Below are 57671 nucleotides of genomic sequence, written 5' to 3'. Positions count from 1 at the left end.
GATGACGATGATGGCGCCAACCGGCGGCACTATCGGTACTACTGCAGGCCGTAGCATAGATCGGTTGGCCACCACGGAGCGCCAGGCCGTTTAGGTGGCAACGATCTTCGGAAGCCAGTTTGGTGATAAATGGTGGCCGCCAGAGCGGCTCAAAACTAAAGCCGGGGCGCAAAGCAGCCAGACAGCTAAAATCGGTGTTGATAAACAGCAGTTGGCCGTCTTTATCCAACACCACATCATGCACATTAAGGTCGCCAGTAGTGTACGACTGGCACGGGATGTACAGACGATCATTACCCTGCCAGCTTTCACCTTCGTCCAGACGATTTTCCAGCTGCCAGAGCTGATAGCGGGTGGCCATGTACAGACTGTTATCATGGGCATACAGCCCCATTGGTTTATCAAATAAACGCTCATTGACCGCCAACTGCCCATCCGGCTTGCAACCGAGCAAAAACAAACGGTTGGTTTGGTAAGTGGTAAAAGCCAAACTCAGCTTGTTGGTGTTTAACCATTGCCATAGACTTACTGAGGCTTGGAGAGTAATTACCGGTGGGATTGTTTCAGTCATGGCTACTTATTGAGGGTGTAAAAAATAAGCGGATACAAAATCGGCTTGTAAGCGGATGGTTTCTGTAAAAAAAGCATCGCTAATGCCAGATTGACATCCTGAACTTGCGGTTTACCATGTTCAAAGCAAGTCTTGGCAAGGCTGATTTGTGCGGCTTGCTTGGTTGGTTGTCATTAATTTGTTGGTCATTTTGAAAGAACACTATTTACTATTATTACTAAACAACAACGCACATGTACGAATGCAGGGGTCACTAACATAAAAAATACAGGGACAATAAAATATTTTATTAGTGCTTATAGATTGGGCAACCCTATAAATGTTCATTTGGGGAGTTGTTTTTACTGTTGCCTTTGTGGCGGTTTACTACACTTGCTTTTACCTGATCTGATTCAACTCAAGCGTTGGCTATGTAGTGAGAACGACTAAAACCTTACCCGTTAGTCATCCCCACCAATGTCATGTTTCAGGTTATTTAATACCCGCGTTAACTAATATACAAATAACCATGACTGCCAAAGCTATCCGTTGTTTGTCCGGTCAGAAAATGCGTATTGGTACCACTGGCAATTTGATTATTCAAGTCTGCCAAAGAACTGGCACCAAATCCTGCCAAAGTATGCCCCGTCAGAGTAAGTGAATTCAAAGCCGGATTAGTCGTACCGGCTACCGAACCATCAGGTAGCAGATTCTGAAGGTGCAATGTTAAGCCGGTATAGCCCTCTGCGCCATCGGTATTAGAAAAAGCAGCCACTTTACTGACTCCGTTAACCCAACCAAAAATAGTGGCGCGGTCCTGACCTTGTTGAAAATCAGTCAGCGTTGACCAGGATGTACCGGCCATTCTGCCATCCAGAAAGACAGTATCATTACCCTCGCCACCGGTCAAAAAGGAGGATCCCGTCGCGCCGTCAATCACATCATTGCCGGTTCCGCTATTGACGGCTTTATTGCCACTGCCGGCTACTTTGATAAAATCACTACTGTCTGCGCCAATAATAACCGCGTTGGGGGACTCATCCACATATTGATAATTTAGATCAAGCGAACCGGTATACAAGTCAGGCAGAACATAAGTCTTGGTATTATTGCCTAAAGAGTCAAACAGCTGAGTCACCGATACCGTCTTTAAAAAATCAGCGAGACTGAGTATGTCATTGCCAAAAACCAAGGTTTGGATATTGGTTAGCGTATCGGTTCCATCAATGCCCATTAAAACCACTGTTTTTCCATCAGAAGACAGCCCAACCCGAGTAATATTGGTTGCAGCATCTGCTTGAGAAAAGTCATATTGAACCGTGCTATTGTCATTACTACCCACAAATGCATCATTTCCTGCTGTATCCATTTGTACCGCTGTTACATTAGCGCTGGCAGCGCTGGTTACCATTTCAAGTGCACCGGCACCATCAACATAACTGGCTTGTACGGTAATCACCTGGCTTACCTGCCCCTGATCCAAAGTAAACGTTTCTGCAGTTGCACCATTAATCGCCGTACCATTGGCCAACCATTGATAGGCAATAATGCCTAAACCATCAGCATCCGTCAATGTATTGGCGGCGTTTAAGATTTGATTTTGTGTAGCCGTGCCGGTAATAGTCACTAAACCGGTCGGCGCATTGTCATTCAGATTAAGCACCGAGACCACCACAGCTTGGGTAGTGGTATTGCTGCCGTCACTGGCGATGACGTTAAAGTTGTAACCGGCTTTGGCTTCAAAGTCGGCAGCAGCTTTCAGAGTCACCACACCTGTTGTTGCATTAATAACCAGCAAGTCCAGATCCGCGCCGCCCAAAGTGTAAGTACGTGCGGCCAGATTGTCTGCATCCGTAGTTGCAGCCGTGTAAATGACGGTACTGATCAGCGCGTTTTCGTTGACGGAACCGGTAGCGCCTGAAGTAAATACCGGCGCCTTGTCATTCAGGTTAAGCACCGACACGACCACGGCTTGGGTAGTGGTATTGCTGCCGTCACTGGCGATGACGTTAAAGTTGTAACCGGCTTTGGCTTCAAAGTCGGCAGCAGCTTTCAGAGTCACCACACCTGTTGTTGCATTAATAACCAGCAAGTCCAGATCCGCGCCGCCCAAGCTATAAGTGGATGCCGACAGGTTGTCTGCATCGGTGGTTGTAGCCGTGTAAATGACGGTACTGATCAGCGCGTTTTCATTGACAGTACCGGTAGCGCCTGAAGTAAATACCGGCGCGTTGTCATTCAGGTTAAGCACCGAGACCACCACGGCTTGGGTAGTGGTATTGCTGCCGTCACTGGCGATGACGTTAAAGTTGTAACCGGCTTTGGCTTCAAAGTCGGCAACAGCTTTCAGCGTCACCACACCTGTCGTTGCATTAATATCCAGCAAGGCCAGATCCGCGCCGCCCAAGCTATAAGTGGATGCCGACAGGTTGTCTGCATCCGTAGTTGCAGCCGTGTAAATGACGGTACTGATCAGCGCGTTTTCATTGACAGTACCGGTAGCGCCTGAAGTAAATACCGGCGCGTTGTCATTCAGGTTAAGTACCGACACCACCACGGCTTGGGTAGTGGTATTGCTGCCGTCGCTGGCGATGACGTTAAAGTTGTAACCGGCTTTGGCTTCAAAGTCGGCAGTAGCTAACAAGGTTACCACTCCGCTAACCGCATCAATAGCCAGCAAGGCTCGATCCGCGCCGCCCAAAGTGTAAGTACGAGCAGCCAGATTGTCTGCGTCCGTAGTTGCAGCCGTGTAAATGACGGTACTGATCAGCGCGTTTTCGTTGACAGTACCGGTAGCGCCTGAAGTAAATACCGGCGCGTTGTCGTTCAGGTTAAGCACCGACACGACCACGGCTTGGGTAGTGGTGTTGCTGCCGTCACTGGCGATGACGTCAAAGTTGTAACCGGCTTTGGCTTCAAAGTCGGCTGCAGCTTTCAGGGTAACTGCGCCCGTCGTTGCATTAATAACCAGCAAGGCCAGATCCGCGCCGCCCAAAGTGTAAGTACGAGCAGCCAGATTGTCTGCATCGGTGGTTGTAGCCGTGTAAATGACGGTACTGATCAGCGCATTTTCGTTGACGGTACCGGTAGCGCCTGAAGTAAATACCGGCGCGTTGTCATTCAGGTTAAGCACCGACACCACCACGGCTTGGGTAGTGGTATTGCTGCCGTCGCTGGCGATGACGTTAAAGTTGTAACCGGCTTTGGCTTCAAAGTCGGCAGTAGCTAACAAGGTTACCACGCCGCTAACCGCATCAATAGCCAGCAAGGCTCGATCCGCGCCGCCCAAAGTGTAAGTACGAGCAGCCAGATTGTCTGCATCCGTAGTTGCAGCCGTGTAAATGACGGTACTGATCAGCACGTTTTCGTTGACGGTACCGGTAGCGCCTGAAGTAAATACCGGCGCGTTGTCATTCAGGTTAAGCACCGACACGACCACGGCTTGGGTAGTGGTATTGCTGCCGTCACTGGCGATAACGTTAAAGTTGTAACCGGCTTTGGCTTCAAAGTCGGCAGCAGCTAACAAGGTTACCACGCCGCTAACCGCATCAATAGCCAGCAAGGCCCGATTCGCGCCGCCCAAAGTGTAAGTACGTGCGGCCAGATTGTCTGCATCCGTAGTTGCAGCCGTGTAAATAACGGTACTGATCAGCGCGTTTTCGTTGACAGTACCGGTAGCGCCTGAAGTAAATACCGGCGCGTTGTCGTTCAGGTTAAGCACCGACACGACCACGGCTTGGGTAGTGGTGTTGCTGCCGTCACTGGCGATGACGTCAAAGTTATAAACGGCTTTGGCTTCAAAGTCGGCAGCTTCTTTCAGTGTCACCGTACCTGTCGCTGCATTAATAGCCAGCAAGTCCAGATCCGCGCCGCCCAAAGTGTAAGTACGTGCGGCCAGATTGTCTGCATCGGTGGTTGTAGCCGTGTAAATGACGGTACTGATCAGCGCATTTTCGTTGACGGTACCGGTAGCGCCTGAAGTAAATACCGGGGCATTGTCGTTCAGATTAAGCACCGACATGACCACAGCTTGGGTAGTAGTGTTGCTGCCGTCACTGGCGATGACGTTAAAGTTGTAACCGGCTTTGGCTTCAAAGTCGGCAGCTTCTTTCAGTGTCACCGCACCTGTCGCTGCATTAATAGCCAGTAAGGCCAGATCAGTGCCGCCCAAGCTGTAGCTGGCTGCCGACAGATTGTCCGCGTCGGTGGTTGCAGCCGTGTAAATGACAGTACTGATTAGCCCGTTTTCATTGACAGTACCGGTAGCGCCTGAAGTAAATACCGGCGCGTTGTCGTTCAGGTTAAGCACCGACACGACCACGGCTTGGGTAGTGGTATTGCTGCCGTCACTGGCAATGACGTTAAAGTTGTAACCGGCTTTGGCTTCAAAGTCGGCAGCAGCTTTCAGGGTCACCACACCTGTTGTTGCATTAATAACCAACAAATCCAAATCCGCGCCGCCCAAAGTGTAAGTACGTGCGGACAGATTGTCCGCGTCGGTGGTTGCAGCCGTGTAAATGACAGTACTGATTAGCCCGTTTTCATTGACAGTACCGGTAGCGCCTGAAGTAAATACCGGCGCATTGTCATTCTGGTTAAGCACCGAGACCACCACGGCTTGCGTGGTGGTATTGCTGCCGTCATTGGCAATCACCTCAAAGTTGTAGTTGGCTTTGGCTTCAAAGTTAGCCGAAGCTTTCAGCGTCACCGCACCCGTCGCTGTATTAATAGCCAGCAAGTCCAGATCTGCGCCGCCCAAAGTGTAAGTACGTGCGGCCAGATTGTCTGCATCGGTGGTTGTAGCCGTGTAAATGACGGTACTGATCAGCGCATTTTCGTTGACGGTACCGGTAGCGCCTGAAGTAAATACCGGCGCGTTGTCATTCAGGTTAAGCACCGACACGACCACGGCTTGTGTACTGGTATTACTGCCGTCACTGGCGATGACGTTAAAGTTGTAACCGGCTTTGGCTTCAAAGTTGGCAGAAGCTTTCAGCGTCACTGCGCCCGTTTCCGCATTAATAGCCAGCAAGTCTTGATCGTCGCCACCCAGGCTGTAGGTAACCGGCAACAGGTTGTCCGCATCGGTCGTTACAGCCGTGTAAATGACGGTATCGATTAGCGCGTTTTCGTTGACGGAACCGATTGCGCTTGAGGTAAATACCGGCGCATTGTTATTCAGGTTAACTACGTTTACAGTTGCCTGTATGGCGGTAGATGATTGTAAACCCAGATTATCAACGGCCTTTACGGTAAACGCATTCAGGATACCGTTGGCATTGACGTCCGGTGTCCAGTAAGCAAACTGCGAGGCATCAATAATATAGTTATTGTTGGCATTCCAGTTAGCCGCGTTTAACTCTGAGGTACCAATTTTTAAGGTACCTGAAGTAATGGCTTGAACGGCAAAAGCCGTGACAGTACCGTCACTGTCATATTCATTACCTTTGGCGGTAAGCTCAGCCAAAGTAATAGTAATGGCAGTATCTTCATTACCGGTGGCCAGCGTTGAGGTGAAGTCAGTTAAGGTCGGCGCATCGTTAATGGTTAAACTGGCAGTTAACAGATTGGAAGCTAACAGCACTGACACGCTGCCGCTGCCTGAATTGGCAACGGCTAAATCAAGTTTACCATCGCCGTTAAAATCACCGGTGCCAGCCGAATAAGAGGCGGAACTGTTAGCATAATCGACTTTAGCATCAAAACTGCCATTACCGTTACCCAACAACACCGACACATTGTTACTGTTACTGTTAGTGACGGCCAAATCAGTAAAGCCATCGCCATTAAAATCACCGATGCTAACTGAGCTAGGGGTTATGCCGGTACCATAATCCACTTTAGCATCAAAACCGCTATTATCCGCCTTACGCAACAACACCGACACGCTGTTACTGTTACTGTTAGTGACGGCCAAATCAGCAAAGCCATCGCCATTAAAATCACCGATGCTAACTGATTGAGGACGCGAGCCAGTGGATAAATCGACTTTAGCGGCAAAACTGCCATCCCCATTATTCAACAACACCGACACGGTGTCATTGTCAGTATTGGCAACGGCTAAATCAACTTTGCCATCGCCATTAAAATCACCTACGCTAACAGAGAAAGGGGTTATGCCGGTGGCAAAATCCACTTTAGGGTCAAAACCGGTATTAGCTGTATTGCGCAACAATACCGACACGGTATTACTGTTTTTATTGGCAACAGCTAAATCAACTTTACCATCGCCATTAAAATCACCGATGCTAACTGATTGAGGGGTTGAGCCGGTGGTATAATCGACTTTAGCATCAAAACCGCTATTATCCGCCTTACGCAACAACACCGACACGCTGTTACTGCTACTATTGGCAACGGCCAAATCAACTTTGCCATCGCCATTAAAATCACCTACGCTAACAGAGAAAGGGGTTATGCCAGTGGCAAAATCCACTTTAGGGTCAAAACCGGTATTAGCTGTATTGCGTAACAACACTGAAACGGTGCTACTGCCAAGGTTGGCAACAGCCAAATCAGCTAAGCCATCGCCGTTAAAATCACCAGCGCTAACCGAAATAGGCATTAAGCCTGTGCCATAATCGACTGTAGGCGTGAACGTAGTAACATTACCAACAAACTGATAACCAGTACCGGCGCTGATGTTTAACGTAACGATTTCTAATGGGTCGATAACTGCATCACTTAGCGCATTAACCAATAACGTGGCGGTAATTTGCCCCTCGGTAATCATAAAACTACCATCCGCTAGCACGTCAACATTAGTACCTGCGGTGACTGAGTAATCAGTAAGTGTAGTTGCGCCACCTGACAGATGGTAATTAACTACCAAACCACCCGCCGGTGCAGCGCTGTCCAGAGTGATGGTAAAAGTCCCTGCTGTACCACCTTCATTGAGTTGCAAGCCGGCAGTCAAAGTAACATCCGTTACCGGAGTCACGGCAATGGTCGCTTGTACTGGTATTGCAGATTCTGCACCCAGATTATCAACAGCCTTTACGGTAAACGCATTCAAGATACCGTTGGCATTGGCGTCCGGTGTCCAATAAGCAAGGTGCGTAGCATCAATCGTATAGTTAGTCTCAGCATTCCAGACGATCGCGGTTTGTGCATCGACACCAATTTTTAAAGTACCGGAAGTGATGGCTTGAACGGCAAAAGCCGTGACAGTACCGTCACTGTCAGCTGCATTATCTTGGGCGGTAAGCTCAGCCAAAGTAATAGTAATAGCAGTATCTTCATTACCGGTGACCAGCGTTGAGGTGAAGTCAATTAAGGTCGGTACATCGTTGACGGGCGTTACGTCGACGGTTGCCTGAATGGCGGTAGTCGATTGTAAACCCATATTATCAACAGCCTTTACGGTAAATGCATTCAGGGTGCCGTTGGCATTGGTATTCGGTGTCCAGTAAGCAAACTGCGAGGCATCAATAATATAGTTATTGTTGGCATTCCAGTCAGCCGCGTTTAACTCTGAGGTACCAATTTTTAAAGTACCTGAAGTGATGGCTTGAACGGCAAAAGCCGTGACAGTACCGTCACTGTCAGCTGCATTATCTTGGGCGGTAAGCTGAGCCAAAGTAATAGTAATGGCAGTATCTTCATTACCGGTGACCAGCGTTGAGGTGAAGGCAGTTAAGGTCGGCGCATCGTTAATGGTTAAACTAGCGGTTAACAGGTTGGAAGCCAGCAGCACCGACACGGTGTTGGCATTATTATTGGCAATGGCTAAATCAGGCGTGCCATCGCCATTAAAATCACCTACACTAACTGAAACAGAGTATGCGCCGGTGGCAACATCCACTTTACGAGCAAAGCTACCATTCCCATTATTCAAAAACACCGACACAGTGTTGTCAGGGCCACGATTGGCGACGACCATATCAAGCTTGCCATCACCATTAAAATCACCGATGCTAACTGAACCAGGATATTCGCCAGTTTCATAATCGACTTTAGCGTCAAAGCCGCTATTATCCGTATTACGCAACAGCACAGATACGGTGCCATCGCTATAATTGGTAACGGCCAAATCAGCATAGCCATCGTTATTAAAATCACCGATACTAACTGAGATAGGGAATATGCCGGTAGCATAATCGACTTTATCAGCAAAGCTACCATCACCATTGCCCAATAGCACCGACACGTTGTTACTGTTAGTGTTGGCGATAGCCAAATCAGCATAGCCATCACCATTAAAATCACCGATGCTAACTGATTGAGGGGCTACTCCGGTGCCATAATCGACTTTAGAATAAAAACCGGTATTAGCCGCATTACGCAACAGCACCGACATAGTGCTATCGCTATAATTGGCAATAGCCAAATCAGCTAAGCCATCCCCATTAAAATCACCGATGCTAACTGCTTCAGGGTATACGCCGGTGGCATAATCGACTTTAGTGGCAAAGCTACCATAACCGTTACCTAATAGCACCGACACGTTATTACTGTTAGCATTGGCGAGGGCCATATCAAGCTTGCCATCACCGTTAACATCACCGACGCTAACTGAAAAAGGATTTGTGCCGGTAGCATAATCGACTTTATCAGCAAAGCTACCATCACCATTACCCAATAGCACCGACACCGTATTACTGGAGACATTGGCGACAGCCAAATCAGCAAAGCCATCACCATTAAAATCACCCACGCTAACTAAATAAGGACCGGAGTCGGTTCCATAAGAGACTGGAGTCTCGAACCGAGTGGCATTACCAATAAACTGATAACCAGTACCGGTGCTTATAGCCAGCGTAACGGTTTCTGATGGATCTATAACTGCATCACTTAGCGCATTAACCAATAACGTGGCGGTAGTTTGCCCCTCGGCAATCGTAAAACTGCCAGCCGCTATCCCGGTAACATTGGTACCTGCGGTGACCGAATAATCGGTAAGCGCAGTTGCACTACCTGACAGGCGGTAATTAACCACCAAACCACCCGCCGGTGCAGCGCTGTCCAGGGTGATGGTAAAAGTCCCTGCTACGCCGCCTTCACTGGGTTGCAAGTCGGTAGTCAAAGTAACATCCGGTATCGCCGTTACGTCGACGGTTGTCTGAATGGCGGTAACAGATTTTGCACCTTGATTGTCTAATGCCGTAACGGTAAACGCATTCAGGGTACCGTTAGCATTGGCTCCCGGTATCCAGTAAGCAAGATGCGTAGCATCAACAATAGCGTTAGTTGAAACATCCCAGGCGGTCGCGCTTGCTGCATCTGCACCAATTCTTAAGCTACCTGTAGTAATAGCATTAACAACAAAAGCCGTTACGGTGCCGTCACTGTCAGCTTGATCTCCTTGAGCGACTAGATCAGCAACAGTAATGGTGATCGAGGTATCTTCAGTACCGGTGGCCAGCGTTGAGGTGAAAGCGGTTAAGGTCGGTACATCGTTGACTGGCGTTACGTCGACGGTTGTCTGAATGGCGGTAGCCGATTCTGCACCCAGATTATCAACGGCCTTTACGGTAAACGCATTCAGGGTGCCGTTGGCATCGGCTGCCGGTGTCCAGTAAGCAAGGTGCGTGGCATCAATCGTATAGTTAGTCGCGGTATTCCAGGCAGTCGCGGTTTGGGCATCGACACCAATTTTTAAGGTACCTGAAGTAATGGCTTGAACGGCAAAAGCCGTGACAGTGCCGTCACTGTCAGCCTCATCACCTTGGGTGACAAGATTAGCAAAAGTGATGGTGATGGCGCTATCTTCATTACCGGTGGCCAGCGTTGAGGTGAAGGCAGTTAAGGTCGGCGCTGCGTTATTAATAAACAACAGAGTATTACCTGGATTGTTGCCAATAAAGGCATCCAGATCACCGTCGCCATCAATATCAACAAAAGTGGGCGCGACAAAACTACCGACATTGTTCAAGCCAAAGGCATTAGTCATTGGTACAGTAAAAACAGGAAGACTGGCCGTGCCGGTGTTTCGATAAAACAAGGTGCCAGTCGAGTTGCCAATAAAGGCATCCAGATCACCGTCGCCATCAATATCAACAAAACTGGGCGCGGCATTAATACCGACATCAGCCAAGCCAAAGGCATCAGTTATTGGCGCAGTAAAAAACGCACTAGTAGTAGTGCCGGTGTTTTCATAAAACAAGGTATTGCCGGCACCGTTGCCAATAAAGGCATCCAGATCGCCGTCGCCATCAATATCAACTAAACTGGGCATTGCATAAATACCGACATTGGTCAAACCAAAGGCATTGCTGATTGGCGCAGCAAAAGCGGCAAAGCTGGCCGTGCCATTGTTTTGATAAAACCGGGTGTTACCATCGCTACTACCAATAAAGGCATCCAGATCACCATCGCCATCAATATCAACCAAGCTGGGCGCGGCAAAACTACCGACATCGGTCAAGCCAAACTCATTAGTTATTGGCGCAGCAAAAGCGGCAAGGCTGGCCGTGCCGGTGTTTTTATAAAACAGGGTGTTACCATTCTCATTGCCAATAAAGGCATCCAGATCGCCGTCGCGATCAATATCAACAAAAATGGGCACAGTTTTGCCACCGACATAGATCAAACTCAATGAATTGCTGGTTGGGCCATCAAAAACAGGGTTCCCTACCGGCAGGTCATTATCAGTGATCACCACGATGACATTATCAATAACCATGCCACTATAATTGCCGTCAGTACTGGTCACGGTGTGTTGAATAACACCATGGTGCATGCCTTCTCCAACGGTGTCATTAACTGCCGTCACCGTCACCGTTTGCGCGACGTTCCAGTTGTCTGTCGTAAAGGTTAAGGTAGTGAAATCAGTGTTTACTTGTTTGTTGGTGTTACCCAAGGTAATAACAACATCGGCTGTGGGTGCGTATGTCAGTACCAAGGTATAGGTATAGGTCGCACCGCCTTCGCTAACTGCGGTATTGTCAGAGGTTTGGGTAATAATGATTTGGTAAGGTACGATTGACATAAGGTTATTGCTCGATAGGGCGATGTATGAGTTAAAGCCGGCCAGCCTTTCGTTATTTGAAAGTGATGCCCGTGCGCTTATTAATTAATTATTTGTAAATGAGTAGTGGCTTGCAAGCCGTTAACCAGTATCAAAAAAACTGCCCTCTGAAGTATTGCGGTAAAAATGCGGTTCTCATCAGGGGATCTCAGGGCTTTTTGTAAGCGTTGGGTTAGAGCCTCGTAAAGGATCAGATAGTAAACCCGTTGATATTTGATCGGTGCGTCACTGCGTTGAGCCAACTGCGTTAAGCATCCGATACCCGGACGCTTAACGGTAGGTTTGGTGGTAATGTAGCCGTCCCGACGTTGCTCTTATCTTGGTTACAGCAGGTCTTGGTAAGGCTCCTTTGCAGGCTTGGCTTGGTTATCATCAATTTGTTAATTCTACCGGAAGAATACTATTTACTATTGTTGCTAAACAGCAGTATGCTTATGCCAATTTTCTAAATGCTAACAAGAAAATAGAAATAACAAAACTTTTATTATTTTTATTTCTATTTTAAAAAAAATAATACAGGCGCAAAAAATATAAAATAGAATAATTTTGTGTAACCTTAATTATCCGAAAATGAAGGCGCCAAGTTTTGTCTTTCTGTGCTGACCAGGCATAAGAATCCCGGTATCAAGGATATGTTTGTTGCTTGTATGGATGACTTGATTGATTGCTTTCTTTGATCATCCAATTGAAATCAGGAAATTACCTGTTACATTAAAAGCATGCGCTTGCTTTTCTTCGAAAAATACCACAAATTTCTTACAATAATGGCAAAGCGAGCTTGATCACTGGGTATTTTTATCCATGTTAATGCGTCTGTATTTTTCACCTAAAACGCCATTATCAAACATTAGGGAATTTTTCCTATAGGAGCCTTTACCCCCCTACACCTAAAATAGTTCTTGATGTTTTTAAGCTATTTTTAAGGTTAGCAAAATAATGCCCCCATTCCCTAAAGCCAAATCTGTTGAAGGCAGACCTGTTTCCATTGATTCAGACAAGCCTCCTTCCTGGTTTCGCCCCGCTATAATGACCGTGACTATTATGACGGTAATAAATATCCCTCTCGCTACAGCCGCCCCAATTGACAACAGCCCTCCTGTTTTAGAATTACCCAGCTTTGAAATTATCGGACAGGCACCAGCCCAATTAAAAGATATTCCTGCCGCTGCCTTTGTTATTGATAAAACCACTCTTGATCGTCAAGGCCCTTTATCGACCAAAGATGCATTACGTACCGAACCGGGCATCTATATTGTCGACGAAGATGTATTGGGTCGGCGTTTTAATATGGGTATTCGGGGCTTGGATCCCAGACGCTCTTCACGCACACAATTATTGGAAGACGGCGTACCGATACAATTAGCGCCTTATGGCGATCCCAGCAATCACTATATTCCAACCAATAACCGTATTGACCACATCGAAGTATTGAAAAGCTCAGGACAAATCATGTATGGGCCGCAAACGATTGGTGGCGTTGTTAACTTCGTCAGTGCCGAAATACCCAAGGAGTTTGGTGGTTCGGTTTCCGCTGCAGGCGGCAATAACGGTTATTACGACACGCAACTGAGATTAGGTGGTACGGTTGATAATGTCGGTTTGTCTCTTGATTACATTCGTCAGGAAGCCGATGGAAATCGTAGCGGACAGCATCAAACCGTCGATGATTTGGCGCTAAAAAGTTTGATTAAGTTTAATGACCGACACCGGTTAATGTTGAAAGGAACATTAACCCATGAAGATGCCCGGGTAGGTGAATCCGGATTAACCAGTGAAATGTATCGCAAAAATCCCCGTACCAATTTATTACGCAACGACCAATTCCAGGTGCAACGTTATGCAGGCCAGGCGCTGTATGAATTTGACATGTCCGATACCATTCATTTCAGCACCAACATTTATGGCAATCATATGTTCCGTGAATCGATTCGTCAGGCTAACGACTCTTCTGCATTAAATAACTGCTCGGTCAGCGGTGAAGCCGATTTTAGTCAGGCAAGCACCTGCGGCAATGAGCAGCGACCCAGAACTTATAATGTCTTTGGCATTGAGCCGAAACTGGTCTTTATGCATCATTTATTTGGTGTTAAAAATGAAACTACCACGGGTATTCGTGGGCATTTTGAATGGGCCGATAGAGAACGCTATGTTGGTAATGCCGGACCTACCGATAAAACCCAAGGTACCGGAGATAACAATAATGGTCGTAACCGCCATCAAAATAACTCGTTAAATACCGAGGCCTTATCATTCTATGGTCAAAACCGTTTTTTCCTGGGTGACTTCACACTGACTCCCGGTATTCGTGTAGAACATTATTATCAGGACAATATTAATCATATCGATGGAGCATCGGAAAGCTCGGTGCATACGGAAGCTTTACCCGGCGTTGGTGTAACCTATAACGGTATCAATAATGTCACCTTGTTTACTGGCGTACATCGGGGATTTGCTCCCGCGCGGATTGATGATGTAATGAATCCTGCCACTAATGTACTTGGTCAGGTAAAACCCGAATTAAGCATTAACTATGAAGCCGGTATAAGAACCACTCCAACACCGGGATTGAGTACTGAATTGACTTACTTTAGGATCAATTTAGAAAACCAAATTGTTAATGAAACCTTGATTGATGATGATATGTGGGTCAATGCCGGAAAAAGCGTCCATCAAGGTATGGAATCAGGACTACGACTGGATTCAGATCGGTTGTTCGGCACCGCGTATAACTATTATTTAACCACCGCTTATACCTATATTGATGCCTATTTCGACAGTGACGTTCCCAATGCCCACATTGTCGAGGGCAATCGTTTACCTTATGCGCCCGAACATTTAATTAACGCCAATATTGGTATGGAAACACCATGGGGTCTGGATATTCGCTTTGGCCTGCAAAGCGTCAGCCAACAGTTTGGTGATAAGGAAAATACTTTGGTAGAAGATCGTACCGGTCGGGAAGGAGTCATTCCCGGCTATACCACTTTTAATGTTTCCGCCAACTATCAGGTGGTCAAAAACGTCAAGGTCTATATGAACGGTTACAATTTAGGTAACAAAACCTATATAGCCAGTCGTATTAACGGCATTCAACCTGGGCAGGGCTTTCAAATGATAGGCGGGGTTAAATGGACTTTCTAAAAACCATCTGCTGATAACTATTTCTAAAAAAATCAAGCAGATGCCACAGATTTACAAGTAATAAAAATTCCTGTAGAAAACAAATTCATTGGAATTAATCACGTTTTAAAAACTATTAAAGCCTCAAACGTTCCGGTCAGGGTTACAAATCCTGACCGGCATCAGCGGGGTGAATTCATTGGAATTTAATCCGTGAATCTGTGGCATTTTTCCACTTCCAAGTCGTTACAACAGTTATTCAACCCTTGCCATCTTCATTCTGGCTTGCTGCTTTTATTGATCGTGTTAATTCTGCACGTTGCCTGTCGAGCACCAGCCATTCAATTTCCCGGCGTAGATGCTCGTCTTTACTCTTGGTCGCTTCGGCTCGTAACTCCACTTCTTTAATTTCTGCATCCAAATGCATTTTATGCAGACGATTTTCATGCTCTATTTTTACCGCTTCCAATCTTTCCTGTATTTTTTGCCGTTCCAGCTGATGAATTTCTTGTTCCTTAAGCTCTGCATCCAGCTCCAGCTGTTTTAAGCGCTGTTCCTGCTCTTTCCCTTGTAGCCATTGAAGGCGCTCTTTTTCATATTCCCGGGTTTCAGCATCCCGTTGCAGTTCTTTCAATACGCGTGCATGCTCAATTTGCTGAGCCTGTTTCTGCAGATCAAGTTCTTGCTGACGAATTTGCAGGTCTTTTTGATATTGAATTTCCGCTGCCAATTCAATTTCTTTTAACTCCATTTGCTGGTTGGTTTTTTCCACCTGCAAGCGCATTTCTATCGCATGTTGTTCAACACGATGCGCAGCTTGCTCTTCCAATTGTCGCTTGGTTGCTTCAGCTGCCAATGTTTGCTTTTGTCGCTGAATTTCATCTTCCTGATTAATAGCTTCCAATTGCTTTTTCTTTGACTCTACATGCAATAATTCCAGTTCAAGTTGCTGAGCCTGTTTCTGCAGATCAAGTTCTTGCTGACGAATTTGCCGGTCTTTTTGATGTTGAATTTCTGCCGCCAACTCTATTTCTTTTAACTGCATTTGATGATTGGTTTTTTCGACCTGCAAGCGCATTTCTATCGCATGTTGTTCAATACGTTGCACTTCCTGTTCTTCCAATTGCCGCTTGATTGCTTCAGCTGCCAATGCTTGCTTTTGTCGCTGGATTTCATCTTCCTGATTAATCGCTGCCAATTGTTTTTGCTTATGTTCTAAACGCAATAATTCCAGCTCATCTTCCTGCCGAAATAATTCCTGTGCTTGTTTCTCACGAAATTCAAAGTTCTTTTGCATCACATTAAGATAAACAGCTTCCTGAGTAAAGCGGCCATCAAGCTTTTCATTATCGGTAAGTTCTTCAAAAACCGAGGTCAACTCACAAATTGTCCGACACTGGATATGCTTTAAAATTAAGGTTTCATTAATAACACTTTCAATTTGCCGTTCCATTTCCGCCAAACCTGTTTGCACCCACAAGCCGTCTTTAAGAAGATTTAGTTCGGCATTGACGATATCCTTGATCACACTTTCATAACCGGATTTAATCTCTTGATTAACGGCAGGCAATACATCCAGGTTTCTTTCTATAAATTTAAGCGTCGGTTGAAAATGAATTTGTAGCCCCGTGGTTAACGTGCAAAATCCGCCATAAAGCTTGGTTTTTATAGTCAAGTCCCAGTTTTCTATCGGTAAGGAATAAACACGATGAAAAAAACGGGGAATAAAGTTTTGTGGGCGCTCAAACAACTGGTGATAAGGCCCCAGCTTGGCAATAACAACGCGTCGTTCGGCATCAAATCCAGGGTCCCAAAATAGCTGGCCCAAATCAAGCCCGGTATCTTCGCCTGTTAACCAGGCATCCAGGGGCGATAAATTCTTATTCATAGATCACCTGATTCTTGTCAGCCTGTGCTGCTACCTGAGACTGCGCTTTAATGACCCGTAACTGTGCGCCCATCCGTTCGGCAACCAGTGGATAAAGATTAGGTGCAAACTCTACCGATCTTTCATCAATTTTACGCAAAAAACCACGACTTAATAAAAACCCGACCGCAAACATTCGGGATAAATCAGAGTAACGTCTGGCCCGTTCAATATCCGATTTCTCAATAACCATTTCAAGCTCGTCATTCTCATTAATTCTAAACTCGGTAAATTGCCTGATACATTCAAAAGCCAACTCTTGTTCCTCTTCAGAAAGAGGCCCGGGAGCCGTACCTTCCAGCCGATAAGACAATAAAAAGGTAAAAAAATCAACCATTGCCGCACAGGAAAAAGCAAACAATGAAAAATCATTCCACATCGCAAAGGATGGTGTTACACCCTGAATAAACTGGGCATAAGTCATTAGTATGGGGGCTTGGGGAACATTATATCCGGCATTGGTGGCCAGTTGATTAAACTTAAGCTGTACTTCCTGAAAACCTGCTACCGCCTTTTGAAAATTATTTTCAGTATCAACCGTCAAGTGATTCAAGCTGGTTTGCAGGGTGCGAATATGCTCGTCCAGGAGATGAAATTCTTTATCAAGCCGGTCAAATTGCGCCTTTTTATCCTGATAACGTTGATTATAATGCTTCCAAAAAGGCCCTTCGCCGACGACGTTTCTATTAGCCGGGGGGATTTGTGCATGCGTTCCAAAATAGGCTTGGGTCACATCAGTAGTTGCCTTTTCCAGTTCACTGTTTTGTTGCTTTAAAATATCGCCTTTGGTAAGCAGAATGGCTGCCAGATAAGTATCCACATCTTTACGCATCTCGTTAATTCGACTGATGCGTATGGTCTCACTTTGAGAGACTTCATAAAACTTGAAATACGAAAAAGTAATGGAAGCTGTAATGGCGACAAATAAAGACAGCAAGACACTTAAATAACGTAAGCGATTAGCCTTCCAGTGAATGCCGGCAATTTCCAGTGAGCATATAACAATAATTGATTGAATCGCAATGGTGATAATCAGTGCAATCCAGGGAAGTATAAAATGTGATAAACCATAATAAGTGGTAAATCCCGAAGCGATACTTAGCATCAATACAATAGGAATCGACCATATTCTCAGCATGCCGACAAACAGCGTCTGGATACTGTTAAGTAAGCTGCCCAGCCCACCATGATTGATTTTAATAACGCTTTCTTTGCCCATAAGAATTTATTTGGATATCCTGAGTTAGATCAATTGGCAGTCTATTTGATAAAAATGAGAAATGCAAACGGGAAAATCAATAGTGATCCTGGACTATTTATTTATTGCCGGTTTTACAATCTTTGCGGCTAAATGATGACGGCATCAGAAATAACTGATTTTTTGCCGGAGATACCTGATTCAGGATATTAACAAAGCTAATGAGGGCTCATGGTAAGCGGATTGCCCGGCTACCACGAACTAATGCAGGAGGGTCTATCTGACGGTAATAGCGGTGCGGAGATTATCAAGCGTAACGACATTGGGACCGTGTAAGGCCGCAATCTGTTTGACATCCAGATTGAGTTGCTGAACATTCTCATACAAATTTACTGTATAAGGATTCGGTTTTGCAGACTGCGGAACATTCGACGCGGTCGGCGTATAGGCATCAGCTTCGATCAGTATTTTTTCGGTCGGTAAGTAAACCAATGCAAAGGCATCATTGTGACCATTACCGGCAATAGGATAAATCTCGATCGAACGATTGCCGTCTGACAGAACGTATTTATCGGTGAAGGTTTTAAATGCTGCCGCCTTTTTGGAATGGGCGAGTCGATCAGGATTCAGTGTCCTCGGTTGTGCCCAGACTTTCTGAAAATACGGCTGATTATCCTGATGCGTCACAATAGTCGAACCTTCATCCACAAAGGTTCGTAAGCCGCCGGCGTGATCGAAATGCGCATGTGTGTTAACCAGAAACTTGATCGGTTTGTTGGGAATGGTTTCCTTAACTTTAGCGATGACGGCAAGCGAACGCTCCTCGTTTTGAGGCGCTTCGACAATAACAACGTGGTCGCGTTGCTCAATCGCGACACTATGATGAGTGCCGCCGGTAAGGTAGTAGACGCCATCGGCAAGCTTGTCGGCTCTAACACTAACGGACGACTTGGCGTTGGCGATTTCCTCAGGCACAGAAAATTCAGCCGGAGGATTAACTTTCACCGACGATACGTCTATATCCAACACCGGATATCCGCCCTGAGACCGGACGATATGGGCCGGAAACTGTACGCCGCCAAAATCCCTGTAATCGGAATATTTCGTTTCGACGAGAGTATCGCCAAGTACCGGATTGTCAATCCAGGTTTGAACACGCGTAACTTCTGCATTGGCGTTGATGTTACCCACGTAACGATACTTACCATTAACGGTAAATGCCACTTCGGTACCACCATGATCGGGTTTTGAGCTGGCATTATTAGCCAGTGCCGCTCTCAAAAAGCCTTGCGGTGTTGCCCATATTTCCGCCGTACGTTCCTCAACGGCTATTGGCTGTGACGTCGCTATTGGCGTAGCGCTTTGAGGCGCATTGGCAGGACGCGTCAGATTCCAGGCAGTAGTACCACTGATATACTGATCGACTTTTTGTTCCACCGGAACCGGACGCAAGCGGCCTGATTCTATGGTTTGGCTACGGGTGATTTGTACGCGGGCAGCAGCCGTAACATAATTGATATCGGCTTTAAAACTGCTAACATCAAACGGGGGCCAAGAAGATTCAGGATTCGGGGCTTGACCAAACTGATACCAACGCCCTGCTCCCGAGTATTCAATGGTTCTTATGTTGGCAACATCTAGCGCCTTGGCCGATGACTGAAGTGGTTGCGGATTTAGGGAGGCGCACCCGACAACTGTCAGGGTCAAGCCAATAATTGGATATATCAATCTACTCATATAATCTTCCAGGCAGTGGTCAATAATCAAAGAAAAGTAAAAAACTAACATTGATATCCAAGCAATAGGCATACCAGAAATTTTTTCATGTCACTGATTACTGATAATGCCTTATTTAGCCTGGATTTGATGATAACCGGTCACTTAAAAACCGGGAAACTTTTGACTAGAGACGTGTTGAATAGCCAACATATTTTGTTGATGAGCTGCACTCACAGAGACAGTTTTATGCGGTGAATAGAATGATTTAGCTTACATTCAGCATGCTGGGTATTTTGTAAGTCGGTGTAACGTAAAAAAGCCCAACGATTCGATGTCTCGAATGCCGGGCTTTTTAGCTAACCGCCAGCCTGTAAAATGATCAGATGTATTGCACCTCCCTACCAGGCAATTAATGAGGTGCCGCTATTTCAGTATCTGTCAAATAACAACCCGGATCTTCCGCCCAGTAGTTTGACGTGGTTTGAGCGGCTCTGACCCGTGTGTTGCCATTACAGATAGCTTGATAATGACAAGTTCCACAACGGCCTTCCAGTGGCCTTGGAATTTGTTTTAGTCCGGCCATTAAAGGATCGGAGGTATCCATCCATATTTCTGAAAACGGGCGATCCTTTACATTACCTAAATCGTAATGCCACCAAAATGTATCAGGATGCACGTTGCCCAGGTTATCGATATTGGCAACATTAACACCGGAAGCATTACCGCCCCATTGTTCCAATTTGGCTTTGATATGTTCAGCTTTATCCGGGAAATTTTTTGTGACCCAATGCAAAAAATAAACCGCATCTGCGTCATTATTGCCGGTGACAAATTCCCTGTCCTTACCTGCTTTAAGCCAGTCATAACAGGTTTGAAACATCAAATCCATGGCATCACGGGTCATTTCAAAATGCGCGTCATCTTTACGGTTTCTGTTGCCACGGCCGCCATAATTTAAATGTGACAAATAAAATTTGTCGATATCGTTATCGTCCATTAATTGCAACAGAGCAGGAAAATCCATCGCATTATCCTGCGTCAAGGTAAAGCGAATACCGACTTTAATGCCTTTATCCAGACACAAGTGCACACCACGCAACGCTTCATCAAAAGAGCCTTTTACCCGCCGAAACTGGTCATGAGTATCTTTGATTCCATCCAGACTAACACCAATATATTGGTAATCAATATCGGCAATTTCAGCGATATTCTCAGCCGAAATTTTAGTGCCGTTACTGGACAGGGCAACATAAAAGCCCATATCTTTGGCTCGACGGGAAATAGCGAATATATCGGGATGTAATAACGGCTCGCCACCGGACAAAATCAACACCGGTACTTTAAACGCTTTTAGATCATCCATGACCGTATAGATTTGTGGTGTCGTTAATTCGCCGGGAAAATCAATATTTGCAGAAGTGGTGTAACAGTGTTTACAGGTAAGATTACAGCGGCGGATTAAATTCCAGATAACTACCGGAGCCGCCGGCTTGCGTGCGGGTTTTAAAGCTGTCGGGGTTATCAGTTCCCGCATGTATTGGCTTAATCTAAACATTTAGAGCATCCTTTATTAGGTTGCACCATTGTAACGCATCTAACTTTGACCACTGAACTTTCATCATGCTAAAGACATTTAAGATATACACAAAGATTAGCCATATGAGAGATTTGGGTGATGTTAAAGTTTTATTTCAACGCAACCAATAATCCATCATTAGCCCAACAAATACCGCCATACCAAACCAGTTATTATTTAAAAAGGCTTTAAAGCACAGGGTTTTCTCGCGATGGAAAATCAATTTTTGTTGATAAATGGATAATCCTGCCGCCACTAATACGCCGCTATAATAAGGCCAGCTCAACTGCTGCATCTGCCCCACGGCAATCAGTAAGCCTATAATAATAATCTGCAAAATCGCCATGATATGACGATCGTAAACGCCAAAAAGAATCGCCGTTGATTTAACGCCTATCTTAATATCATCGTCTTTATCAACCATCGCATACATGGTGTCATAAACCAGCGCCCACAACACCACGGCCAAATACATCACCCACGCCACTGCAGGAATAGCATTAATTTGTGCAGAAAAAGACATCGGCACCGCCCAGCCAAAAGCAATCCCTAAATAAGCTTGCGGCAACTGCGTGTAGCGCTTCATAAAAGGATAACTGGCCGCCAGAAATGCCGCGATGAAGGACAATAAAATAGTATAAATATTAAGCAACAATACCAGGCCAAAAGCGCACAGGCATAATACAACAAAAAGAATAAGGGCTTCTTTAGGCGTCACCTTGCCGGCAGCAATCGGGCGTTGTTGGGTGCGCTCTACATGAGGATCAAAATCCCTGTCCGCATAATCGTTAATCACACAACCGGCAGCCCGCATCAGTACTACGCCCAAACAAATAACGCTTAATACCGGTAAATCAGGCTTGCCGTCACTGGCAACCCAAAGCGCCCATAAGGCCGGCCACAATAAAATCAGAATACCAATAGGCCGGTCAAACCGTGATAATAACCAATATTGCTTAATTCGATCCATTACCCGTTCTTTACTATTTGTTACTGTCACTATTCTGCCTTTATTAATAAATACTTAAATTATTTAACCAACCCACCCATTAAAATCAGAATGGTTTTCAAGCGTATATTTTGTTAAAAATGTTATTATAACGTCTTTCTTTTATTGAAATCTTGTGCCCTGTCGGTATGTCATTATGCGTGTAAAAATTTATCACAATCCGCGTTGCGGCAAATCACGTCAAACCTTACAATTATTACAAGCGCAAGGCGTTGAAGCAGAAGTTATTGAATATCTTAAAACACCTCCCAGTGCAGAAGAACTTGATGATATTTTACAAAAACTGGGTATGGAACCGCGTGACTTGATACGTAAAAAAGAAGCCGCCTACAAAACCAGTGGTTTGGATGACAAAGCTCTGGACCGACAAGCGCTCATTAACGGAATGGTCAATAATCCGATACTCATTGAACGCCCGATTGTTGTTGCTAACGGCAAAGCGGCTATCGGCCGTCCACCGGAAGCTATACTTACTATTTTATAATCCCTAAAACTTATTGTTATGACAAAAATCCTGGTTCTTTATTTCTCCCGCAATGGCGCAACCGCAGAAATGGCCAATCATATCGCTCGCGGTGTCGATGCAGTGAAAGGGGCTGAAGCGGTTATAAGAACGGTGCCGGATATTTCCAGCGTTTGTGAAAAAACAGCAGAGAGTATTCCTGCTCATGGCGCAATCTACGCAACGCTGGAAGACTTAAAACACTGTGATGGCCTGGCATTAGGTAGCCCCACTCATTTTGGCAATATGGCAGCACCACTCAAATACTTTATTGATGGCACCACAGAAATATGGTTTTCCGGTGCCTTAGCCGGTAAACCTGCCGGCGTATTTACGTCAACAGGCAGTATGCATGGCGGGCAGGAAAGCACGTTATTATCGATGATGCTACCATTGCTACATCACGGCATGCTGTTATTGGGTTTGCCTTACACGGAAACGGCCTTGCGTGAAACCACCTCAGGCGGAACACCTTATGGCCCGAGTCATTTATCTTTAGAGCATTCCGGCTTAACGGATCATGAAAAAAAACTATGTATGGCGCTTGGAACACGTTTGGCTAAAACGGCACTCCTTTTAAAACAGGCTTGAATTATAATTAATGAATATAAAACCCGTTTATTATCACACGATGGCATTGGCCGGTTTTTTTGGTCTGTTTGCCTTATTAATGCTCTGGAATACGGTGTTGGTGCCCTCCACCCGCTTTCCCGTTGCCGTAATGTTATTAATCACCGTGACACCATTGTTACTGCCATTACGGGGTTTTTTAAACCGTAACCGCAGAAGTTGTAACTGGATGGCTTATGTCAGCATGATATATTTTTTACATGGCTCGATAGAAACTTATGCCAGCACGACTAACCGCCTGTATCCCTGTTTGGAACTCATCCTTAGTGTCATGTTGTTTTTGGGCACAACACTCTATGTACACTTTTCAGGAAAACAGGGATGACCAGAACAAAACAACAGCCATTACACTTCGAGTTTAGGGCCAACCAGACTTTTGATGATTTTTTCCCCGGTAGTAATGTGGAAATAATTGATCACTTACAAAAAAGTATTACCGGTAACGGTGAGTCGCAGATTTTTCTCTGGGGCCAAGCAGGACTGGGTAAAAGTCATTTGCTCCAAGCCTGTTGTCATCAGGCACAAAGCCTGCAACTGAGCTCATTCTATTTTGCACTATCGCCCTCGGAACTGCCTGATCCTGCGTTATTAAAAGGACTGGATAAGTTTGATATCGTTTGTTTCGATAATATTGAACACATTGCCGGTGATTCTGTGTGGGAAACGGCTTTTTTTAATTTCTTTAATCTGCATCGTGATCAGGACCACACTCTTATTTTATCGGCAGCCTGTCCACCCAATGAAATTGCCATCCGGTTACCCGACCTTAAAACCCGTCTTAACTGGGGACTGACCCTAAAAATACCGCCCTTATCTGATGATGACAGAATTACTGCGTTAATCTTTAAAGCCGACCAAATGGGCTTTGAGATATCGCCTAAAGCCGGTCGCTTTCTACTCACGCATTATGACAGAAACTTGTCTTCATTATGGGTGCTGCTAACAAGACTGGATAAGGCGTCACTGGCTGCCAAACGTAAATTAACCCTCCCGTTTTTAAGACAAATTCTACGCGAAGAACCTCATGACGACTAAAGTCCTCATTATTGGAGCCGGAGCAATTGGCGCATTTTACGGTGCATTACTTGAAAAAGCAGGCGCAGAAGTTGCTGTCGTCTGTCGTTCTGATTATGAACAGGTCAAACAACATGGCTTTAATATTAATAGTCATATATTGGGAACCTGGACTTTTACTCCGTCACAAGTTCTAAAAAATACCGCCGATTATCAAGGTACAGCCGATTACGTTTTACTTTGCACCAAGGTCATCCCCTCAGTGGATCGGGTGGCATTGATACGCCAGGCAGTGAGCGCCAATACCGCAATTGTGTTTATCCAGAACGGCGTAGAGATTGAGCAGGAAATTGTTGACGCTTTTCCTGATAATGAAATCATTAGCGGCCTGGCCTTTATTTGTTCCAATCGAACAGGGAAAGGTGAAATATTACATCTGGCTTATGGCCGACTGGCTTTAGGTAACTTACCGGGCTTTGTTAGTGATAAAACCGCATACCTTTGTGAGTTATTCAGACAAGCGGGAATTGAATGCACTACGACCGAAGCTATTGTCACCGAACGCTGGAAAAAATGTGTCTGGAACGCGCCCTTTAATCCTTTGTCGGTACTATCAGGAGGCTTACCAACGCTGGCTATCCTGCAATCTCAGGAAGCTTTTGTACGCAGTATTATGCAGGAAGTTTGCCGTATAGCCAAAGCGACAGGCCATCAACTGCGTGATAATATAGTTGACGTTAATATAGAACACACTTATAAAATGCCTCCGTATAAAACCAGCATGTTACTGGATTATGAAAACGTTCAGCCGATGGAAACTGAAGCCATCATAGGCAATGCGGTACGGGCAGCGAGACGAGAAGGCATAGAAACACCTTATTTGGAATCAGTCTATGCGTTGATGAAACTAAGGGAACTAAAACTTAATGCTTAGTATAAAAAATATAATTAGCGGTATAAGCCACGCGTTTTTCAGCACCCAGATGATTTGAATCACATCCCGACACAGGCGCCAAACCCCCGTGAGTGTTAACCCTGTTAATAAAGCTCACGTCCGAAAATAAACCCTTATCCTTATGCGATACTATCTCAACCAGTAACCAAGAAATAGAAGTCTCTGGTGCAACATCGATTTTATTAAGCACGCGTCCCACGACTTGGCTACCATCCTTGTATTCCCAAACGGGGCCGGCATAATGCTTACCGACAAGCTGTCCTTGGTTATCAACTAATTTCGCATCAGGTGCCCGTAATTGCCAGGAATAAACGCTGTCGTTTAATGAGCATTGATAAATCTGATCGCCTTTCGCATCCACCGTTAAAACAGGAAGATTGCCAACAGGTGGTTTAATTTGCTCAGGTATTGAAACTTCGGCACAAACGATTGCAGGTAGAAAAGCCCCTAAAAGCATCAGCTTTTTAATCATGATTTTTACCTGTGATAAATTTTATGGCGGCAGTTATTAAAGCAACTATCGATAAAATATTTTTGCATTAAAGGTTTTGAACAAATGACAACAACCATTAACCCAAACCTTCAGTAGTGCAAAAAGCCTTCTGCATCAAAAGATACAGAAGGCTTTTTTATTGAATTAAGCTGAATAATTTGCTTGAGCAAAATCCCAGTTAACTAATGCCCAAAATGCTTCCAGATAGGCTGGACGTGCATTACGGTAATCAATGTAATAAGCGTGTTCCCAAACATCACAAGTCAATAAAGGCGTTTGTCCTGCGGTTAACGGGCAAGCAGCGTTGCTGGTGCTTACCAATGCCAAACTGCCATCAGCATTTTTGACCAACCATGCCCAACCTGAACCAAAAGTGGTTACTGCACATTTGGTAAATTCTTCTTTAAATTTTGCAAAAGAACCAAAGGTAGCGTTAATTGCAGTCGCTAATTCACCTGTTGCTTCGCCGCCGCCATTTGGAGTCAGGCAATTCCAATAAAAGCTGTGATTCCAGACTTGTGCTGCATTATTAAAAATGGGGCCTGAAGATTTAACCATAACTTCTTCCAGAGACAAGCCGTCAAACTCGGTGCCTGGAACAAGGTTATTCAGATTGGTCACATAAGTTTGGTGATGCTTACCATAATGGTACTCTAAAGTTTCTTCTGAAATATGTGGTGCCAATGCATTTTTAGCATAAGGTAAAGCAGGAAGTTCGAAAGCCATTTGAGAGTCCTCAATAAAAGGGTTAAAAAATCGATTTTACTACCGGCTATTAAAAATAAATACCCAGCAATTTGATAAGTCATTACTTTAGCACTGCTGGCCCATTAAATAAAGCAGGACTTTTATCAACATGAACAACTTCGCCACTTAAAGGGGCAATACTACTGCTCCTGATAAGTTGGTCATGAATGAAGTACACAGTACTATTTCTGATCGCTGGTTGCAGATTCTACACGCAATACCAAACTTGATCTGTGCGTTGAAGAACATAGTAGAAATTAGTTTACGATGCACATTACGATAGTTGATTTTAATCAAAGCAAAGCAAAACTGTCCAAAATCTTGCAATAATCAGTAAATTCCGGAACAAATTTACTTCAAGTGAGAGCCAAACTTCATCGTTTCAAATCCTCATCGTCAATATGAAATTGATGGAGCATCCGATGCGTTATGGGTGCAACCACAATCCCCATTATGGCTATAAATACCAGCCCGCTAAAAAGGGCATAACCGGCAGCAAACATTTTTGCTCCCGTTGTAACCAGCGGATTAACAGGCCCCATTCCGCCTAGAATCATGGAAGCCTCCAGAATGGAATCAACCCAATCAAGTCCGGCAAGGTGATGATAGCCCATAATCCCAATCAATAAAGCAACGGCAATCAGGATGCCCGCCATCGCAGCAGAAACTGCCATTCTTTTGACAAAAACGGATAGTGGAGCCAATTTTTCGTGCTTGAATTCAAACATTTTTAACCTTTAGTATAGCGCCTAGAATGGGTATGACTGCATAGCTTGCATACCAAATAGCAATTTAATATCCCCCAACAACCACAACACTACTTCGTCCCCCGCCCTGTTTTTCAACCACGACTTTAGCACCAATACGTTCAACCAGAATAGGCACATGCGAGATAATACCGACTTTTCTGCCCAAGGCTTGCAGGGTATCCAGACTGGCGATAGCGATATCCAGCGTTTCAGGATCAAGGCTGCCGAAGCCTTCGTCAATAAACAGCGATTCAACCTGGGTTCTGTTGGAGGATAGCGATGCCAATCCCAAGGCCAAAGCCAGCGAGACCAGAAAACTTTCGCCACCGGACAAGCTATGTACGCTGCGTACATCATCAGCCATATCACGATCTATAATCTGCAATTCCAGATCACTACCAGGTACGCGCTGTAAGTGGTAGCGTTTGGCAAAGTCTTCAAGATGTTGATTACTGTGCGCCAGCAAGGCTTCCAGGGTTAAGCTCTGGGCAAATACCCGAAATTTTGCGCCATTGCTGGAGCCTATCAATTCATTCAGACTTTCCCATTGTTGCCAGCAATTTTGTTGGGTTTCCAGCTCGACTTTTAGATGGCTACTGGCGGCAATCTTTTTATCATCTTCCCGAAGCAACAAGACTTGTTCTTCTTTCTGTGAACCCAGATTTTGTTGTTGCAACTGTAATTCAGCCGCTGTTTGGTTGGCGATTTCCTCGGTTATCTCAACTGCCTGACTTTCATGTTGACGACAGTCTTCGGCTTTGATTTTTAACAAAGTCGTCGATTCCTGCAAAGCCTGCTCCAAAACCTGCATCTTGGTTTTCTGTTCGGTCAACCAGGCTTCGTCGTGTTTGAGTAATTCGGTTAACTGCTCAACAGTAATACTGTGTTTTTCCAGCGCCGCATTAAGTGTGGTTAATGCCGTTTCCCGGTTATTTTGTCTACGCGTAGCCTCAAGTTGCCAGTGCTGTTGCTGTTGTTGCAGGCTGGCCAACTCCTTTTCCAGTTGCATGGAAGTATTACCGGCTTGTTGATGAGCAGCTTTTGCGTTCAGTAGCGCTTGATTAATAGTTTGCTCGAAACTGTCCGCTGATAATCCGGCTCCCGAAGCATCCTTCGGCAACAAGCCATCACGCTGGGTTGACAAGGCCAGTTTTTCTTGCGATTTACCCTTGGTTTCAGTTTGTTTGTCTTGATAATATTGCAGGCACTGTGTCAAAGTCTGCGCAATCAGTTTTTCATCTTGATTGATGTCAAGCAGCGCAGTTGTTTCGCTGGCAAGCGCCAACTCGGTTTGCTGAAATTTTTGCACCTTCTCCGTCAATTCAGTAAAGGAACTTTGTAAATAACCCCGCCAGTTTTCCAGTTGTGCAAACGGCACCTGTAATAGCTCAATAATGGCTTGTAGTTGTTTTTCTTGTTGCAAAATAGTGGTGCTGATATGATCAAGATCCGCTTTGTACTTGGCAAGCTGCTTATCCAGTCCGGTATAGTCGTTAGCCAAATTTTCTGTTTTCAGCTTGGTTGTATCAAAGCTTTCTTGGGCGGTTTTTATCTGCTTTTGTAATTCAAGAGCGGTTTTTTCTTGGGCTTTGATAAGCACCAACGCACTCAATAGTTTTTCATTATGCGTATTCAGTAACGGTAAAAGTGCAGCATCGGTAAGTAAATCATCCGGTTTATCAGTAAAGTCTAAAGCACGCCACTCATTGCCTAATAATTCCAGCTTTACCTGTGCTTGCGGTAAAGATGTTGCATAAAGTTGTTGAGTCTCCCGCTCATGAACCAGCGTTTTATTTAATTCTGCACTACTTTTAATGAACGTTTCTTTCAGGCTTTGCAACTCCTTAACCCGGCCTGACTGGGCAGTTATTTGTTCATTAAAGAAAGCGGCTATTGTTCCAAATTCCGAGCTTGGAGATAAGTTACTGTCAATACTATCCTGGTCTTTCCAGGGATGTTCAAGCGCACCACAAACCGGACAAGGTTGATCTTTAATTAATAACTGGCGAAATTGCCCGGCATTTTTATGGGTACTTGCCTGAATCAAGTCCAGCGCTTTTTTGGCTTCCTCAAGCACCAGCTCGTTACTATGTTGTTGCCCCGTGACTGTTTGTAATTGTTCAGTCACACTGCTAATAAGCTGCTCGGTAGCGATTAGATTCTCGGTATCCTGTTTTATACCCTGTTGTAATTCCAGTGCCTGAGTTGCCAAACCCAACGCACTATTCAACAATAGTACGCTATCCTCAAGTGTCTCTTTTTGTTGATACAAAACCTCAAGCGACTGTTCACTGCCCTGCCCTTTCAATTGCTCAAGCTTCGTTAACTGCTGTTTCTGTTGCTGGCGATTTTCATCAATCGCTATTTTTAAGCTTGCAAGAGCCAGCTCGTTTTTATGAGCCAGTCCTTTTAAGTTTTGAGCTTGTAAAGCCTCAGTAGTTTTCTCGGCATTGAGACGTTGATAACGTTCCAGCTCGCCTTCCCAGCGATTCCACTCGGCAGCGATGGGTTTAAGTGCCTGATTTTGCTCCAGCCAAGCGGTTAATTGTGCCAGAGTTGTGGCTTTTTCAGCCTGTTGTTTTAGTAAAGATTGGTGTTGTTGCCGGGCAGTTTGCAGAGCCTTATTTAGCTGGAGTTCTTCAGCTGTCAGGGTATTAATGGCGTTTTCAACAACATCAAGACGGGTATCCAAATCCCGTACCTTTTTTAACAACGGTTGCGCTTGCTGTTGTTGCTGTTCAGCGACTTGCAATTGGTCAAACAAAAGGGTTAGTTGGGCTTTGATCGTTTGCAGGGAGCTTTCAGCGGTTATTTGCAACTGACTGGTATTGTTAAGCGTTTTTTCTGCTGCCAGATAATCATCGTTTGCCGTTTTATAATGGCTTAACAACGGCCTTAACGGCTGCACAGCTTCAATTTTTTGGATCAACAGGCGATCAGCTTCAGCACTGTTCCAATGCTGTTGCTGAGTCGCGTGAACGTCAATAGCTAACTGTTGGGCTTGCCGGTATTTTTTAAGTAAAACATACCAGTCGATGATTTTTTGATTGCCACTAATTTGCAAATCCAGTTCAATTAATTGCTGACTAAATTGATCCCGCTGCTGCTCAAGAATTAAACGCGCCTCGCGCTCCAACGGAAGCTGGTTCTGCATAAGACCGGTAATCCGGTTTAAGGCTTCTTTTTCTGTTCTGGCTCGCTCAAAAGCTTCAATTGACAGTTCGGAATAAATATCAGTGCCGGTTATACGTTCCAACAAACTGGAACGTTCGTCTTTTTTGGCTTTTAAAAAAGCAGCAAAATCACCTTGAGCCAACAACACAGAACGACGAAATTGATCGAAATTAAGGTCAATTAATTCACTGATGGCTTCCAGGGTGTTTCTTTTACCCTGTCCAATCCGCTGGCCGCTATCAATCTTGCTCAGTATGACTTCCTGCGCCTGCAACCTGCCGTTAGCTTTACCTCGTGCTTTACTCACTTCCCAGCGCGCCCGATAGTGATGCTTGTCTTTGCCGATAAAATCAACTTCGGCATAAGCGGTGCTGGTGCCGCGACGCAAGATAGAGCGCACATCGGTACTGTTAACGCGCAAACTTTCATCTTCATCCCTGTGCCCTACCGCAAAACCATGACCATCCGGCAAACGCGGCATTTTGTCATATAAAGCCAGACATAAGGCATCCAGAATGGTGCTTTTACCTGCACCCGTAGCACCGGTAATCGCAAACAAACCGGCTGGTTGCAACGGGCCTTCATCCAATAAAATCTCAAACGGCTCCGCAAGACTGGCCAGGTTTTTTCCTCTAATCGCCAGAATACGCATTATTGCTTGGCCCTGAAATTTTCCAGCAATTCATTAAATAACGTATTCATATTTTCCGGGGCTTCCTGATCAAATTTGTTTTGATAACAACGCTGGAATACATCCAGCGGTTGTAACTCTTCCAGCCTTTCTTCAATGGTTATATCGGCAAGACTTTTATTACTGCCACTGTAAGCGGTCGAGATTTTTAATAAACGCACCGGTAATTTGGCAATGACTTCTTCAACTTGTTGCCGCAAGCCAGGCTCCGGCTTTTCCAGTTTGATTCTTAATTCAACCAACGGTCTTTGCTCTGGCGGCAAGTCATCATTAAAATCCATCGCCTCCAGTTGTTCAAGCACCGTTGACAGCGCGGCAAAATCTTTGCTGTTAGGGATCCTTAACAGATCAATACTACGGGGAATTTTAATGGCAACGGTTTCCACCGGCTGATCTTTTTTAATATCCACTTGAAGCACTTGATGCTGATAATGGCTTTCATCAAAGGACAAGGGAATAGGCGAACCGCTGTAACGAATATGCTCATTAGCGCCAACCTTTTGCGCCAGATGTAAATGACCTAAAGCCACGTAGGCGATGTCTTTCGGAAATAATTCAACCGGTAAGGCGTGCTGGTTACCGCCCAATATTTTGCGTTCACTGAGTTCTGACACACAACCATTCACCATATAGCAATGTCCCGTCAAAATAAGCGCTTCACCCTGCGTTGCCTTGGCCTGTAAGGCAGTAAACAATTCTGTATAAAGCGCTTTAACGCCGGCAATTAACGGTTCGTCTTCTTGGTCATCGGCTCGCAAGTCCGCATTACGCAAAAACGGCATGGCACCGCACCAAACTTTACTATCACCTGCGGCATTGCTTAGTGGTACAAGCAGTCTATCCCAGTTTATAACGCCATCATCACGTACCAAGCCACCGACTACGGTAACGCCCAAGGCATCAAGAATGGATGACGGCGCATCAAGACGACTGGCAGAATCATGATTACCGCCAATCAAGACAATATTAAGAGCAGGTTGCTGCGTTCTGGCTTTAACCAGAAAATCATACAATTGGGTCTGGGCGGCCGCTGACGGATTTGCCGAATCAAAAATATCACCGGCAACAATCAGTGCGTCAGCCTGTTTATTTTGTAGCTCCAGTAGCAACCAGTCCAAAAATAGCTGGTGTTCCAGATGCCGTGATATACCATGTAAATTATGGCCAAGATGCCAGTCTGCGGTGTGAAATAGTCTTAACATGTGCTTTCTGGTGTGGTTATCAAATAATCCGATAATATACTCCGTACGATCATGTTTACGGAGTTTATGATAGGTTATTTTATTCGAGAGCAGGTGCAAAAACAGGCGCATAGCTGGCTATGTAACTGTTTTTGCACCGCGGCTATCAGATAAAACGGCCGATCAGAAAACCGCAAATGTGACCGTGCGGAGTATATAAATAGCTTGTTACCGGAAACAGAGAAGAGAGTTATTTAGATTACTTAATCTGCAGTTATTAAATACAGCTCGATAGGTAGATGTTGCTGATAAAAACCAAAATCCTTATCGCTCGTAAAAATTGGAATGCTTAAGCGCACCGCAACAGCACAGATTAATAAATCTATATGCGATCCCTGTATATCTTTTTGGCGGCATTGATTATAAAACTTGGCAGCAGTAATATAATCATCATCCAGAATTGGCGTATTTTCAAAATAATTCAGCTTTGATCTTAAGGTCTCAAACTTGTTCAGATCACTATAACCTGACAACACTTCCTGTCGAATAGCGCCAATAATCAACACGCGCTGATCGGCTATTAATGTTTTAAGGCTTTTTACCTGAGCCTCAAACTCAGGTTTCTTTGAACGGAGTGCATGAGACCAAATGCAGGTATCAACCAATACTTTCAAGACTATCGCCCCTGCTTATAGTCATAATCTGGATCAGGATCAAATTGACCGAATAAATCAATAAGTTCTAATTGCTTACGGCGAGATATAAACTCTCTTAACGCAGTAACCACAGTATCTTCCTTGGTTTTAAAGTGTCCCACTATTAGTGCTTCATTTATTAAATCATCATCAATGGCAAGGTTTGTAGTCATCCTGTTTATCCTCTATCAAGTTAAGTATTGAAGTAATCAATAGCTCCATTACTTCCCACAGTCACAGGACTTATCGCCTGCGACCAACCGCGCCAAAGGCACGCGGTATTTTGCAAACACTTTATAAATCAAATCAAACAACGGTTTTAATAATGGCCAACCGGTGGGAGCCATTAACCATCCCAAACCTACTGCTTTATACGTTTCACGAAATACTCCCATGCCTTTGATAATCTGGCCATCAGGATAAACCCCGTGAATCTCTGCCATTAATTCATCGTGCGTTTTACCGTAAACAACCGGATCAAAAGCCGCGTCATTAATATCTTGAAACCCAAGCTTTTCGTGTTTATTTCTGACATATAACCAGGCGACTTCTTTACTACAAAGCGGGCATAGCCCATCATAAAGCAACGTAAATTCTATTTTTTTAAGAGCTTTGTTCATGGTATCTCCGTAGCGACAAATGGATTAACTTGCCAGTAAAAATCTTGATTACGTAGCTCACCACAAAGCAAGCGAAGAATTCTGTTTTTCTTTGTATCTCATAATAAATGAGACACTTTTGTTATTTAATTTTTTGTTAAAATGTCCAACATAAATATTTATCTTACCCGGCATTTTCCAGTGTACCGGCAGCATAAACAAAAGCCCACTAATCATCGTATAAAATATCAGTTTTGTTTATTTTGTGCAGCGTTATATCAGGAGATACCATGTTAAAAATTAAGGCACTGTTTTTTACCGGACTCTTGCTGTCAGGAATCATGTCTGAATGCCTGGCATCATCGTTGGCACAGCAGTGGGCAATGGTGACTCAGCCAACTTATTCTATTAGCCAGAGTATAGGCACTTATAATGCCGGTTGTATAAGCGGTGCGGTTTCTGTACCCGCTAACGGTAACGGTTACCAAATGATGCGTTTATCAAGAAAACGCTCTTTCGGTCACCCGGACTTAAAACAGTTTATTGAAAAACTGGGACAAACTGCCGCTACGCAGCAATTAGGATTGTTGCTTATTGGCGATTTAGGACAACCTCGGGGCGGCCCGACCTTAAGCGGACATCGTAGCCATCAATCCGGTCTTGACGTTGATATTTGGTTTTTACTGTCAAAACAGGCCGCGAGTCGAACCCTGGCATTGAATGAACGCGAAACATGGAGCGCACCTTCAGTGCTTGCAGGTCAATCGGATGCCATAAACTACAGCCAGTGGTCACTGGTTCATGAAAAAGTGCTTGAAGTTGCGGCACGCATGCCTGAAGTTGATAGGATTTTTGTCAACCCCAGCATTAAACGTGAACTTTGTATCCGTCACACATCGGAGGGCTGGCTGAGAAAAATTCGCCCCTGGTGGAAGCATGATGATCACTTTCACGTTCGGCTTAAGTGCCCAAAAGATAATAAATACTGCCAGGGACAAGAAGCCTTGCCACAAGGCGATGGTTGCGATGCCGGGTTAAACTGGTGGTTTACGGAAGAAGCCAAACACCCGGCCCCTTCAAAAACACCACCAAAACCATTAGTGCTACCGGCACGGTGTGATGCTGTATTAAAAGAGTGATCTTAAAGCAGGACGTACAGTGCGAGTCTTAACTTTCAAGAGGCGCACGACACACCCTACAGAAAATAATGTCGCGTAAGCAACGAAAGCGTCTATATTATCGAAAAACGGATTACAAAGATTATTCACCACGAAGACACGAAGAAAAATAATCTCTTTTATTCAAGCTATTGAAAACTTGGCGTCCTTCGTATCTTCGTGGTGGCTTGTCTTAAATTATCCCAAGCTTATTTAGCTTCTGCATGTTGCTCTTTACCAGCGATCAGAATACGCGCCAACTTGCGTAAGCCATCAGAGGAAATATCCAACCCAAAAGGTGCGCCTATATTTTCAAGCTCATAAATCACATCGGTAGCCGCTATAAAAGTCATGTAACGTAAACCTTGTATCTCTGGCAACTCTTTGGCCAGCGTTTTTAATTGAGGTGCCAAACGTTGCCAGGTATGGGTAAAAAACACGCGTACCGGATCATCGCCATTAGCATCATGCTCTTTTAATCCCGCCTGAAAACTACTACGCGATTCGAGTAAAATCTCCATCAAGGTATCGCGCAATTCCTGTGATTGAGTATCATCGGATGCCTGTTGAATAGCTTTACTCAAAAACTTGTCCCACTCCTGCCAACTGGCTTGCCATTGTTGTTGTTCGGCATCAGTTAAAGGCGCTGCCGATTTTTTAACGACCAATTTGGCCGGTGCAGTAAAATCCAGTTTAATGGCAACGCCAGTACTGTTGGCATCAGCACTGCTAAATTTTAAGGACTTAAGTAGCTCCTTGATTTCCGCTACATTCTCTTTGGGTAAAAATTCCGTGACTGTTTTTTCAATATCTACACGCGATTCGTTTAAATCAATTTTGACGGCCGACAACTTGGGTTTAACAAAGCGGTTAATCAATTCTTGAATTTGATTGTTACTTATTGACCGACCGTTCGTATCAGTAGCTGTCACTTTGCTAATAGGCAAGCTCAGGACAGACTGGGCCGAACTGATAGTTGGCTGCTGTAGGGTTTCCAAAACCCCACTCCATTCAAACATCGTGACACATTGCCCGCCCATACCGGTTCCAAAACGTGCCTGAAGGTTATTGAGCAGTTTTATTTGACCTGCTTGTCCACTAACTTGCGGATCGGAAAGCTTTAAATAGCTACAGCCCTGCTTGTCATTCCAAAGTTCTGCCGTATTGCCTGCACCTTTATAAACCTGGGTAATTAACGCTTTTTTGATCAAGCTATAATCCAGCTGTACAGGAAGAGTATATTGATTGGCAACACTACTTTTTGCAACAATCATCAGCAGACTAAAAATAGTAATAACGGAACGTGTATTCATGAATTTTATTTTCTCCAGAAAATTGAATGACTGACCTTGCTCTAAAAAACATCTCATAATCAATAAAGCCATTACCAAAGCGTCAATGTTTTCGATACTTCAACACGAACGACCAGTAATGGCTTTAACTTCGAAGATTATGTTAATGGATAGACATTAACGCTTCCTGAATCTTTACCCAATCAATAATAGCGTCAATTTACCGCTGGTTGATTTTTTTTGCGTGGGAGCATTTTAATTGAGCGGAAACTTACCAGTTTTTGCTTCTGCTCATCCCATAAATTTAGCCATAACGATTTAAGGCTTTTACGTAAGGTTAATGGAGTTGCTATCTGTAAGGCCTCTATTTCATTATAACAACGTTGCAAATTATAGTTGGGGATATTAGCCTTGACGTGATGAATGTGATGCAAGCCGATGTTACCGACTATCCATTGCAACACCTTGGGTAATTTATAATAAGAACTCCCTTCCAATCCTGCACGAGTCAAATCCCAACTTTCATGGCGCATCCAGCAAACCCCCTCGTACTGATGCTGGACATAAAACAACCACATCCCGGCACTTGCTGCCATCATGATGATTGGCAACTGAATCAACAGGTAGTTTTGAAAACCCAGCGTCAAGCTCATTATGATAATGATAGACGCAAGTGTAATATTGGTAAGAAGACACTATGGCGCTCACGTTTTTTGGCTCCCTGGCTAGGAAAACGTTGCAGAATCAAAAACAGAACCGTGGGTATAATGCCAAACAGCAACAATGGATTACGAAAAAATCGGTAAGCAAAACGCTTCAGCCAGGATGCGCCAAGATATTCATCTACCGTTAGCGTCCAGATATCGCCCACTCCGCGACGATCCAGATCCCCTGATGCAGAATGATGAATGACATGAGTGCGTTGCCAGTCTTCAAAGGGCGTAAAGGCCATAATACCGGCAATGTAACCTAATAGTCGATTTGCCCTGCGCGAAGGAAAAAACGCGCCATGGCAGCAATCATGAAAAAGGATAAATATACGTACCAAAAAACCGGCAGCCGGTATGGTTAACAATAGGGTTATCCAATAAGGAAAACCCTGTAGTACCGAAAAAATCATCAACGCCCATAGCGCGAGGTAAGGAACAAAAGTATTAAGGATTTGCCAGAAAGCCTTCCGATAATCCGCTTGTGCATATTTCGAAACAGCCTGAATTAAATCTTCGCGGGCAGACTGTTTATTATCGGAACTTGGTGATGTTAACATTTCAAAACGGGTAACTTGTGGTGACATAAAGGGTAATTTAACTCATTAAAACGGGTAGAATTTTGGGTATACCAGCAACCTTCCAGATACAATAGCTTCGCCAATATAGACTTTCAGAAATTAAATTCCCAATTAGCATCGCTGTAAGCTCATACAGATAACATCCCTTGAAGGGACGGTATCTGTCGACATAGAATTATTTATCTGTAAATGTATAGAACAATTGATGAAAAACGTGCAGGCAAGTCGTAAAAATAAAATAAAGTGCAATCCTGTTATTTGGATTGGTACAAAAAACTAAAAAATAGCGGAGAGTTAAAGCGGGAGGCAGGAAATAAACGAGACATTTCAAGCAATACACCGGTTCTTTATGCTGACAGATTTAGTCAGGCTAAAGAATTGGCAACTTTAGATGATCTAAGAGTTGCTGAATTTTTCAATAACGGACGGTTAGTTTAAAAAAGACGCGTTAAGTTCCCTGACTATTAAAAAATAGTAAATTCTCTTGATCCGGGAGAATAAGTCAGTCAAAAATAGCCAGACCGTTATTAATCCGGCACATTGACAGGCGGTTGGACTGCTGGTGCAGGCACAATCCCTGCTTGTTGCGCAGGCCCACGTTTGGGGCGTGTATATTGACGACCGATGAATAAATCGTTACTGACTACTGATATATCCTGTAGCCAGCGAGACGATTCCAGGCACGAAGGTGAATAAGGTGGCTCTTTACAGAGTTCAATTTTTCCGTCGTTAAGTAAATCAATATGTAAGCCGGGTAATGGCCGTACCCGCATATCAGGCAACGGGGTGACATAATCCATAATGGTCGGCTCATTATAATTTAGTAAATTGAGTAAAAGCTTTGGCACTTGATAAAGCGGTAAACTGCCAAACTTAACCGGCCCGTTTTTTCCGTCGATAATAATCATCGGTGTACTGACATAAAACTTGAACATCTCGGGTGTAAATTCACTGCGATTGTCGTTAAGAACACCAGAATCTACATACCCCGCAAAATTTTCTCCCAAGAAAGGCAGATGATCGCCAAAAGCCACGATAATAGCGTCGGGGTCACGCTGCCTGAGTTGATCTAAAAACGCCATGAGCTCACGCGACTTGTAATAGATGGTATTGGCATACGTCGATACTTCTTCAACCTCGGAAGTTGAACTGACCTTATCGGGACGGCTTTCACTGAGCGGATAATTCCAGTGTCCAAAATAAGTTACGATATAATCCAGAATCGGTTGCTTTGCGTCCAGTGACCCGGATATTTTTTCCAACACTTGGCGATAGAGCGAAGTATCAGATAAAAATTCGCGATTCATATCATCCAGAACAAAATCCTGTATTGACCAGTAAGTTTGGAAGCCCAGATTTCGATAGGAATTAATTCGATTCCAGAATACCGGTACATTAGGATGAGAAACAACAGTGCGATAGCCTTTATCGGCAAGAATATTGGGTAAACAGGGAACATCGTTAAGTAACTGACGTTCAAACTTGACAGCATCCTTCATCACGGGAAAACCACATAACACTTCAAATTCTGAATTTGCGGTATAACCACCAAATACCGGATCCAGGGCGTGTGAATAACCTGCACTTTTCCAGAGCTTGCGAAACTCGGGGGACAATGGATTTTGCTTATAATCAGCTTTTTTTAACTCATTAGGATCCCAAAATGATTCCAATAATACAATGTGTATGTTCCGAGGCGTAAAGGGCTTGATGTCCGCAACAGACGGTTTGGCAGGCACAGCAATTAACAGGTTTTCAGCAGCTATCTGAGCCTTGCCAAGATTGGGTGACTTATCAACTGAAGCAAAATAGCGTGCACCTTCCTGCAACGAATAAAACGTAGCGCCACGCATCAAATAATTGGAACGTTGATCCCATACTGAATACCACATGTGTTTATCCAGCGGGTCAAGTATCAATATAGGCTCATAAACCAGGATAATCCCCAATAGAATTGTCGTCAAACTGGCAAGATAGGCACTCCGGTGACGCATGGTAAAATTGAACAACAATAAACTGGCGATGGCAGCCATCGGTATGGCTACAACCATGAACCGCCAACCTTCAAGAATCAGGAGCAAGGAACGAAGCGCGTAAACATCATCCGGCATAATCGGGCCGCCAAAAAAAGATATTTTTACGGCATTACCAACATACAAAACCCCCATCATTAGCGCCTGAATAATCAAAAAAATCCAGATATGCTTTGATAATGAAAAAAGGATATAACTGATGCCCAGTTGCAACAAAAAATCGTAAAAAATAGCGGATATATCTATCTGCACATCAAATTTAAAAGTACTAACCAGGTAATACAATAAATAAAATAATGTGGTAGAAAATATCGGTAATACTTTTTTATTATTAATCGGAAAGCAATCAGTCATGGCTGGTTAAGTGTGACGTTATTTTGCTGAATTGAATAGCTGACATTTTATCATAATCGTGCTTGCCGACCCTGACCATCCATCATAAAATGCTTGGTTTATTACTACTCTATTGAGGTTTTTTAATGTCCGATACAATTTGGTTTAGAACCGGTGAAGCAACCGTATTTTCCAGCGATGGCCAGGGCACCGATGCCATGCCAGAAATACTGATTGGCAGTGTCAAAGGTCCCGCAGGTAATGCCTTTGCAAATTTAATGGGACAAACTGAAGGTCATACCCGCATGTTTGCTATTCGTGCCTGCAACCAGCAAGTGCGGCCTGCGACGATAATAGTCCCCAAAGTGACCATGAAATCTTCTGCCTATATCAATTTATTCGGTGGTCCTGTGCAATCGGCCGTTGCCGATGCCGTTATTGACAGCGTTATCGCCGGTGTTATTCCTGCCGATAAAGCCAATGATTTGTGTATTATTGCGATGCTATGGATAGCGCCAGAATGCGCAACTAATCCTGAACTGGATCGTAAAGATTTATATCGTACCAACTACGAGGCCATGAAACTGGCTATTTCGCGTGCCATGAGCAACTCCCCCAGCATCGAAGAATTAATTGCCAACCGCCATAAAATTGTCCACGAAATGTACGATCCTGAAACCGGCGAGTCGCAGTGGTAGGGAAATAATCGGGGGGGTATTTAAAGGCCATTAACCACGAAGACACGAAGAACACAAAGAAAATCAAAAGCCTTGTAGGCGGAATAATTACGCCACATACAGAGCTGTAGGAGCGACGCCCTCGTCGCGATTAACGAATAACGCCTCAATTCGCGACGAGGGCGTCGCTCCTACGAAGCTCGTAACTTATGCTTAGTGCAAAAAAACCTAAAAATCCGTCAGTAATCCAGGTATGCCAATATTCTGTATATGCCGGGCATTTTTGCCTTCTTCATAAGCCAGTAGCTTGCCTTCTTTTTGCCATAATCTAAATGCAAGAGAATAAGATAAAACACGAATAGGATAATCTCGTGGTAATTGCTGCAAATAAGGCTGTATGGTAAAAAAATCAGTCGCACCATACTGTTGCATGATAAATTTTAGACCACCGTTAGCAGGGCCAATATTATAGGCCAGTAAACCCAGAAACAAATCATCATTCATTTGGGCTAGATAGTATTTTAATGTAGCGGCGGCAAGGAAGGTATTATGCCGGGGATTAAGCAATGACAGCTGATGCTCTGCCAAATGTTTACCCGCCTGCTCCACGACAGTTTTTGGTACCTTGGTAATTTGAAATAAGCCACGCCCTCCATCAGCACTATTACGCGGCAAAAAAGAAGACTCTGCCGCTGCGATACCTTGCAAAAGATCAGGGTCAATATCAAATTCCCTGGCAGCGTCTTTAATATCCGGATGATAAGTTTGTGCGCGTTGCATCAAAAGCAGCAATTGCGCTGAATCATAACGACGATAGGCTGCATAGACCTGATGAGCCAATGTCACCCTGCCAGCTTCCTGCTTGCCGCCAACCAGTGTGCGAAAATGGCCGCGAGCCTCGGAAAATTGATCCTGCATAAAAAACCAGCCAATAATCAGTGCAAGGCTAACCGCCAAAATAGGAGGCAATAATAATGCCCTGCCATGTAGCCATTTTCGTAATTTCCACCAGCCTATTAACAAGCCGGTTACAACCACAATCAAGAGCAAAATACCGATGGCAAAAGGTAACAAACTGGTAAAAAAACGGGTGCCTGAAAACCAGTTAGCCGAATAACCCAACATAACCACAATGGCTGAAACAGCCATAATCGCCAAGCCTAGCAGCTCAAGACTGATCCAAATCAGCCTGTGCCTGAAATTAACAACGGGCGGTTTGCTTATTACTTTTTTTGATCCCTGACGTTTTTTCGACGGAGCTCGAGGTTTACGTTCAGGACTTCCCTCAGCTTTGACCTTCACTGATTTACGTTTAGGACTTGCTTCGGATTTGATATTTGTCGGCTCAGATTCCAAGCCAAGCTCGGACTTGGCATCCATCAGCTTACGTTTAGAGCCAGCCTCAGTTTTGACCTTCCCCGACTTACGTTTAGGACCAACCTCTAATTTGATATTTGTCGGCTCAGGCTCCAAGTCAAGTTCGGATTTAGAATCCGTCAGCTTACCTTCAGGGACAGCCTCAGTTTTAACCTTCACCGACTTACGTTTAGGAGTAGCCTCAGATTTGGTATTTGGCAGCTTGGGTTCAGGATTTATCCCGACCTTAACTTTTGCCTGCTTAACTTCTGTACTAACCTCAAGGCTGACCTTTACCGGCTTGACAGGGACTATGAGTTTATTCATCAGGAAAAATATTAAGACGTACAAACATAAACAATTCTACCTCTCGGGGATCGGTGCTGTTCAATAACACGGAAAAGCTCCAGTGAGTCTTTCAGCAAGCATAATAAACCCCTTATGTGATATTTACATTAACCCAAAAACGGCGCTTTATCTACGAAAGACACCAAACAAACTTTAGAATAATTCTCTGGCCATACAGGCCACAGCAACCGCTGGCGCGCAATCTGCCGTACTTAACCCGGTTTGATTTAATACTTCCGGAAATAAGTCAGAAAAATCAAGATAAGGATAATCTAATGACTGCGCAGTTTGTTTTACCAAAAACCGTCCGACTCCAGCGCCTATCAACGGGTTGGTGTTAGAAAAATCGACATTTTTAATACGATATTCACAACCTCGCTGTATTTTTTGTAATTGTTGGGCACGAATAGCTTCGGCAAATTGTTGCCAACGAGGCAATTCTTCAGGAAAAAAATCACTGCCAATCATGCGTGATAGTCGCCGGGCACTGGCAGTAATGGTTTTTTCTGCACCATCCGCCGTTTCGGTTTGGTCATGTAATTCGTTAAGCTCTCCGGTAACACGGTAAACATCGGCCATGGTAGCGAAATACTCTGCCATGATGCCAATTTCCTGACCTTGATCGCTTGCAGTCTGGGCTACCGCCATCACTGCAGTTCTGACAATACCGGTATAAATAAGCTCTTGGGATATTAAGCGCTGGTAATCAGTGTAACCTTGCGCCAACACTTTACCGTCATTGAGCAGAAGGATATCGGTAGTCGTGCTGCCGATATCGACAAACAGTCCATTATCCACTTTTTGCGCGGCAAAAGAGGCGCTGGCCAGCCAATTTGCAGAAGCAATGGCTTGATAATCGGAAGCTTTAACCTGCCCGTATTCCAGAAATCCTTGTTGACCCGCAAATACCAAACAATGCGTTTTCGACAACAGCATCGTCATGGTCTCAATGATTTGTTTAACGCCATCGTCCCGGTCTTCAAATAAATCAACCAACTCTCCGGTCATGGTAATAGCCTGCTGATAATGCCTGCCGGATGCTTCATCCAATATCCGCGTTACCGCACTGCGCAATTGATCCAGCCCTTTCCATAATGGACAGGGCTGTTGATAAACAGCAATCACTTCACCTGCCGGATTAATAACGGCCGCTTTAACATGCGCTCCGCCGATATCCCAGCCCATGATATTAGTTTGAGTCATTTTTATTCACTTTAATGGTTATGGGTTGATTACAAACGGGTAAGATAGTCGGGTCACCTTTCAGCAATTGCAGGATATTTTCAGCCACATTAATTCCCAATGCCGCATTAATGCCCACAAACGAAGTGGTCAGACGGGGATTTATTTCCAGCACCCATAGTTGCTCCGGCGTTTCTATTAAATCAATACCGACATAACCCCATAATTCAGGTAACGCATGAGCGATATTATCAACCAAATCCTGATAACGACTTAAATCGGGTTGATAATTTACAATGATTTTTGATAACTGATATTGTTGATTGATAATATTAAACTGTTGTAAGTTGGCACACAATAACCAGCCCGTGCCTGCTTTAAACAGGCAGGATAAACTGGTTTTTTCACCGTGAATATGCGGCTGGATAACATAATCACCTTCTCGTGAGGTCATTTTCTCAAAATCATGCGGGTTAGTCAGAATATAATTATCGGTACAACCGACACCATCAATTGGCTTTACCAACCATTCTTCAACTTTACTTATAATGCTTAAACCGGCAAGCTCTTCTTCCAACTGTTGGGCAGCGCCCTGTCTCGCCCATATTTCAGCGGTAAACAGTCGCGTGGGTACCGTAGTAATATGATGCTGTTTGAGATGCTGATAGGTGTTAAATTTATTGCCGGTTACCGCAACAACACTCGCAGGTGATGTTAATAACTTTTTGCCCAATACTTCAACCGTTTTACAAAGATTTTGTAAAACATCATCAAACTCGGGAGCAACAGGCCAGACCGCATCGCAAAGTAACGCTAGCCGAACAAATTCATCATGGTAATTATGTTCCGGCTTGATGATAACCGTATTAAACCCTTCGGTATTTATTGAGTCGTTAATGCGACTGTCCAGCATCACTACAACGTCTATAGCGTTGCCGTTATTATCATCAGCAATGTAAGAACGTAAATTATCAAGCAATGCGTTTAGCATCAAACGCCCTTCGCTTGCCAAAGAATCAGGTAACTCCTGCTTATTAAAGCCGCCACCGGTGATATACTCAAATACTAAAATTTTCATGGTACCATTTTATCATCGGAACAACGGCAGCGGCTTTACCCATGAAAATAATTCCAGTCATTGATTTAAAAGACGGTGTTGTGGTGCATGCCCGGCAAGGGATGCGCGAACAATACCAACCCATCAGCACCAGTCTGTGCCAGTCTTCGGACATTTATAAGGTTATCGACGCATTTCTTGGAGCCTATGACTTTGAGACCATTTATATTGCTGATTTAAATGCAATTACTCATCAGGGCGATCACGAACGTTTAATCACGGAAGTATTGGCTTTTTTTCCGGACATACAATTCTGGATAGATAGTGGCTATCAACTCCCTAAAAAGTATCCATGCAATCATTTACCGGTATTAGGTAGTGAAAGTTATAGCGATGAAACTGCACTAGAACTCAAAGACTTCAATAAACGCTTTATTCTTTCCCTGGATTATTCGATATCTGAGACACTCGGGGCAAAAAGTCTTTTTTCTGATCCTGACTTATGGCCGGATACGATTATTATCATGACCTTAAATCGGGTGGGCAGTAATCAAGGTCCTGATTTGGTGAAGTTAAACGGGTTTTGCAGGCGATATCCGCATAAACATTTTATTGCTGCAGGTGGAGTCAGAAATGCCGATGATTTACAGGTATTAAAACAAGTGGGCGTGCAACAGGCGCTTATTGCCAGCGCACTTCATTCTGGCGCGATAAAGCGTGAAGATATTCAAAATCTGTAGGCAAAAAAATACCCCGGCAAGCCGAGGTATTTTTAACAACTAATACAAGATGCGTTAACGCATCAAGTAAAGGAATTAACCTTCGTTGTTAACTGCGAACGGATGTTTAGCAGTTGATTTTGCAGCAACAACTTCAGCAGCAGTTGGTGAACCGGCAATAGCACGTTTCAGAGCTTCTTTAGTTGCTTGATAGTTGAATTTTTCAATCAACGCATCGTCTTCTGCTTGCCAGTGAATGAATACACCAACAGAGATGAATAAATCATCAGCTTCGTCTGCAGGGATAGTGCCGTCTTCAACACAATCAGCAACAGCCATAGCAACAGCACGTTGAGCAGGACCAAACATTTGAACAGCTTGTTTGGAACCTTTGATTGTTACTTTATTGAATAAAATAGTTGCTGGCTTAACCATCAAGTTAGGAGCAACAACAGCCAACAAAGTAGAGAAACCGTCTTTGTTGTTTGTTAATGCGTTTGCAAATGCAGACTCGGCAGCTGAACCACGTGGTCCTACCATCAAATCGATATGTGCAATCTCGTTGCCTTCGCCAACTAAAGACTCACCAATTAATACTTTATTAATTATTGCCATGTTTAATACACCTTATTAAGAAAAAATGAAAAATTCGAGCTAATATCGGGTTTTTACCCGCTCCCAAGAATTATATTGGGAGATTCTTATTACGAAGACTTAACTTAATAACATCTTCTAATAAAACTGTTAAGACTGTTGCTACGGTCATATCTGCCATTGTTCCAGGATTTAAACCACTGGATTTAAGATCGTGGTCCAAGCTGTAAAGTAATGGCAGTAGTTGGTCTGGATTTTCAGCTTCAGATAACGCATCTCTTAGTCGAGACATCTTAACAGCCAGCATTTCAGAGTACTGATTACCGTATTTTCTTTCAATGTGACTGTCAGGAAATTGGCCTAACAAACCGGCATAAACCGATACCGCTGCCCACTTCTGATGGCCCCATTTGCTTATGGCATTGTAATATATCAAGACTGCAAAATCAAAAATATCTTGATATCCGGTAACGTATTGAAGGGCTATACGATCCTTCGCACTGGCTAGTTGCATCGCTTCGCCCAAGTTAACCGTTGGCTTTTCTGCGACGTCCTGATCATCGGAACTGCCTAAACCACCAGGCGATGCCAAGGTGATCGCCTTAAAAACCCATTCAGCATCTTCGCGGGTTGTCGTCGTTAAAACCTGACTCAATGCTTGCCTTAGCGTTAAATCGGGAGTTAACTCACTGATCGCCTGAATTAATGGTGCGCACAGTAAAATAATACCTAAATTGGTATTACAAGCGACTGCCTCGCGAGTTGCCTTAACGGCATAAAATATTTTTTCACCTAATGAATAATCAGGATTACAAAGCGGATCCGCACTTACCTTGGCGCTGACCCTAAAATCAGCGACGGTCATATCATGTCCATCCGCATAAACACTGATATTACCCGGCTTAAATGCCTGTAACTCGACTTCACACGCTTGCTGATAAAGCTCACTAAGTTGTTGCGATGACATCATCAGGCGTTAACGTAACGATTAATTAAATCATCAGCCAAAATTTGTGCAACCGTGATATCACAAACACTCTCCAAGCCTTTCCAGGCCGGAATACTGTTGACTTCAATAATGGTGTAATGCCCGTCCTTATCCTGAATAATATCGACACCGGCGTAGTCCATGGCTAATGCTGCGGTTGCTTTAACCGCTAACTCGGCCATTTCGGTATCCAGCTCAATCCGCTCACAACTGGCACCGCGCGCCACATTATTTAACCAGGATTTACCGCGCCTGCGCATGGAGGCAACCGCGCGACCATTAACCACAAACACGCGATTATCGGAAAACCCCTCTCCGGAACAATGTACAAAGCGTTGCAGATAATAAACTCCATGACTGCTGGTTAACCAGAATAAATCAGTTGTTTTTTCAAGACGGCGAATACCTTCGCCTTGCGAACCAAACAAGGGCTTCGTGATCAGTAAATGCCCCTTTTTTAATTCATTTTCGGCAATACTTAACGCGTCATCCCTATTGCGTAAAACCCAGGTTAACGGCGTAGGCAATCCGGCATTGTGCAGTAAAAAACTGGTCATACCTTTATCAACACTACGCTCTACGGCATAACCATCGTTGTATACAGGAATACCCATCACTTTTAAAGCATGCAGAATATCCAAATATAAGACTACTTCTTCCAATGAGCCACCGGGAACACCGCGCACAAAAACGGCATCCGGCATAGCCTGTTCAAAGCCCGGAATAACAACCGGAGGTTGGCCGGGTTCAATCGAGAAATAACACTGTGTTAAAGAAACAAAATCACTGCTATAACCCAGATTGGCAAAAGCAAGGCTTAACTGTTTACCGTGCCAACCCGGATCATCCGTAAAAATGGCAATACGTCCCATGTTTATAACTGCACTCCCAGTCGTCGTAGCAACGGCAACAAAACAAAATAACCGGCAATAGTCGCTGTCACCGAAACGCCAAGGCTTAGCCAAAACCCCAAGCCTTGTTTAATTAATATTGGAAAAAGCAGGAAAAACAACAACGATGGCAGTACCAGCCAAAAAACTTGACTGGAAAGCTCGGCAATATGTATTGATTCCACACCATCAACGTGCATCCAAATCATTGCCAGCAACGAAGTCAGCGGCAATGACGCAACCAGCGCAGCAAAACCGCTATGGCGTTTGGCAATTTCCGAAATCAGCACAATAATCAGTGCTGAAACAAAAAACTTGATTATGTAATAAAACATTATCTTGTGTTTTATGCCCCAAATGACTGATCCAACAAAGCATTATCCAGCTTCCCGGCACGGAAACTTTTACCTGAATCAACGGCTGTCACAATCACACTGGCAGGACTAAACAACATGGCATCAATTTTAAAAAAATCGTAATCATATTGTTTAAAAATTTCTGCAAACGGCTTGCCATAATCTTTAGACGTTGAGCTGGGCATTTCCATGGCTAATTTTTCTGCCGCCTCATCGCTACCTTTAACAAATAAATGCACAAGTCCTGCAAATAAAATAGCATCATTAGTACGTCCCATGGCTTTAACAAAGTTGGGATGCGGAGGACATATCGGCGCACTACCACTACCGTCGATAATATTTTCCAACGGAAAATGCAAGGCATGGGCTTTATGAATCGCCACTTCCAATACGCGTGCCACTACTTGTACGCCACCCGCCAGACTGCTGGTAGGTGTAACAATAATGGTCAGTTTTGACGGGTCAATTTTACAGGCTTCCGCTACTTTTTCAATAATGGCAAGCGGAGGAACCGCATCATTCTCAATCACCAATACCGTGGTATCGGCTTCATCAAAATAATCCAATTCTTTATATAACTCTTCAACAGGCTCTTGCTTGCCGTCTCTTAATTTGGTTGCCATCGCCCGCGCAGGACCTGAGCCAAGTGCGTAATATTTCTCATGTGCCAAACTCCAGCCCGCATATTGACTACCCAGACAGCCCAATACCGGATTACCGGTATGAACAGTCACTGACAACGGCCAGTTATCCGTATAGGTACTATGATTAATAGTGACGGTACCCATGCCACCCAAACAAATTTCAGCAATAATACGTCCGGCTTCCAAACCACCTGGCACTTTAATACCCGCATCAACAATAGTGCAGCCATTTTCCAGGGTTTCTACACTGACGCGTAACTTGTCGGCATTATCAAGCAGATATTTTACCAAGGGTTGGGTCAATTTATTAACGCTAGCTTTGTATTCCATAATGGGTTGAAAACCTTTTATTAAGTTAAGTTGTTTAATCAGTAGCGCATTCATAACCGAATGCGCCTGATTTTGGTGGGTAATAATACTGCAAACAGGCTGTCCTGTATGACACACTGCTCCAGATTTTGACAAATCCATGCAACCTTCCGGCCATTCAAAGCCATCAGGTATTGTTATATCCTGCACTGCATAGACAATTTGATAACCAGTATAACCGGTATGACCACAGTAAGTCGTTAACTCACCCTGACTCGCCTTGATATGCCGGGTTAATAAATCGGCATTATACAATTGCATACTGGCCGAAGGACGCGGGTTAATTTCCAAGACCAAACTGGCCTCACCGGCTTGTATAAAGTCCAGCGAGTTCAAACCTTTTAAGCCAAAATCGGGGATTAATTTTTTTAACCAGTCCGTTATCTGCTGCTTTTGTTTATCCAACAACTCGCAACTATTTATAATTCCTGAAAAAACAAACTCTTGGCTTTGATCTAAAGAAACAACCCACTGCCGGTTAAAACCAATAACTTGCAACGCTGTGCCATCCGCCAAAAACAACACAGAATATTGTGTACCGGCCTGATATTTTTGCCAATAAACCGCAGGCTCAGTAGCGTCTTGAGGATGATAGTGCTTTATCCCAAAACCACCCTGCCCTTGCATCGGCTTAACCAGCCAATTATCAGCATAAACCGGCGCACTAAAACAAACTTCAGGATGTGGAATGTTTAAACGCTTGAGACTGGAAAAAAATACCGGCTTGTTATGCAGCTTAACAAAAGTATCAAGCGAATTACCCAACACCAGCAACCGACCCGCTAAATAATGCAGACTTTCAGGATAGTGTTCAAAACCACTACCATAAACAACATGCGCAACAGCATAGTGCTCAATAAAATAATCTACAGCCGATATTAACTGTTTTTTAGCTAACGAGGACACTTGTACAAAAGCTTCCGCGTAATCTTGGGTATCAAGATCTGCAAACAGATCAATAACCAAAGGCTTTAAGCCTGCTTTTTTTGCCGCCTGCGCCAACATCCGTCCTGAACTGGCAACAATAAGGATGTATTCAGGAATATCCATTGTATTTTACGAAGCGCCGACGTGGCATACCCGGATAAATTTTCTACGCGTCACGACTCTCTTCGACTTGCCGCAGGATTTTTCTTGATCTTACGATTTTCGAAAAACCGCAAGCCGGCAAAAGTAATCCAGCCGATAGTTATTAAACCGACGGCAAAGCTACTATAAGCAACCGGCCATGGCACACCCTCAGTCATCATCGTAAATTCAGACATACCACCAATACCGGCCAAGACATTAAGCGGCATAAAAACCACGCTAATTATCGTTAAGCGCTTAATGTCCTTATTTTGATTAACATTGATAAAACCGACCGTAGCGTCCATCTGAAAATTGATTTTATTAAAAAGAAATGAAGTATGCCCGTCCAAAGATTCAATATCGCGCAAAATTTCGCGGACATCAGCATGTTGCGCTTCAGAAAGAAATTTGCCACGCATCAAGAAAGACAAGGCACGCCGGGTATCAAGAACGTTACGACGAATGCGTCCGTTAAGATCCTCTTCTTCGGCAATGGCGGCGAGAATTTTTGCCGCTTCATCATCCGTCATATGCGACCTGAACACTTGCCTGCCCACCCCCTCCAGCTCGGTATAAACATCCTCCAAAGCATTGGCTGAATATTCAACCTCAGCAGCGTAAAGATCCAGCAACACATCCAGAGCTTCGGTGACATACCCGGATTCAGCTCGTGCCCGCAAACGCTGTAAACGAAATACCGGCAACTCCTTGTCACGAACCGAAAACAGCGTATTTTTACTCAGTATGAAAGCCACCGCCACGTTACGAGTCTCGTCTTTACGGTCGAGTAGAAAGTCGGAGTGCAAATGCACTTCGCCATTATCTTCCACATAAAAACGGGCGCTGGTCTCCAGATCAGTTAACTCTTTTGGATTAGGCAGTTCTACACCAAAGATATCTTTTGCCCAAGCGAGCTGCTCATCCTCCGGCCGGACTAAATCAATCCAGACAGGATTAACTTTAGCCAAGTCTTCCCTGGACTCAATGGGTACCTGGCGCAAAAGTCCCTCATGAAGATCAAATACCCTGATCATCATGCTTCGACTGCGCGGCTTTGCCTCAATAACCAGTTGTGCGCGAACAAAGTCGGATAGCTCCTGACGAATTTCCTCTTTGCGCTCATCCCTGATCAGTTGCCAAACGATTTGCCGATCATCGGATGGCAGATCTTCCAGTATATGAGCGACAGGCTGAGACTCAATTTTGTCGAGCAACTGCTGCAATTCGACCCGGTTCTGTTTATGCACCAATGTTTCAACCCGATCATGGTGCAACATATCCTGTCGATGAACCAAATCTTCCACCAACTTATGCCGAGCCAGTAAGTTTCTTACATTGGCAAGATAATCTTGAATAACATCATGATCGTTTGTTTTTTTTGCTTTCTTCGTGGTGTGATACATAAAACGATCCTTTTACATAAACCCAGTTAGCATTAACAGGCATGACATTTTATATGTCGACCAGATTATATCCAAAAATAAACATAACCCGATTTATACCGTATTTATATTCCTTTTCAGCGCATAAAAACCAGCTAACCCTCAATGACAAAAACATCCCCTCCACTATTACGCGCACTTGCAGTAACAAAGCTCAAATTATCAAAATGAGCAAATTTCTGCCTGGCCTCCCGAGTAATGGTTTCGGCCAAGTCAACACCATCAAGCGCACAGAATCCGGTTGGTCCCCATGAAGTTTGGCCAATCGCTACAGCGCCTTGCCCGGCCAGCCAGTGCATTGCTTCAGCAACTTCGGGACTGGTAAAAACGCCGCCCTGAGCTGCTGAAAAATGCTCACCGACCGAGCGCTGTAACCGGGTAATGACTTCACCGAATTTAGTGAGATCATTTTCAGCCACTGCAGGCAAACCCTGCATTAGCAACAAATAACATAAGCGTTCGGCTTCCTGCTTTGGGAAAGGTGGCAATAATTTAAATGCCTCTATTTCTTGCTGTCCATGCAGTCCCTGCCCCCGTTGATCAAGAACTAAAATAAAACGCCAGGAATCGGGTATATCGAGGTGTACGAGAACCGGCGGCGTAATGGTTTTTTCACCGCGCCCCCCATCAACCACCAACCCGCCCTGCTCAAAAACACCAATACCGATCCCTGAACGCAAACCTCTATCCATTAAAGCTGCAATATCACGCACCGTTAATCCCAAGCCGTAAAAGGCATTAAGGGCGGCCCCTATTGCCAATGACATTTGCGTACCGGAACCCAAACCGACATGTTCAGGAATAGCCGATTCAATGATTATAGCCAACTTATCGGAGACATTTAATGCCTGACACATTAGCGTTAAACATTTATCGGCACGTTTTGCAGAAGGCCCGGTAACGATACGTTGCTGCGCACTCGTTACCGATAATCGGGTTGCATGTTCGTTCAATGCGACACCGATGCTGCCAAAATGGCGACCCAAGGATCCGCTTAAATCAATAAACCCCATATGCAATCTGGCAGGGGCAATGACTGAGACTTTAGAATATTGAACTATCACAGATGGTGTCGTGTGTTGCGAAAAAATACGCTAATTATACAGGATTAACTGACAGAGGGGTGAACTTAGCAAATAGATTTTGCACTGCGTGGAATCTAAAAATTGGCTTATCAACAGCGATTTAATTTGCCGGCATTTCGCCTTTAAAAGTAATAAGCACCTGCATCAAATCAACCCTGATCAAATCACACAACTCAACAGCCATTGGCTCAACAGGCTCTGTTGATGGTACCAACACTGAAAAAGCACCGGCCCTGGATGCAGCCTCAATGCCGACATACGAATCTTCCAGTACCAGACACTCATTAATCGGTACCTGCAACAACCGGGCGGCCTTTAAAAAAATATCCGGCGCAGGCTTGCCCTGTTCAACATCATCACGGGTGATAATCATTGAAAAAACATCTTTTATTCCGGCAAATTCAAGACACTCATAAGCATTAATCGCTCGACTGTTGGTTGCCAGGCAATAAGGTATTTGTTGCTGCACAATAAATTCCAACAACTCGGTAAAGCCGTGTTTAGTTTTTATACCGTAAGCATTGACCTGTTCACGCCAAAAAATACCACTTAACTGATTGAATACCGATAAATTAAAATCAGCACCACAACCAGCCACCAGCTTTAGCTCTATCTCGTTATAATGCAAGCCGGACAGGGACAGACAAAACTCCTCGGAAAGTTTGTATCCCATGGCTTTTGCTGCCTGTTGCCAGGCAATAAAATAGGTCGGTTCGGTATCTAAAACCAGACCATCCATATCAAAAATAACGGCGGAAAAAGCCTTTAATTCAGGCACGAATCACCTTGATATATTCACCGTGCGCCTCACGAGTGGAACCCACTACGATACGCTTAAGGCCTTTCTGTGATTGTTCGACTATCCCTGACACTTCGACGGTTTCACCATTAACTGCCTGCCCTGTGTAAGTTGCCGTAAAACTGACAATAGCATCGAAGTCTTCATGATCTATTTTAAATTCAGCCGGATAATCAAAGGCATGAGTATCATCAATAACGATGCATTGCAAAGTAACGGCTGCACATTTTTGATAAGCAGTACCTTCTGAATGGATCGAATCATCAATGAAATTTAAATCAAATTTTCGTCCGTTGATGACCGCTTTATTAGCTTTTCGCTGCTCATGCCAGACATACTCTGTAAAACTTAATTCACAGCAACGACGTTCATAAGATTGCCGCCAGTCAGTATCATTCAACTCTTGCAACTGCTGTTGCGCTATCAGTGTACGGGTAATTGCCCGGCATTGATGAAAAACCGTCCTGCCGTAACAAACCAGATCAATATCAGAACCGGACTTCTGCACGCCAACCAATATTGAACCGGTAATACCCACTTGTGTTAAATCCAGGCCGTGTTGCTGTAATAACTCACAAAGCTGAAACAGGTCTCGCTCAATAGCATCCAACTGATTTAGCTGCATAATCTGCTGCAAGCGCTGCCTGGGTTGATGATGCTTAACGATCCGATCGATGGCTACTGCATGTAAATGAGCATCCAAAACCAGAGAATAATACAGGTACTGAGAATAACGTTCTTTTAGAAAAGCATTGGCCGACTCCGTCGCGACTTTTTTCCAGCCCAAATTTCCGTCATTAATATAACGCAAAAAACACAGTACTTTGCCTTGCTCCGTTCCTGCAGCTACGACAGCAAAAATGAGCCCTTCGGCAGTTTCTATAAAATCCTTTGAGAGAAACATCAACTGCCCTTAAATGGCATTACCCGGAAGGTAACACTCTTGACATAAAACATTTTCATTATTTTTTATAAACTTGACGATGAATAACTACACAGTTTTAACGGACTCATAAAGCAAGAGCCATTCAAAATATCCCTTATTAAAAGAACTGCTTTTTTTTATTGTAACTCAAAGCCGAATCACCTATGCTCAGCCATTGGGGTTTTTGCTCTCGCCAAAACCTTCTTGCTTGTTATTATGCCCTAAATCACACCCACAGGAGACTGTATGAAGATTGGTATACCTAAAGAAATTCACCAAGGTGAAATGCGTGTGGCCACTACGCCAGAGGCTGCTGCACAAATTATGAAACTGGGATTTTCCGTTAGCGTCGAAAGCGGCGCCGGTCTCGGTGCCAATATTTCAGACGAAGCTTACCAAGAAGTGGGAGTTGAAATCGTCGCCGATACCAGAGCACTTTGGAAGCAATCCGATATCATCATGAAAGTGCGTGCTCCTGAGCACAACCTTAAACTGGCGATGGAAGAAACGGATCTATTATCCTCAGGTGCTACTTTAATCAGCTTTATCTGGCCGGCACAAAACGAAGCGTTAATGCATAAACTGGCAGCTAAACATGCCACCGTACTGGCTATGGATAGCGTGCCACGTATGTCCAGAGCCCAAAAGCTGGATGCACTAAGCTCCATGGCCAATATTGCAGGTTACCGTGCCATCGTTGAAGCGGCGCAACATTTCGGACGTTTTTTCACCGGTCAAATCACTGCCGCCGGTAAAATACCACCGGCTAAAGTACTGGTTATCGGTGCCGGCGTTGCCGGACTTGCTGCCATTGGTACCGCAAAAGGTATGGGCGCAATAGTCAGATCATTTGACACCCGACCGGAAGTAAAAGAACAAATAGAAAGTATGGATGCCGAATTTTTGATGCTGGATTTCAAGGAAGAAGGCGGAGGTACCGGTGGCTATGCCAAAACCATGTCCAAAGAATTTATTGAAGCCGAGATGGCATTATTTGCCGAGCAGGCAAAGGAAGTGGACATTATTGTCACCACTGCGCTCATTCCCGGCAGACCTGCACCAAAACTAATTACCGCCGCGATGGTTGAATCGATGAAACCCGGCAGTGTGATTGTTGATTTGGCTGCTGAACAAGGCGGTAACTGCGAACTGACGGAAAAAGATCTGGTTGTAGTCAAGCACGATGTGAGCATTATCGGCTATACCAATTTACCCAGTCGCTTGGCCAATCAATCCAGCCAACTTTACTCAACGAATCTGCGCCATTTATTAACTGAACTTACCCCAGAAAAAAACGGCGTCATTAACGTTAATATGGACGATGAGGTAATACGGGGTACTACGGTCATAAAAGAAGGCAACATCACTTGGCCACCACCCGCACCAAAACTCTCTGCTGCCCCCGCGCCACAAACCGAAGCACCGGCTTATCCGTCGGTACTGGAGCAGCAAAAAAAATCACTCATTCCTCCCGTTGTTAAACAACTGCTACCGATAGTTATTGCCGGCCTGGCTTTATTTGGCTTGGGTGCTGTTGCGCCTGAATCCTTCATGACGCATTTTACCGTCTTTGTGCTGGCCTGTTTTGTGGGTTATCAAGTGATCTGGAATGTTTCACACTCATTGCATACGCCGTTAATGAGCGTCACCAATGCCATTAGCAGCATCATCGTGATTGGCGCAATAGTGCAAATTTCCACCAATAACCTTACCGTCACCATCCTTGCGGGCGTGGCTACACTTTTCGCATCTATCAATATAGTCGGTGGCTTTTTAGTTACCCGCCGTATGTTAGAAATGTTCAGAAAATAACAGGAGATAACCATGTCCCACAGTTTAGTTACGATGTCTTACATCGTTGCCGCCATTCTGTTCATTCTTAGCCTGAGCGGATTAAGTAATCAGGAATCTGCACGTAAAGGCAATTATTACGGCATGTTAGGTATGGCGATTGCTATTCTCGCCACCACTTTTAGCGGCTCGGTCACTGTTTATAACATCCTGATCGTGGCCTTATTAATCGGCGGTGCCATTGGTGCCAGAGCCGCGTTAAAAGTTGAAATGACGCAAATGCCGGAACTGGTTGCCATTATGCACAGCTTGGTCGGTATGGCCGCAGTGTTGGTCGGTTATGCCAACTTTATGGACAGCACCATTACCATCACCGGCATTGAAAAAACCATCCACGAAATAGAAATTTATATTGGCATTCTTATTGGTGCGGTTACTTTTTCAGGCTCCGTGATTGCTTTTGGCAAACTTAGCGAAAAAATTAGTGGTAAACCGCTGTTATTGCCCGGTCGTCACTGGTTTAACCTGATTTTATTGATTGCCACTATCGCTTTAGGTGTCGTATTTTTACAACAAACAGAAAGCGGTGGCGATGCCATTATCCCCTTAGCTATTATGACCGGTATTGCCTTGATTTTCGGCATCCACATGGTTATGGCAATAGGCGGCGCAGATATGCCGGTGGTTATCTCGATGCTCAACAGCTATTCAGGATGGGCAGCAGCGGCAACCGGCTTTATGCTAAGTAACGATTTATTGATTGTTACCGGCGCCTTGGTTGGCAGTAGTGGCGCCATCTTGAGTTACATTATGTGTCGCGCCATGAACAGAAACTTTCTCAGCGTTATTGCCGGAGGCTTTGGTACCGGTTCGGGGGGAGAAGCCGCTGCCATTGAGGGCGAAGTACAGCCTATCGATGCCGAAGAAACTGCGCAATTACTGCAAGCTGCAAAAAACATCATGATTATTCCAGGCTACGGTATGGCGGTTGCACAAGCTCAACATACCGTTTATGAAATCACCAAATTGTTACGGGATAAAGGTAAAAAAGTGCGCTTTGGCATCCATCCGGTTGCAGGACGTATGCCCGGCCACATGAATGTATTGTTGGCAGAAGCCAAAGTGCCTTACGATATTGTTTTTGAAATGGACGAAATCAATGATGACTTTACCAATGTTGACGTGTCCATTGTTATTGGCGCGAATGATATTGTAAATCCATCGGCGCTTAATGACCCCAACAGCCCGATTGCCGGTATGCCGGTATTGGAATGCTGGAAAAGTGAAACCACTATCGTACTTAAACGCAGCATGGCCTCAGGTTATGCGGGCGTGGGTAATCCTTTGTTTGTACTGGAAAATACCCGTATGTTGTTTGGCGATGCCAATACCACCATGCAAGCCGTGTTAAAAGTATTAAAGGGATAAGCAGTGTAAGGTGGGCAACGTTTTCTGCCCACCATTTACAGCACCAATAACATCGATTTATCAAAAATATGCCGAATAAAAAAAGTCTGCCTAATCAGGCTGACTTATCATTACAATGACAATAAGAAATTGATTGCAACCGGCATAACGTTTTAAAATTCACCATTCGTTATACATTCATAGAATTTAAGAGCAACTAAGCATGCAAAATCATTTTACACTCCGATCGAACTCATTAACTATCGCTTGCCTGACTTTACTACTCGGTGGTTGCGCTTCTGATCCTACACCTGTATCTGTACCTGTAACCATCCTTTCAGGCGAACAAATGCTGACCGAAAGTCAAGGC

General features: G+C 44.4%; 43 protein-coding genes and 1 pseudogene (2 of these 44 cut by a window edge). 12 read left to right on the top strand and 32 right to left on the bottom strand.

All coding sequences use genetic code 11. From position 1 onward, the window contains the following. Together N7974_RS00410 and N7974_RS00405 are read right to left on the bottom strand one after the other, a co-directional pair. On the bottom strand, positions 1–571 hold the 5' portion of the coding sequence (locus N7974_RS00410) for a TIGR03032 family protein (protein ID WP_262963738.1). The gene continues 878 nt to the left of window position 1, outside the view; only the first 571 of its 1449 coding nucleotides appear in the window; it begins with the start codon at positions 569–571; the stop codon falls past the left edge of the window. Positions 572–1058: 487 nt separating this feature from the next. Further along, positions 1059–11480 (bottom strand): FG-GAP-like repeat-containing protein, encoded by a 10422-nt coding sequence (locus tag N7974_RS00405; RefSeq protein ID WP_262963737.1) that lies wholly within the window; start codon positions 11478–11480, stop codon positions 1059–1061. A 975-nt stretch (positions 11481–12455) separates the two neighbouring features. On the opposite strand from N7974_RS00405, the gene N7974_RS00400 reads away from it, so the two are divergent. Continuing rightward, positions 12456–14660: a TonB-dependent receptor family protein gene (locus N7974_RS00400; RefSeq protein ID WP_262963736.1), complete on the top strand. Its 2205-nt coding sequence runs from the start codon at positions 12456–12458 to the stop codon at positions 14658–14660. Between the two features lie 238 nt (positions 14661–14898). Here the strand turns inward: N7974_RS00400 and N7974_RS00395 are convergent, their stop codons facing one another. From N7974_RS00395 to ubiA, 5 genes are all read right to left on the bottom strand, one after another. Further along, positions 14899–16527: a coiled-coil domain-containing protein gene (locus N7974_RS00395; protein ID WP_262963735.1), complete on the bottom strand. Its 1629-nt coding sequence runs from the start codon at positions 16525–16527 to the stop codon at positions 14899–14901. After that, the gene (locus N7974_RS00390) at positions 16520–17785 is read right to left on the bottom strand and encodes a hypothetical protein (protein WP_262963734.1); all 1266 of its coding nucleotides are present in this window, start codon (positions 17783–17785) and stop codon (positions 16520–16522) included. Before N7974_RS00390 ends, N7974_RS00395 begins: the two co-directional genes overlap by 8 nt. A gap of 255 nt (positions 17786–18040) precedes the next feature. Beyond that, positions 18041–19501, bottom strand: a complete 1461-nt coding sequence (locus N7974_RS00385) for an MBL fold metallo-hydrolase (protein WP_262963733.1) — start codon at positions 19499–19501, stop codon at positions 18041–18043. Between the two features lie 391 nt (positions 19502–19892). Beyond that, positions 19893–21038 (bottom strand): heme d1 biosynthesis radical SAM protein NirJ, encoded by a 1146-nt coding sequence (nirJ, locus tag N7974_RS00380; RefSeq protein ID WP_262963732.1) that lies wholly within the window; start codon positions 21036–21038, stop codon positions 19893–19895. Between the two features lie 136 nt (positions 21039–21174). Beyond that, positions 21175–22029: a 4-hydroxybenzoate octaprenyltransferase gene (gene ubiA, locus N7974_RS00375; RefSeq protein ID WP_262963872.1), complete on the bottom strand. Its 855-nt coding sequence runs from the start codon at positions 22027–22029 to the stop codon at positions 21175–21177. Between the two features lie 175 nt (positions 22030–22204). On the opposite strand from ubiA, the gene arsC reads away from it, so the two are divergent. Genes arsC through N7974_RS00350 form a run of 5 tightly spaced genes read left to right on the top strand, consistent with a single transcriptional unit; the run spans position 22205 to position 25148 of the window. Further along, entirely contained in the window at positions 22205–22552 is a 348-nt protein-coding gene (arsC, locus tag N7974_RS00370) for an arsenate reductase (glutaredoxin) (protein WP_262963731.1), read from the top strand. An 18-nt stretch (positions 22553–22570) separates the two neighbouring features. Continuing rightward, positions 22571–23161 carry an NAD(P)H:quinone oxidoreductase gene (wrbA, locus tag N7974_RS00365; RefSeq protein ID WP_262963730.1) on the top strand — a complete coding sequence of 197 codons (591 nt, stop codon included), beginning with the start codon at positions 22571–22573 and terminating at the stop codon, positions 23159–23161. Positions 23162–23171: 10 nt separating this feature from the next. Further along, positions 23172–23525 (top strand): DUF2069 domain-containing protein, encoded by a 354-nt coding sequence (locus N7974_RS00360; protein WP_262963729.1) that lies wholly within the window; start codon positions 23172–23174, stop codon positions 23523–23525. Further along, the gene (hda, locus tag N7974_RS00355; protein ID WP_262963728.1) at positions 23522–24235 is read left to right on the top strand and encodes a DnaA regulatory inactivator Hda; all 714 of its coding nucleotides are present in this window, start codon (positions 23522–23524) and stop codon (positions 24233–24235) included. Before N7974_RS00360 ends, hda begins: the two co-directional genes overlap by 4 nt. Next, the gene (locus N7974_RS00350) at positions 24225–25148 is read left to right on the top strand and encodes a ketopantoate reductase family protein (RefSeq protein WP_262963727.1); all 924 of its coding nucleotides are present in this window, start codon (positions 24225–24227) and stop codon (positions 25146–25148) included. Before hda ends, N7974_RS00350 begins: the two co-directional genes overlap by 11 nt. Here N7974_RS00350 and N7974_RS00345 read toward each other — a convergent pair. From N7974_RS00345 to N7974_RS00310, 8 genes are all read right to left on the bottom strand, one after another. Next, positions 25138–25641: a DUF3455 domain-containing protein gene (locus tag N7974_RS00345; protein ID WP_262963726.1), complete on the bottom strand. Its 504-nt coding sequence runs from the start codon at positions 25639–25641 to the stop codon at positions 25138–25140. The genes N7974_RS00350 and N7974_RS00345 overlap by 11 nt on opposite strands. Before the next feature lie 165 nt (positions 25642–25806). Further along, complete coding sequence (sodB, locus tag N7974_RS00340) at positions 25807–26388, bottom strand: superoxide dismutase [Fe] (protein WP_243221195.1); 582 nt, start codon at positions 26386–26388, stop codon at positions 25807–25809. 395 nt (positions 26389–26783) lie between these two features. Next, positions 26784–27137 (bottom strand): hypothetical protein, encoded by a 354-nt coding sequence (locus tag N7974_RS00335; RefSeq protein ID WP_243221194.1) that lies wholly within the window; start codon positions 27135–27137, stop codon positions 26784–26786. A 64-nt stretch (positions 27138–27201) separates the two neighbouring features. Further along, the gene (locus N7974_RS00330; protein WP_262963725.1) at positions 27202–30984 is read right to left on the bottom strand and encodes an AAA family ATPase; all 3783 of its coding nucleotides are present in this window, start codon (positions 30982–30984) and stop codon (positions 27202–27204) included. Then, positions 30984–32225 (bottom strand): exonuclease SbcCD subunit D C-terminal domain-containing protein, encoded by a 1242-nt coding sequence (locus tag N7974_RS00325; RefSeq protein WP_262963724.1) that lies wholly within the window; start codon positions 32223–32225, stop codon positions 30984–30986. Before N7974_RS00325 ends, N7974_RS00330 begins: the two co-directional genes overlap by 1 nt. Positions 32226–32467: 242 nt before the next feature. After that, the gene (vapC, locus tag N7974_RS00320) at positions 32468–32878 is read right to left on the bottom strand and encodes a type II toxin-antitoxin system VapC family toxin (protein ID WP_262963723.1); all 411 of its coding nucleotides are present in this window, start codon (positions 32876–32878) and stop codon (positions 32468–32470) included. A gap of 2 nt (positions 32879–32880) precedes the next feature. After that, positions 32881–33072: a type II toxin-antitoxin system VapB family antitoxin gene (locus N7974_RS00315; protein ID WP_262963722.1), complete on the bottom strand. Its 192-nt coding sequence runs from the start codon at positions 33070–33072 to the stop codon at positions 32881–32883. 48 nt (positions 33073–33120) lie between these two features. Further along, positions 33121–33519: a thiol-disulfide oxidoreductase DCC family protein gene (locus N7974_RS00310; RefSeq protein ID WP_262963721.1), complete on the bottom strand. Its 399-nt coding sequence runs from the start codon at positions 33517–33519 to the stop codon at positions 33121–33123. Positions 33520–33788: 269 nt separating this feature from the next. Between N7974_RS00310 and mepA the strand changes: the two genes are divergently transcribed. Continuing rightward, positions 33789–34637 carry a penicillin-insensitive murein endopeptidase gene (gene mepA / locus N7974_RS00305; RefSeq protein ID WP_262963720.1) on the top strand — a complete coding sequence of 283 codons (849 nt, stop codon included), beginning with the start codon at positions 33789–33791 and terminating at the stop codon, positions 34635–34637. Positions 34638–34864: 227 nt separating this feature from the next. Here mepA and N7974_RS00300 read toward each other — a convergent pair whose 3' ends face one another. The 4 genes from N7974_RS00300 to N7974_RS00285 form a co-directional block, all read right to left on the bottom strand. After that, positions 34865–35968 (bottom strand): hypothetical protein, encoded by a 1104-nt coding sequence (locus N7974_RS00300; RefSeq protein ID WP_262963719.1) that lies wholly within the window; start codon positions 35966–35968, stop codon positions 34865–34867. A 194-nt stretch (positions 35969–36162) separates the two neighbouring features. Further along, positions 36163–36600, bottom strand: a complete 438-nt coding sequence (locus N7974_RS00295; protein ID WP_262963718.1) for a fatty acid desaturase — start codon at positions 36598–36600, stop codon at positions 36163–36165. Next, the gene (locus N7974_RS00290; RefSeq protein WP_262963717.1) at positions 36600–37241 is read right to left on the bottom strand and encodes a fatty acid desaturase; all 642 of its coding nucleotides are present in this window, start codon (positions 37239–37241) and stop codon (positions 36600–36602) included. Before N7974_RS00290 ends, N7974_RS00295 begins: the two co-directional genes overlap by 1 nt. A 521-nt stretch (positions 37242–37762) precedes the next feature. Further along, positions 37763–39622, bottom strand: coding sequence for an LTA synthase family protein (locus tag N7974_RS00285; RefSeq protein ID WP_262963716.1), 1860 nt, complete (start codon positions 39620–39622; stop codon positions 37763–37765). A gap of 125 nt (positions 39623–39747) precedes the next feature. Here N7974_RS00285 and fae (N7974_RS00280) point away from each other — a divergent pair, with 125 nt between their 5' ends. After that, positions 39748–40299, top strand: coding sequence for a formaldehyde-activating enzyme (gene fae, locus N7974_RS00280; protein ID WP_262963715.1), 552 nt, complete (start codon positions 39748–39750; stop codon positions 40297–40299). Between the two features lie 207 nt (positions 40300–40506). On the opposite strand, the gene N7974_RS00275 is transcribed toward fae (N7974_RS00280), so the two are convergent. From N7974_RS00275 to N7974_RS00265, 3 genes are all read right to left on the bottom strand, one after another. Further along, entirely contained in the window at positions 40507–41961 is a 1455-nt protein-coding gene (locus N7974_RS00275; protein WP_262963714.1) for a transglycosylase SLT domain-containing protein, read from the bottom strand. A gap of 174 nt (positions 41962–42135) precedes the next feature. Beyond that, positions 42136–43185 (bottom strand): hydantoinase/oxoprolinase family protein, encoded by a 1050-nt coding sequence (locus N7974_RS00270; protein WP_262963713.1) that lies wholly within the window; start codon positions 43183–43185, stop codon positions 42136–42138. Next, on the bottom strand, positions 43172–44242 hold the full coding sequence (locus N7974_RS00265) for an ATP-grasp domain-containing protein (protein WP_262963712.1): 1071 nt from the start codon (positions 44240–44242) through the stop codon (positions 43172–43174). The genes N7974_RS00270 and N7974_RS00265 overlap by 14 nt, the downstream gene beginning before the upstream one ends. A gap of 41 nt (positions 44243–44283) precedes the next feature. On the opposite strand from N7974_RS00265, the gene N7974_RS00260 reads away from it, so the two are divergent. Next, the gene (locus N7974_RS00260) at positions 44284–44961 is read left to right on the top strand and encodes a HisA/HisF-related TIM barrel protein (RefSeq protein ID WP_262963711.1); all 678 of its coding nucleotides are present in this window, start codon (positions 44284–44286) and stop codon (positions 44959–44961) included. 75 nt (positions 44962–45036) lie between these two features. Here the strand turns inward: N7974_RS00260 and fae (N7974_RS00255) are convergent, their stop codons facing one another. The 10 genes and pseudogenes from fae (N7974_RS00255) to N7974_RS00215 all read right to left on the bottom strand — a co-directional run bounded on the left by fae (N7974_RS00255) (position 45037) and on the right by N7974_RS00215 (position 54082). Next, on the bottom strand, positions 45037–45555 hold the full coding sequence (gene fae / locus N7974_RS00255) for a formaldehyde-activating enzyme (RefSeq protein WP_243221180.1): 519 nt from the start codon (positions 45553–45555) through the stop codon (positions 45037–45039). A gap of 70 nt (positions 45556–45625) precedes the next feature. After that, a complete protein-coding gene (locus N7974_RS00250) occupies positions 45626–46504 on the bottom strand; it encodes a triphosphoribosyl-dephospho-CoA synthase (RefSeq protein WP_262963710.1) in 879 nt (292 codons plus the stop codon). Then, the gene (locus N7974_RS00245; protein WP_262963709.1) at positions 46504–47394 is read right to left on the bottom strand and encodes an ATP-grasp domain-containing protein; all 891 of its coding nucleotides are present in this window, start codon (positions 47392–47394) and stop codon (positions 46504–46506) included. Before N7974_RS00245 ends, N7974_RS00250 begins: the two co-directional genes overlap by 1 nt. Positions 47395–47396: 2 nt before the next feature. Beyond that, positions 47397–47747, bottom strand: coding sequence for a DUF3147 family protein (locus tag N7974_RS00240; protein ID WP_262963708.1), 351 nt, complete (start codon positions 47745–47747; stop codon positions 47397–47399). Between the two features lie 11 nt (positions 47748–47758). Beyond that, positions 47759–48742, bottom strand: a complete 984-nt coding sequence (gene mch / locus N7974_RS20645; RefSeq protein WP_317451570.1) for a methenyltetrahydromethanopterin cyclohydrolase — start codon at positions 48740–48742, stop codon at positions 47759–47761. A 312-nt stretch (positions 48743–49054) separates the two neighbouring features. Continuing rightward, positions 49055–49786, bottom strand: a pseudogene (locus N7974_RS20640) (ATP-grasp domain-containing protein); the annotation flags it as partial. A 95-nt stretch (positions 49787–49881) separates the two neighbouring features. Continuing rightward, complete coding sequence (locus tag N7974_RS00230) at positions 49882–51255, bottom strand: magnesium and cobalt transport protein CorA (RefSeq protein WP_262963706.1); 1374 nt, start codon at positions 51253–51255, stop codon at positions 49882–49884. A 134-nt stretch (positions 51256–51389) separates the two neighbouring features. Next, positions 51390–52358 carry a beta-ribofuranosylaminobenzene 5'-phosphate synthase family protein gene (locus N7974_RS00225; RefSeq protein ID WP_262963705.1) on the bottom strand — a complete coding sequence of 323 codons (969 nt, stop codon included), beginning with the start codon at positions 52356–52358 and terminating at the stop codon, positions 51390–51392. A 121-nt stretch (positions 52359–52479) separates the two neighbouring features. Further along, positions 52480–53157 (bottom strand): HAD family hydrolase, encoded by a 678-nt coding sequence (locus N7974_RS00220; protein ID WP_262963704.1) that lies wholly within the window; start codon positions 53155–53157, stop codon positions 52480–52482. Next, positions 53150–54082, bottom strand: a complete 933-nt coding sequence (locus tag N7974_RS00215; RefSeq protein ID WP_262963703.1) for a hypothetical protein — start codon at positions 54080–54082, stop codon at positions 53150–53152. Before N7974_RS00215 ends, N7974_RS00220 begins: the two co-directional genes overlap by 8 nt. Before the next feature lie 267 nt (positions 54083–54349). Here N7974_RS00215 and N7974_RS00210 point away from each other — a divergent pair, with 267 nt between their 5' ends. The 3 genes from N7974_RS00210 to N7974_RS00200 form a co-directional block, all read left to right on the top strand. After that, the gene (locus N7974_RS00210; protein WP_262963702.1) at positions 54350–55915 is read left to right on the top strand and encodes a Re/Si-specific NAD(P)(+) transhydrogenase subunit alpha; all 1566 of its coding nucleotides are present in this window, start codon (positions 54350–54352) and stop codon (positions 55913–55915) included. Between the two features lie 12 nt (positions 55916–55927). Then, the gene (gene pntB, locus N7974_RS00205; protein ID WP_262963701.1) at positions 55928–57322 is read left to right on the top strand and encodes a Re/Si-specific NAD(P)(+) transhydrogenase subunit beta; all 1395 of its coding nucleotides are present in this window, start codon (positions 55928–55930) and stop codon (positions 57320–57322) included. A 202-nt stretch (positions 57323–57524) separates the two neighbouring features. Continuing rightward, a protein-coding gene (locus tag N7974_RS00200) for a hypothetical protein (protein ID WP_262963700.1) crosses the window boundary here: on the top strand, positions 57525–57671 show its 5' portion. The gene runs 168 nt beyond the window's last position; 147 of the gene's 315 nt are visible here — the first part of the coding sequence; its start codon is at positions 57525–57527; its stop codon lies beyond the right edge, outside the window.

Origin of the sequence: Methylobacter psychrophilus (assembly GCF_025583945.1) — a bacterium.
GTDB lineage: Bacteria > Pseudomonadota > Gammaproteobacteria > Methylococcales > Methylomonadaceae > Methylobacter_C > Methylobacter_C psychrophilus.
This window is presented reverse-complemented; position numbering and strand designations above follow the sequence as displayed.

Coding starts and splice junctions, on each gene's coding strand:
- N7974_RS00405 (WP_262963737.1), bottom strand. CDS start 11,480: ATGTCAATCGTACCTTACCAAATCATTATTACCCAAACCTCTGACAAT.
- N7974_RS00400 (WP_262963736.1), top strand. CDS start 12,456: ATGCCCCCATTCCCTAAAGCCAAATCTGTTGAAGGCAGACCTGTTTCC.
- N7974_RS00395 (WP_262963735.1), bottom strand. CDS start 16,527: ATGAATAAGAATTTATCGCCCCTGGATGCCTGGTTAACAGGCGAAGAT.
- N7974_RS00390 (WP_262963734.1), bottom strand. CDS start 17,785: ATGGGCAAAGAAAGCGTTATTAAAATCAATCATGGTGGGCTGGGCAGC.
- N7974_RS00385 (WP_262963733.1), bottom strand. CDS start 19,501: ATGAGTAGATTGATATATCCAATTATTGGCTTGACCCTGACAGTTGTC.
- nirJ (WP_262963732.1), bottom strand. CDS start 21,038: ATGTTTAGATTAAGCCAATACATGCGGGAACTGATAACCCCGACAGCT.
- ubiA (WP_262963872.1), bottom strand. CDS start 22,029: ATGGATCGAATTAAGCAATATTGGTTATTATCACGGTTTGACCGGCCT.
- arsC (WP_262963731.1), top strand. CDS start 22,205: ATGCGTGTAAAAATTTATCACAATCCGCGTTGCGGCAAATCACGTCAA.
- wrbA (WP_262963730.1), top strand. CDS start 22,571: ATGACAAAAATCCTGGTTCTTTATTTCTCCCGCAATGGCGCAACCGCA.
- N7974_RS00360 (WP_262963729.1), top strand. CDS start 23,172: ATGAATATAAAACCCGTTTATTATCACACGATGGCATTGGCCGGTTTT.
- hda (WP_262963728.1), top strand. CDS start 23,522: ATGACCAGAACAAAACAACAGCCATTACACTTCGAGTTTAGGGCCAAC.
- N7974_RS00350 (WP_262963727.1), top strand. CDS start 24,225: ATGACGACTAAAGTCCTCATTATTGGAGCCGGAGCAATTGGCGCATTT.
- N7974_RS00345 (WP_262963726.1), bottom strand. CDS start 25,641: ATGATTAAAAAGCTGATGCTTTTAGGGGCTTTTCTACCTGCAATCGTT.
- sodB (WP_243221195.1), bottom strand. CDS start 26,388: ATGGCTTTCGAACTTCCTGCTTTACCTTATGCTAAAAATGCATTGGCA.
- N7974_RS00335 (WP_243221194.1), bottom strand. CDS start 27,137: ATGTTTGAATTCAAGCACGAAAAATTGGCTCCACTATCCGTTTTTGTC.
- N7974_RS00330 (WP_262963725.1), bottom strand. CDS start 30,984: ATGCGTATTCTGGCGATTAGAGGAAAAAACCTGGCCAGTCTTGCGGAG.
- N7974_RS00325 (WP_262963724.1), bottom strand. CDS start 32,225: ATGTTAAGACTATTTCACACCGCAGACTGGCATCTTGGCCATAATTTA.
- N7974_RS00315 (WP_262963722.1), bottom strand. CDS start 33,072: ATGACTACAAACCTTGCCATTGATGATGATTTAATAAATGAAGCACTA.
- N7974_RS00310 (WP_262963721.1), bottom strand. CDS start 33,519: ATGAACAAAGCTCTTAAAAAAATAGAATTTACGTTGCTTTATGATGGG.
- mepA (WP_262963720.1), top strand. CDS start 33,789: ATGTTAAAAATTAAGGCACTGTTTTTTACCGGACTCTTGCTGTCAGGA.
- N7974_RS00300 (WP_262963719.1), bottom strand. CDS start 35,968: ATGAATACACGTTCCGTTATTACTATTTTTAGTCTGCTGATGATTGTT.
- N7974_RS00295 (WP_262963718.1), bottom strand. CDS start 36,600: ATGAGCTTGACGCTGGGTTTTCAAAACTACCTGTTGATTCAGTTGCCA.
- N7974_RS00290 (WP_262963717.1), bottom strand. CDS start 37,241: ATGTCACCACAAGTTACCCGTTTTGAAATGTTAACATCACCAAGTTCC.
- N7974_RS00285 (WP_262963716.1), bottom strand. CDS start 39,622: ATGACTGATTGCTTTCCGATTAATAATAAAAAAGTATTACCGATATTT.
- fae (WP_262963715.1), top strand. CDS start 39,748: ATGTCCGATACAATTTGGTTTAGAACCGGTGAAGCAACCGTATTTTCC.
- N7974_RS00275 (WP_262963714.1), bottom strand. CDS start 41,961: ATGAATAAACTCATAGTCCCTGTCAAGCCGGTAAAGGTCAGCCTTGAG.
- N7974_RS00270 (WP_262963713.1), bottom strand. CDS start 43,185: ATGACTCAAACTAATATCATGGGCTGGGATATCGGCGGAGCGCATGTT.
- N7974_RS00265 (WP_262963712.1), bottom strand. CDS start 44,242: ATGAAAATTTTAGTATTTGAGTATATCACCGGTGGCGGCTTTAATAAG.
- N7974_RS00260 (WP_262963711.1), top strand. CDS start 44,284: ATGAAAATAATTCCAGTCATTGATTTAAAAGACGGTGTTGTGGTGCAT.
- fae (WP_243221180.1), bottom strand. CDS start 45,555: ATGGCAATAATTAATAAAGTATTAATTGGTGAGTCTTTAGTTGGCGAA.
- N7974_RS00250 (WP_262963710.1), bottom strand. CDS start 46,504: ATGATGTCATCGCAACAACTTAGTGAGCTTTATCAGCAAGCGTGTGAA.
- N7974_RS00245 (WP_262963709.1), bottom strand. CDS start 47,394: ATGGGACGTATTGCCATTTTTACGGATGATCCGGGTTGGCACGGTAAA.
- N7974_RS00240 (WP_262963708.1), bottom strand. CDS start 47,747: ATGTTTTATTACATAATCAAGTTTTTTGTTTCAGCACTGATTATTGTG.
- mch (WP_317451570.1), bottom strand. CDS start 48,742: ATGGAATACAAAGCTAGCGTTAATAAATTGACCCAACCCTTGGTAAAA.
- N7974_RS00230 (WP_262963706.1), bottom strand. CDS start 51,255: ATGTATCACACCACGAAGAAAGCAAAAAAAACAAACGATCATGATGTT.
- N7974_RS00215 (WP_262963703.1), bottom strand. CDS start 54,082: ATGTTTCTCTCAAAGGATTTTATAGAAACTGCCGAAGGGCTCATTTTT.
- N7974_RS00210 (WP_262963702.1), top strand. CDS start 54,350: ATGAAGATTGGTATACCTAAAGAAATTCACCAAGGTGAAATGCGTGTG.
- pntB (WP_262963701.1), top strand. CDS start 55,928: ATGTCCCACAGTTTAGTTACGATGTCTTACATCGTTGCCGCCATTCTG.